Raw genomic sequence first — 57,671 nt, forward strand, 5'->3', positions numbered from 1 at the left:
GCGGCCGGTGGCACCGGCGGGGACGTCGACGAGCTCGGAGAGCCAGGACAGGGGGGCGCGCACGTCAGACCTCCAGGCCGAACTGCTGGGAGAAGCGGACGTCGCCCTCGACGATGTCGCGCATGTCGGTGACCCCGTGGCGCAGCTGCAGCGCGCGCTCGATGCCGAGGCCGAAGGCGAAGCCGGTGTAGACGTCCGGGTCGATGCCGCAGGCCCGCAGGACCTTCCGGTTGACCATCCCGGAGCCGCCGAGCTCGATCCAGCCGGACCCGCCGCACGTGGGGCAGGCGACGGTGGCGCCCTTGGCGTCGGTCACCCGGCCCTCGCCGTGGCAGGCGAAGCACTGGAAGTCGGTCTCCATCGAGGGCTCGGTGAAGGGGAAGTACGACGCCCGCACGCGGGTGCGGGTGCCCGCGCCGAACATCACCCGGACGAAGTGGTCGATCGCCCCGCGCAGGTGGGCCATGGTCAGGCCCTTGTCGACGGCGAGCGCCTCGATCTGGTGGAAGACCGGGGTGTGGGTCGCGTCGAGCTCGTCGGTGCGGAACACCTTGCCGGTCCCGACGACGTAGATCGGCGGGGTGCGGGTGAGCATCGTGCGGATCTGGATCGGCGAGGTCTGCGTGCGCAGGACGATCCCGCCGTCGGGCGGGTCGACGAAGAAGGTGTCCTGCATCTGCCGGGCCGGGTGGTCGGGACCGATGTTGAGGGCGTCGAAGTTCATCCACTCCGACTCGACCTCGGGGCCCTCGACGACCTCCCAGCCGGTGCCGACGAACGCGTCCTGCAGCCGCTGCGTCGTCAGCTCGAGCGGGTGGCGGGCGCCGAGCGGCCGGCGGCCGGTGGGGCGGGTGACGTCGACGGTCTCCTCGAGGAGGATCCGCTCGTCGCGCTCGGCCTCGAGCTCGGCGGTGCGGGCGGCGAGCGCCCGCCCGAGCTCGGCCTGGGCGGCGCCGACGCGCTTGCCGGCCTCGGCCTTGGCGCTCGGGGGCAGCGCCGCGATCTCGCGGCGCGCCCCCGCGACGGCGCCGCGGTCGACGTGGGCCAGGCGGGCCGCCTTGAGCTCGTCGAGGTCGCGGGCGGCGGCGAACGCGGCACGGGCCGCATCGACCGCCTCCTGCAGGTGCGCGGGGTCGAGGGCGGCGACCTCGACGGGGTCGTACGGCGTGTTGGGTCCGGACATGTCGGCTCTCATCGCTTCCTGGGTGGGTGGGCGCGGGTGGCCCGACCGTCCCGGCCGGCGCGCGTCCTGGCAGGTCCCTGGTCGTGCACGGGTACACGGGGTCCGCGCGGACGCGGGGCGGGCGACGGCGGGCCCGAGTCTAGGGGGGCGCCGTCGGGGGCCCGTGTCGCAGGTCGCCTCAGGCGAGGTGCTCGGGGGCTCCCGACGGCAGCGTAAATCGGAACCGCGCCCCGCCGGAGGGGGCACGGTCGACCCCGATGGTGCCGCCGTGGGCCTCGACGAGCCCGCGGACGACGTACAGCCCGAGACCGGTGCTGCCACGGCGGTTGCCGCCGTGCCAGAAGCGGTTGAAGACGAGCGGCAGGTGCGCTTCGGCGACCCCGTCGCCCTCGTCGGTCACCTCGATGGCGACCATCGGTCGGCCGTCGCTGGTCGTCTCGGCCGCCGTCGCCACGTTGACCCGCACGGTCCCGGCGCCGTGCCGCAGGCCGTTCTCGAGGAGGTTGCCGAGGATCTGGCTGAGCCGGTCGGGGTCGGCCCACACCTCGGGCAGCTCGTCGGCGTCGGCGACCTCCAGCTCGCGGCCGGAGTACTCCTCGACCGACTGCAGGCGCTCGACGTGGCGCTGCGCGGCGAGGACGAGGTCGACCGGCTGGGCGCGCACGTCGAGACGGCCCGCGTCGATGCGCGAGACGTCGAGCAGCTCGGTGATGAGCCGGGTCAGTCGGTCCGCGTCCGCCTCGATCGTCTCGAGCATGAACCGCTTCTGGTCGTCGGAGAAGCGGTCCCAGCGCCGCAGCAGGGTGCTGGAGAAGCCCTTGACGGACGTGAGCGGCGAGCGCAGCTCGTGGGCGACGGTGGAGATGAGCGCGGCGTGGTCCTGCTCGGCGCGCTGCCGCGCTGACGCATCGCGGACGGAGGCCAGGACTCGCCGTACGGGGCCGCGCGGCTCGTCGCGGACGTAGCGCGAGGTCAGCAGGACCTCGGTGCCGTCCTCGGTCCACAGCAGCTTCTCGCGGTGCCCGCGCACGGTGTGCAGGGTGTGCCAGGGGTCGGTGACCTCCCACCAGGCGTTCCCCTCGATGTCGCGCAGCGGGAGGGCCTCGGCCAGCGGCCGGCCGAGCCGGGCGGCGAGGTCGACCCCCAGCACCTGGGTGGCCCGGGTGTTGGCGAAGACGAGGCGGGCCCCGGAGTCGGCGACGACGAGACCGTCGGGCAGGGACTCGGACAGCCGGACGACGACGTCCATCGGGGCCGGCGCCGGGTCGGCGCCCGGGACGGAGCCGGGCAGCGGCCCGGTCGGGTCGCCCTCCCCTCCATCGGCCATGCCCCGACTGTACCGATCCGTCCGGTCCTCGCCTCCCTGGCGCCCGGCGAGGCGGCCGGTCGTTCGCGTCACGTCGCTCACGTCGCTCACGCCGCCCACGTCGCTCACGCCGGGCCGACCGGGTGCTGCGCCCCGGCCGAGGCGTAGAGGCAGACGGTGGCCGCCATCGCGAGGTTGAGCGACTCGGCGAGCCCGTGGATGGGGACCCGGACGACGTCGTCGCAGCGCGCCCGCAGCTCGGTCGGCAGCCCCCAGGCCTCGTTGCCCATGAGCCAGGCGTGCGGCGCCGAGAGGTCGAGGGCGCCGAGCAGCCGGTCGCCCGCCCCGTCGGCCGCGTGCACGGCGAGACCGGCCGCGCGGACGGCGTCGACCGCCTCCGCCGCGCCCACCCCCGTGACGACGGGCAGGTGGAACAGCGACCCCGCCGTCGAGCGCACGACCTTGGGCGAGAAGACGTCGACGCTGCCCTCGGTGAGGACGACGGCGTCCGCGCCGGCCGCGTCGGCGGCGCGCAGGACGGTGCCGGCGTTGCCGGGGTCGCGCACCTGCGCGCACACGCACAGCAGGCGCGGCGCGCGGGCCAGCACCGACTCCAGGGTCGCGGTCTCCGTGCGGCACACGGCGACCAGCCCCTGGGGGGAGACCGAGGCACCCTCGTCGCCGAGGGCGGCGAGGACCTCGTCCGTCACCTCGTGGACGGGCAGGTGCGCCGCGTCGGCGCGGGCCAGCAGGTCGTCGTACCGCTGCGCGGCGGCGGGTGTGACGTAGACGTCCCGGACGAGGTCGGGGCGGTGGTGCACCGCCTCACGGACCCCCTGGGGGCCCTCGACGAGGAAGAGACCCTGCCGATGACGCACGGCGCGCCGGGACAGCGCCCGGACCGCGCGCACCCGGTCCGACCGCGGGTTGGCCAGCAGGCCTGCTCGGGTCGGACGGGGTGGCGACGGCATCGGGGTGTCCCGGCGCGCGGGGTGGTGCGGGTCGCTCAGGCGGCGCTGGTCTCGGCGGTCGCCGGCACGTTGGCCCGGGACAGCTCGACGAGCGCGGTGAACGCGGCGGCGTCGGTGACCGCGAGGTCGGCGAGGACCTTGCGGTCGACCTCGACCCCGGCGGCCTTGAGGCCCTGGATGAACCGGTTGTAGGTCATGCCGTTGGCGCGGGCCGCGGCGTTGATCCGCTGGATCCACAGGCGACGGAAGTCGCCCTTCTTCGCGCGACGGTCCCGGTAGGCGTAGCCCAGCGAGTGGGTGACCTGCTCCTTGGCCTTGCGGTAGAGCCGCGAGCGCTGACCGCGGTAGCCGCTGGCGCGCTCCAGGGTCACCCGGCGCTTCTTCTGGGCGTTGACCGCCCGCTTCACGCGTGCCACGTGAGTTCCTTCCTAGACGTGTGGGTGCCCCGGCTCAGCGGCCGAGGAGCTTCTTGATCTTCTTGGCGTCGGGCTTGGCGAGCTCGAGGTCGCCGGCGATGCTGCGCATCTTCTTGCTCGACTTGCCCTCGAGCAGGTGGCGGCCGCCGGCCTGCTCGCGCATGACCTTGCCGGTGCCGGTCAGGCGGAAGCGCTTCTTGGCGCCGCTGTGGGTCTTCTGCTTCGGCATGGCTGCCGGTCTCCTTCGTCGTGCCGCGGTGGTCCGCGGCGGGCTCGGGTGGTCACGGGGTGGGCGGTCGGCCGCCCACCCCGCAGGTCTGGTGCGTCAGGCGGTGGACCCGGTGGCGCCGGTGTCGGCGCCGACCTGCTGGGCCTCGGTGGCCTGGTCGCCCTCGGTGCTCGCGTCGTCGGACGGCGCCGCGTCGACGTCGGCCTCGTCACCGGGGCGGGCGTCCTCGCGGCGGCGGCGCTGCTCGGCGCGGGCCTCGGACTTCTTCTTCGTCGGACCGAGGACCATGATCATGTTGCGGCCGTCCTGCTTCGGGGCGGACTCGACGAACGCGAGCTCGACGACGTCCTCCGCCAGGCGCTGCAGGAGCCGGAAGCCCAGCTCCGGCCGCGACTGCTCGCGACCGCGGAACATGATGGTCACCTTGACCTTGTCGCCCGCCTTGAGGAACCGCTCGACGTGGCCCTTCTTGGTGCCGTAGTCGTGCGGGTCGATCTTCGGGCGGAGCTTGATCTCCTTGATGACCGTGTTGACCTGGTTCTTGCGCGCCTCGCGCGCCTTCATGGCGGCTTCGTACTTGAACTTGCCGAAGTCCATGAGCTTGGCCACGGGGGGACGGGCCATGGGGGCCACCTCGACGAGGTCGAGGTCCGCCTCCGCAGCCAGCCGCAGGGCGTCCTCGACCCGCACGATGCCGACCTGCTCGCCGTTGGGGCCGACCAGGCGCACCTCCGGGACCCGGATGCGCTCGTTGATACGAACCTCGCTGATGTGGTGCTCCTTCGTGGGTGGGCAGTGCTGGTGCGGTGCGCCGGGGACGAGAAAGCCCCCCGCTCACCGGACGGTGCACGAGGGGCCTGGACAACGGGTCCGCGACTGCTCCCCCTCACGGCGGGGCACCCGACTCCGCACCCGGGAGCACCTCACGGTGCCGCACCCGACGCGGTGGACCTGACCCGGCGACGTATCCTGCACTGTCGACGCGGGTGGAAGCCGGCGGCTCCTCTTGCACGGCGGGACGCACGCGTCCCACCTGGTCACGATCATCGTACCAGCCCACGCCCCCCGCCCCGTGCGGGCGGCGACGTGGGCGGCCGCGCGGACGGGCCCGGACCCGGGGGACGCTCCCCCGGGTCCGGGCCGGGTCTCACGGGACGTCGACGCCGCGGCAGGCGACGGTCTGGTTCGCCCCCGCGCCGACGTTGGCCGCGACGACGCACACGGTGTGGTGACCCCGCACGCCCAGGGGCACCGTGCCCTGGTAGCCGGAGTAGGGCCAGGCCTCGGTGATCTTGCCCGAGACGTCCGGACGGGGCTGCCCGGTCCACAGCCGCATCGCCGAGGCCGACCCGTCGGGGCGGACGTCGAGGACGTCGACCGGCACCTGGCCCCACAGCAGGTTGGCGTCGATCGACCAGCCGCGCACCGTGAGGTTGGTCCCCGACAGGCTGCTGCTGTCCCAGCGGGCCAGCGGGTTCGGCGAGTAGGCCGAGGGGAACGGACCGACCTGCAGCACACCGCCGGCGTACGCCGTCGTCGAGCCGGACCCGCGCTGGATCCTCAGACACAGCCAGTACTTGCCGTAGGGGACCCCGGCGGTGTTCCAGCTCGTCGTGTTGACCCCCGCCTGCACGGGGACCCCGGCGGCGATGGTGGTGCCGTTGCAGCCGACGCGGTCGGTGTCGGCGACGAGCGTCGCCGTCCCGCCCGGCGCGTAGGCGTTGTCCTGCCAGGTGATCGGGAACGTCCCGGTGGTCTGGAAGTCGGAGCGGAGCTTGACGTCGTACATCGTCCAACGACGGGCGCCCATGTCCTCGTTCGGGTCCCAGCGCAGGCGCAGGATCGGCGAGTCGGCGATGAACGGCACCTTGGCCATGGTCGGCGCGAGCAGCGTCGAGCTCGGCTGGCTCATGTCGATCGTCACGTTGCGGGTGCCGGAGTAGGTGACGACGGCGGCCGTCTGCCCGAGGGCGTTGTTGGGGTAGAGCCACAGCCACCGGCCGTGGCTGCCGCCGCCGACGGCCATCCGCAGGTCGAACGGCCCCTGGTAGCTCTCGGTGATGGTCAGGTGGTGGTAGATGCGGGTGTCGATGCCGCCCGCGCCGACGTTGAGGTACACGTTCGGGTCGTCCGTGGTGTTGGTCGCCGAGAAGGCGCCGCCGCCCCAGGTGAGGTTGGTGGCGTTGTAGGTGCGCCACACGTCGTCGGAGCCGTTGAAGTCCCACGGGTTGCCGAGGACGGTCGTCGCGTAGTCCTTGTCACCCTGCTCGTTGGGGGTGAGGACCTGCGGCCGGGGCTGGACGAGGGTGACGCTGCGCCAGCCGGTGAACCCGTGGCCGGTCTGCACGCCGATCCGGTAGGTGCCGGCCGGCAGGGGGCTGAGGTCGGCGGAGCCGCTCGTGCCCGAGACGGTGCCGAGGCTGCCCCAGCCGGAGGTGCCGTACGTGTTGTTCGTGTCGCTGCCGTCGGCGTCCCAGACGAGCTGGCCGGAGCCGCCGTACTGGTTGGTCCACGAGGTCGCGGCGCCGGAGCCGGGCTGGACCACGCGGAACCAGTCGAGCATGAGCGCGCTGCCGGCCGAGCCGGGGTAGACGGCCAGCCACAGGCCGTTGAGGGTGCCGCTCCAGCCGACCGGGTAGCCGAACGAGCCGAACTGCGAGGCGCCCGGGTGCAGCACGTAGGTGTGCCACCCCGCGTAGAGCTTGACCGACATGCCGCCACCGCAGGAGGCGGCGACCGCGCCGTTCGGGCAGTTGTACCAGAACACGTTGCCGGCGACGTCGCGGCTGGACCAGGCCTCGAAGGCGATGGTGCGGTACCGCGAGGTGTCGAGGGCCTGGCCCGCGCGGGAACCGTCGTGCCCGGTCTTCAGCGGGTCGCTGTAGCCACCCCAGAGCGGGGCGACGTAGCCGTTGTTGGTGAAGTGGGTGGTGAAGATCCCGTTGGCCATCGTCGAGCCGGTGGCGTTCTGGGTCGGGCCGGCGTCGGTGAGCAGGTCCGAGGGGTTCGAGTAGTCCCAGGGGTCGCCGAACATGTCGTTGGCGTAGTCGCGGCCGGCGGCGGACAGCGCCGCGGTGTCGGCCTGGGTCGGGGCCGCGGTCCACAGGGCCGGGACGACCGCCGCGGCGACGAGCGCGACGGGCACGAGCAGGCGGGTCAGGCGACCGGTGGGGCGCCGGCGCGAGAGCCGGGACCACGGACCGCGTCGCGACGACGAGGGTGAGGGCGCCGAGGGCGCGACGGAGTGGGGTGAGAGCATGGCAGGCTCCGAATCCCGCTGCGGCCGTCGGGGGGACGTGGGGGTACCGCAGCGCTGGGGCGGTGGGGGGTGGGGTAGTTATATCACCAAATGACCGAATTGGACCAGAGTCTGGGTGGACTCAGGCGGCGAGCACGGCGACTGCGTGGATGATAAGGCCCACGACGCCCCCGACGACGGTCCCGTTGATCCGGATGAACTGCAGGTCGCGCCCGACGAACAGCTCGACGCGCCGGGCGGTCTCGTCGCCGTCCCACCGGTCGATGGTCGAGGAGACCACGTCGGTCAGCTCCTGGCCGTAGCGGTCGACGGCGAAGACGGCCAGGTCGGCGAGGTGCCCGTCGAGCCGGTCGCGCAGGGCGGCGTCGTCCTGCACCTGCCGGGCCAGCCGCGCGACCTCCTCGCGCGCCCGCGTGCGCAGCGGCCCGTCCGCGTCGGCGAGCGCGGCCAGCAGGGTGCGCCGGAAGGCGCGCCACAGCGAGAGCGCCGTCTCCAGCACCTGGGGGTGGTCGAGGACGCGCTGCTTGAGCCGCTCGGCCCGCTCCATCGTCGCCTCGTCGTGCAGCAGGTCGTGCGACAGCTGCGCGAGCAGGTCGTCCAGCGCGCGGCGCACGTCGTGCTCGGGGTCGGTGCGGATGTCCGAGACCCAGCGCAGCGCCTCGGTGTGGGCCCGGCCGATGACGAGGTCGTTGACCAGCTGCGGCACCCACGTCGGGGCCCGGTCCTGCAGGACCGTGGCGAAGGTCGCCTTGTTCTCGCGCAGCCACCGGTGCGCCTCGTCGAGGGCCAGGTCGACCAGGCCGTAGTGCGCCTTGTCGCGCACGACCTCGCCCAGGAGGCTCCCGGCGATCGGGCTGACCGCCTCCTCGCGCAGCCGGGGCAGCACCGCCTCCTGCACCAGCTCGCCGACCGACTCGTCGCGCAGCCGCTGCAGGCCGGCGGAGAGCACCCCGGCCGCCTCGTCGACGGCCCGGCGGGTGTTGCCCGGCTCGAGCAGCCAGCGCGAGACGCGGGCGCTGACCTGGGCCGTGAGGACGCGCTCGCGGATGATCTCCTCGCGCAGGAAGTTCTCACCGAGGAAGTCCTGCAGGCTGCGGGCCAGCATGTCCTTGCGGCGCGGGATGAGCGCGGTGTGCGGGATCGGCAGCCCGAGCGGGTGACGGAACAGCGCGGTGACGGCGAACCAGTCGGCCATCGCCCCGACCATCGAGGCCTCGGCGCCGGTGTGCACGAACCCCCAGAACGAGGCCTCCGGCGCGTGCAGGGTGAGGACGAAGACGACGGCGGCGAGGACGAGCAGCCCCAGCGCCACCAGCCGCATCTGCCGCAGGCCGCGCAGCCGCGCGGCGTCGGCCTCGGGGTCCGAGGCGATGGCCAGGCCGAGGACCGCGGGCGCGGGTGCCCGTCCGCTCATCGCTCCCCTCCCCTGCCGCTCCCGTCCGCTGCGAGCGGCTCCGGGCAACCTACCGACCCGAGCAACGCGCGGGGGCCGGCGGGGGTGCCGGCGCGCCGGGCCGTCGCGGGGCGCCGTACGGGGTCCTCGGGGCGCCGTACGGGGCCCTCGGGGCGCCGTACGGGGTCCTCGGGTGGGCGTCGGTAGCGTGGCGGACGTGACGATCTACCACCTCGCCGACCCGACCGAGTGGGCGGACGCGCAGCGCGCGGGCCGTTACGAGCGCTCGACGCGCGGCCGCTCGCTCGAGCAGGAGGGGTTCGTGCACTGCAGCGAGGCGGACCAGTGGCCGGGGGTGCGCCGCCGGTTCTACGACGACGTCGCCGGCGACCTGCTGCTGCTCGAGCTCGACGAGTCCGCGCTGCGCTCGCCCGTCGTGCGCGAGCCGGCGCCGGGGACCGACGAGCTCTTCCCGCACGTCTACGGACCGCTCGACCTCGACGCGGTCGTCGCGACGACCGTGCTGCACCCCCCGCACGGCTGAGGGTCGGGCGGGACCCGTCCTCGAACCGCCCTCGAACCGTCCTCGAACCGAACCGTGACGGGGCCGTCACCTGCGCTGCGTAGGGTGACGGACGTGACGACCGCGCCCTCGGCCCCGCCGGACGGGAGCCTCGTCCTCGTCGTCGAGGACGACCCGGCGATCGCGACGATGCTCCGGCTCCAGCTCGAGGTGGCGGGGCACCGCGTCGCCACCGCCCGTGACGGGCGGGCGGCCCTGGACACCGTGCAGCGCGACCACCCGGACGTCGTCCTGCTCGACATCGGCCTGCCCGGGCTCGACGGGATCGAGGTCTGCCGCACCCTGCGCGCGGGCGGCGACTGGACCCCCGTCATCTTCCTCACCGCCCGCGACGACGAGGTGGACCGCGTGGTCGGGCTCGAGCTCGGGGCGGACGACTACGTGACGAAGCCGTTCAGCCCGCGGGAGGTCGTGGCCCGGATCGCCAGCGTCCTGCGGCGCAGCAGCCGGCCCGAGCTGCCCGGCGACGACGAGGTGCTCGCCCTCGGCGAGGTGCGGCTGCGCCCGCGCGAGCGGCAGGTCTTCGTCGCCGGCGACGAGGTCGTCCTCACCGCCACCGAGTTCGACCTGCTGCAGCACCTCATGGCCTCGCCCGGCCGGGTGTGGACCCGCGAGCAGCTGCTCGAGCACGTGTGGGGCTTCGACACCCCCTCGGGGCGGCGCACCGTCGACGTCCACGTGGCGCAGGTGCGGGCCAAGCTCGGGGCGCACGACGTCATCCGCACGGTCCGCGGCGTCGGGTACGCGGCCCGCGCGCCGCGCGACCAGCCCGCACCGTGAGCCGTCGGCGCGGGTCCCGCACCAGCCTGGCGACGCGGATCGCCGCGCTCGCGGTCGCCGTCGCGCTGCTCACCTCGCTCGTCGTCGGCGTCATCAGCATCCGGCTGCTGCGGGTCGCGAGCGAGCAGACGGCGCAGCGGTCGCTGGCCGCGATCGCGGACGAGGCTCAGGCCACGGCGACCACCGGACCCTCGCCCTCGGTGGGGCAGAACCGCGCCCGCAAGGCGCTGCAGTCGATCAACGTCCAGATCGGGGTCATCCGCTCCTCCCCCGACGGCACGGTCTCGGTCGGCGGCGACGCCCTCGCGCGCCGCGCCCTCACGACCGCGCAGGTGCGCCAGGTCCTCGACGGGCGCTCGTTCTCGCTCCGGCTGGACCGCGGGGAGGTCGGTGGCGTCGTCTACGTCGAGGCCCGCCCCACCGACGCCGGCGGGCTCGTGCTCGCGCAGCGCCGCGGCGACGCGACCGCGCTGAGCGAGCAGGCGCTGCGCCAGCTGACCTGGTCGCTGCTCGCGACGGCGCTCGTGGCGGTCGTGCTCGCCCTGCTCGTCGCCTGGCGGCTCGCGCTGCCGCTGCGGCGGACGGCGAGCGCGGCCAGCGCGCTGGCCGAGGGGCACCGCGACGTCGCCGTGCCCGAGACCGGTCCGCGGGAGGTGGCTGAGGTCGCCGGCTCCGTCAACCGGCTCGCCGGGGCGCTGCGCCACTCGGAGGCGCGCCAGCGCGAGTTCCTCCTCTCGGTGTCGCACGACCTGCGCACCCCCCTCACCGCGATCACCGGGTACGCCGAGTCGCTGGCCGACGGGGTCGTCCCCCCGCAGCGGGTGCCCGAGGTCGGCGCCGTGCTCGGCACCGAGGCGGCCCGCCTGCAGCGGATGGTGAGCGACCTGCTCGACCTGGCCCGGCTCGACGCCCAGGAGGTCAGCCTGCACCCGGTGCCGCTGGACCTCGCGGCGTTCGCGCAGGAGGCCGCGGCCGTGTGGGCGCAGCGGTGCGAGGCGCAGACGGTGCCCTTCCACCTCGAGCGGACGCCCGGGCCGCTGCCGGTGCTGGCCGACCCGCAGCGGCTGCGGCAGGCGGTCGACGGGCTGCTGGAGAACGCGTTGCGGGTCACCCCCGCGGGGCGTCCCATCGTCCTCGCGGCGCGACCGGCGGCCGGTGCCGGCGGCCGGGCCGAGGCGGTCGTCGAGGTCCGCGACGGCGGCCCGGGGCTCACCGACGAGGACCTGCCGGTGGCCTTCGACCGCTCGGTCCTCTTCGAGCGCTACCGCGGGGTGCGGCAGGTCGGCACCGGGCTGGGCCTGGCCATCGTTGACCGGATCGTCACCCGTCTCGGCGGGCGCGTCGAGGCCGGTCACGCGGCGGAGGGCGGGGCCCGGTTCACCGTCACGCTGCCGCTGGCCGACGCCTCCCCCGGATCGGGGGTCGTCCGTTCGGACGGTGTCCAGCCGCCGACGGTCACGATCGGGTAACGACGACACGAACACCCGGCCCGGCCGGGACGATGGACGGGTGGGGGGTGACGACGACCGGCGCGCCGCGACCCGGCTCGTGCGCCGGGTCGCCTTCGGCGCGTCCGGTGACGTCGTCGACGCCGTCGCCCGGCGCGGACCCGCCCGCTGGCTGACCGACGCGCTGGGCGCCGACCCGGCCACCGACCCCGGCAGCCTCGCGACCCCGCCCCCGTCCCTGCCCCCGGTCCCGCTGCCGTCGGCCCACCCGAGCCAGGACGAGCGTCGCGCCCGCAACGCCGCCGTCCGCGACCAGCGCGAGGCGCTCGGCCGCTGGTGGGTGCGCAGGATGGTCACCACCGGCATCCCGCTCGCCGAGCGCGTGACGTTCGCCTGGCACCACCTCTTCGCCACCGACCTGCGGGTCGTGCGCGACGCGGGAGCGGTGCTGCGCCAGAACGAGACCCAGCGCCGGCTCGGGCGCGGCACGGTCACGGCGATGACCGGGGCGATGCTGCGCGACACCGCGCTGCTGTCCTACCTCGACGGCACCGCGCGCACGGCCGGCACGCGCAACGAGAACCTGGCCCGCGAGCTCTTCGAGATCTTCACCCTCGGCCGCGGGACGGCGTACGGCGAGCCGGACGTGCACGACGCGTCGCTGGCCCTCACCGGCTGGCGCATCGGCGACGGCGGCGTGGCGACGTACGACCCGGCCTGGCACGAGGGGGGCCGGCTGACGGTCCTCGGGCGGACCGGGCGGCTCGGGCTGGACGACGTCGTCGACGCCGCGCTGGCCCACCCGACCTCGGCCCCGCACGTCGTCTCCCGGTGGTGGGACCTCGTCGGGGCCTCGACGCCCGTGCCGGCGGGGGTGCTGCGCCGCGCCGTGGCGGCGTACGCCCCGCGGCGCGAGGTCGGCGCCCTGCTCACCGCGCTCGTCCTCGACCCCGAGACGGTGGCGCTGCCGCCGTCGCTCGTGCGCGGGCCCGTGGACTGGCTGGTCGGCTCGGCCCGCAGCCTCGGCGTCCGGTTCGACGACGAGGCGGCCGGCACCGCGCTCGGCGCCCTGCGCGCGCTCGGGCAGGAGCCGTTCGCGCCGCCGAACGTCGCCGGCTGGCCCGGCGGCGCGGCCTGGCTCTCGACCGCCGCCGCGCACACCCGGCTCGGCGCGGCGACCTGGCTGGCCGGGCTCGCCGACCTCGACGACGTCGCCGCCCTCGACGCCGCCTCCCCCACCTCCCGCGTCGAGGCGGTCGCCCACCGCCTCGCCCTGCCCACCCTGTCCGACCGGACCGTCGTCGGTCTGCGCAGCGTCCGTCGCGACCCCGTCGCGCTCGTCGCCGCCGCCCTCGTCTGCCCCGAGAACCTCGTCGTCTGAAGGCCGTTCATGCCCCTGCTCCCCCCGCTCGACCCGCGTCGGCCGCTCGACGGCCTCACGCGGCGCACGCTGCTGCGCGCCTCGTGCGGGGTGGCCGCGGTCGGCGCGCTCGCGGGGGCGGCGTCCGTCGGGTGGGAGCAGGTGGCGGGCCGCGCTCGGCGCGACCCGCTGCCGGCCGGGACGCCGATCCTCGTCCTCGTGACGATGTACGGCGGCAACGACGGGCTCGGCACGGTCGTCCCGGTCGGGGACCCGGCCTACCGCGACGCCCGGCCGGGCCTGGCCTGGGGCGCGGACGAGGTGCTGCCGCTCGACGGCCCGCTCGCCGGCCCGGCCACCGGCCGCGACGCCGTCGGCCTCAACCCCTCGCTGACCGGGCTGGCCGACCAGTGGCGCGCGGGGCGCCTGGCCGTCGTCCGCGGGGTCGGGCACCCCACCCTGGACCGGAGCCACTTCCGCAGCATCGACGTCTGGCAGACCGCCTCCCCCGACGAGCCGGTCGGCACCGGCTGGGTGGGGCGGTGGCTCGACACCACCGGCGACGACCCCCTGCGCGCGCTGCACCTCGGGTCCGTGCTGCCGCCGCTCGCGGTCGGACGACGGGTGCTCGCGGCCGCGCTGCCGCTCGGGACCGCGCCGTCGGGCGGCGACCGCACGGTGCTCGACCACTTCGCCGCCCCGGACCCGGGGGACTCGCCCGTGCTGGCGCAGGTCGCGGCGTCGTACGGCGACGCGGTGCGGGTCGGCGCGGCGCTCGAGCCGGTGGGCGACCGCGCCACCGGGCTGCTCGACGCGGACCAGTCGGCGGCGACGAGCTTCGCCGCGCAGGTGGCGCTCACCGCGCGGTGCATCCGGATGGGCGTGCCCTCGCGGGTCTACTCGCTGTCGCTCTCCGGCTTCGACACGCACGCCGACGAGCGCGACGGGCACGCCGCGCAGCTGGCCCGGCTCGACCGCGGGCTCACGGCGCTGCGCGACGCCCTCGACGGCGACCCGCGCGCCGGCGACGTCGTCGTCATGGCGTACTCGGAGTTCGGTCGGCGGGTGCGGGCCAACGCCTCGCAGGGCACGGACCACGGCACGAGCGGGCCGGTGCTGCTGCTCGGCGACCGGGTCCGCGGCGGGCTGCACGGCGAGCAGCCGTCGCTCACCGACCTCGTCGACGGCGACCTGCGCACGACGACGGACTTCCGGCGGGTGTACGGCGACGTGCTGCGCTCGGTCCTGCACGCCGACCCCGCTCAGGTGCTCGGGCAGGACCCCGAACCGCTGGGGCTGCTGCGCCCGGTCTGACCTCTCGGTGCGTCCGCACCGACACGGCACCGGTGCCCCGGCGGTGCGGACGCCGTGTCCTGACCGCGACGTGACCGGACCCTGACACTCCTCGAACAGCGGCCGCGCACACTCGGGCGCATGCCGACGACGAGCGCCGCCTCCGGGACCTGGGCCACCACCGCCCGACTGCTGCGCCGCGCCGGGTTCGGGGCGACCGGCGCCGAGGTCGACGCCGCCGACCGGCTCGGGGCGGGGGCGTGGCTCGAGCAGGCCCTGCGCGCCGATCCCGCCGCCGATCCGGCCGCCCGCAGCACCCCGCCCCCGAGCATCGCGCCGCTCCAGCGGGCCGGCAAGGGCGCGACCCGTGAGCAGCGGCAGGCCGTCAACAGGACCGTCGCCGCCTCGCGCAAGCAGCTGCTCGGCTGGTGGCTGCAGCGGATGGCCACGACCGGGCAGCCGCTCACCGAGAAGCTGACCTTCGGCTGGCACGACCACTTCGCGACCGACGTGCACAAGGTGCGTGACGCCCGGCTCATGCTCGCCCAGAACGCGACGCTGCGCCGGCTGGGTCGCGGCTCGTTCACCGACCTGGCCAGGGCGCTCGCCGTCGACCCGGCCATGCTCGTCTGGCTCGACGGGCGGCTGAGCACCGCGAAGGCCCCCAACGAGAACCTCGCTCGCGAGTTCATGGAGCTGTTCGCCCTCGGGCACGGCAACGGCTACACCGAGCAGGACGTGCGCGAGGGCGCGCGGGCGCTGACCGGGTGGACCGTCGACGGGACGAGCGCGCGCTTCGTCGCCCGCCGCCACGACGACGGGAGCAAGACCGTCCTCGGGAGGACCGGCGACCTCGACACCGACGGGTACGTCGACGCGGTCCTCGCCGCCCCGGCGTCGGCCGGGTTCGTCGCGACGCGGTGGTGGCAGCGGCTGGTCTCCCCCACCCCGCCGGGCGCGGACCGCCTGGCCGCGCTGACGGCGGCGTACGGGCCGCGGCGGGACCTCACCGCGCTCTTCCGCGGGCTGCTGACCACCGTGCTCGACGACCCGTCGGTCGCCGGGACGCTCGTCGTCACGCCGGTCGAGTGGACGGTCGGGGCCGTGCGCGCGCTCCGCGTGCCGCTCGGCGGCGAGGAGGGCGCGAAGCACCTCGCGCTGGTGACGTCGACGCTGAACCAGCTGGGGCAGGTGCCGTTCTCGCCGCCCAACGTCAGCGGGTGGCCGAGCGGGCAGGCGTGGCTGTCGACGGCGGCCGCGCAGAACCGCCTCGAGGCCGCCACCCGGCTCGCCGCGGCCGGCGACCTCGACGCCGTCGCCTCCGCGCCGCAGGCGTCCCGGGTCGACGCCGTCGCCCACCTGCTCGCGATCCCGACCCTCACCGACCGCACCGTCGTCGGGCTGCGCGCGGTCGCGAGCGACCCGCGCCGGCTCGTCGCCGCCGCGCTCGTCAGCCCCGAGTACCTCACCGCCTGAAGGGGATCCGATGCCCGTCCTGCCTCCGCCCGACCCGCGCAAGCCGCTCGACGGCCTGACCCGGCGCACCCTGCTCAAGGCCTCGTGCGGTCTCGCCGCCACCGGCGTGCTCGCCGGCGCCGCCGCCGTGACGTGGCGGGACGTCGTCCACCACGCCGCGACGAACCCGCTCGCCGACGGCACGCCCGTGCTCGTCCTCGTGACGATGTACGGCGGCAACGACGGCATCAACACCGTCGTGCCGTACGCCGACCCGGCGTACCACGCGGCGCGGCCCGACCTCGCCTACACCGACGCCGAGGTGCTGCCGCTGGCCGACGGACTCGGGCTCAGCCCCGGGATGACCGGGCTGCACGCGCTGTGGCAGTCGCAGCAGCTGGCCGTCGTGCGCGGTGTCGGCTACCCGAAGCCCGACCACAGCCACTTCCGTTCGATGGACATCTGGCAGACCGCCTCGCCGGACACCCCCGTCAGCAGCGGCTGGGTCGGGCGGTGGCTCGACGGCGCGGGCGACGACCCGCTGCTCGCGCTCAACCTCGGCGACGTCCTGCCCCCGCTCGCGGTGGGGCAGCAGGCGACCGCGGCGGCGCTCTCGCTGCAGGCCGCCCCGAAGGGCGCCCCGGACGGCAGCGTGCTCGACCACTTCGCGGCCGACGACCCGCGGGACGGGGCCGCGGCCCGGCAGGTCGTGGCGTCGTACGCCGCCGCCCGGACCGTGCGCTCGGCCCTCGCCCCCGTGACGGACGCCGTCGACCCGCAGGCCGCGTCCTCCAAGGGCGCCGACGGGCTGTCGGCGCAGCTCGACCTCGTCGCCCGGTGCCTGGCCATGGGCGCGCCGACCCGCGTCTACAGCGTCTCGCTGTCGGGATTCGACACGCACGCCGACGAGAAGGCCACGCAGAGCGCGCAGCTGGGGCTGCTCGACCAGGCGCTGACCCGGTTCCGCCAGTCGCTGGCCACGACCGGGCGCGCGAAGGACGTCGTCGTCATGGCGTACTCCGAGTTCGGCCGGCGGGTGCGCGCGAACGCCTCGGAGGGGACGGACCACGGCACGGCCGGTCCGGTCCTCGTCATGGGCGAGGGGGTCAGGGGCGGGTTCGTCGGCGACCAGCCGTCGCTCACCGACCTCGACGCCGGCGACCTCAAGGTGACGACCGACTTCCGGTCGGTGTACGCGGACGTGCTGCGGTCGGTGCTGGGGGCCGACCCGCAGCGGGTCCTCGGGCAGGACCCGGCGCCGCTGGGGCTGTTCGCCTGACGTTGGGGGGTGCAGGGCCGGGTCTCGGCGGCCCCGGGGCCGCTTGACGCAGCGTCGAGCCGGTTGACGCCCTGTGCACAGGGCGTCGAGTGCCATGACGCTGCGTCAAGTGGCGGGGCGCAGCGCGAAGGCGAGGCCGTCGACGCGGGCGCGCAGCTCGCCGTCGGCGGCGAGGCGCTCCCCCACCCGGGTGGCGAGCGCGGCGACGGCGTCCTGGTCCAGGCCGGGGCGCAGCGCGAGGACGACGCGCAGGGTGCCGCTGCCGGCGGGGGCGCCGTCCTCGAGGTCGGCGCGCTCGACCGCGTCCTCCGGGCGTACGGCGCCCTCCACGGCCGCCCGCACGAACGGGTCCTCGTGCGCGGGCAGCCACGCGCGCCGCTGCGCGAGCGCCCACACCTGGCTGGGGCGCAGCTCCGTCGCGGGCGCTCCCCCGCCGCCGGCGAGGTCGACGACCATGACGTCGCAGCCCTCGGCGACGGCGGCCTGAGCGGCCCGATCGGCGGGGACGGGGACGGGCCGGGCGGCGGGGTCCCAGGCGGTCAGCGCCGCGGTGCCGGTGAAGACCGGCAGGGCCCGGCGCCCGTCCGGCCCGGTGAGGGTGACGACGGCCATGTCGGTGGACGTCTCCACCGTGTGGCCGGTGGCCCCCTCCTCGACGTCGACGGCCACGGCGACGACGGGGACGAGCCAGCGGGCGGCGGCCGCTGCGCGGGTCAGCGCGAGGTCGGTGGCCGGCGACGGGTCGGCGGCGCGGGCGACGAGGGCGGCGACGAGGTCCGGGTCGGCGGCGCCGTCGTCGCCCTCGAACCCGCCGGCCGGCAGCGTCCGCCCGCCCCACGGGACGCCGGCGCTGTCGTGCCCGTCCTCGCGCCCCTCGCTCACTCCGGCCCCCCGGCGCCGACGACCGCCTCGACCTCGATCTCGACGCGCATGTCGGGGTGGAGCAGCCCGGCGACGACGACCATCGTCGCGGCCGGGCGGACGGCGCCGAACAGCTCGCCGTGGGCGCGGCCGACGAGCTCGCAGTCGCGCCGGTGGGTGACGTAGAGCCGGGTGCGGACGACGTCCTCGAGCCGGCCGCCGAGCTCGACGACGGCGGCGACCGCGGTCTCGACCGCGAGCCGCAGCTGGGCGGCGGGGTCGCCGGGGAAGCGGACCGCGCCGTCGCGGGTCGACGTGCAGCCGGAGACGAGGATGGTGTCGCCGGTGTGGACGGCGCGCGAGTAGCCGAACGACTCCTCCCAGGCGCCGCCGGAACCGATCCTCGTGACGGTCATCGGGCGCTCATCGGCGCGTCACGGCCGTCCCGCCACGTCGAGCGCGTCGGGGAGGGTGAAGGCGCCGCGGTAGAGCGCCGAGCCGATGATGGCGCCCTCGACCCCGGCGGGGACGAGGGTGCGCAGCGCCCGCAGGTCCTCCAGCGTCGAGACGCCGCCGGAGGCGACGACCGGGCGGTCGGTGCGCGCGCAGACCTGCTCGAGCAGCTCGAGGTTGGGGCCGGCGAGCATGCCGTCCTTGCGGACGTCGGTGACGACGTAGCGCGCGCAGCCCTCGCGGTCGAGGCGGGCCAGGGTCTCCCACAGGTCGCCGCCGTCGCGGGTCCAGCCGCGGGCGGCCAGCGTCGTGCCGCGCACGTCGAGGCCGACGGCGATCCGGTCGCCGTGCTCGGCGATCGCGGCCGCGGTCCACTCGGGGTCCTCGAGCGCGGCCGTGCCGACGTTGACCCGGCGGCAGCCCGTCGCGAGCGCGGTCCCCAGCGTCGCCGCGTCGCGGATCCCGCCGGACAGCTCGACCTGCAGGTCGAGCCGGCCGACGATCTCGTCGATGACGGCGCGGTTGCTGCCGCGGCCGAAGGCGGCGTCGAGGTCGACCAGGTGCAGCCACTCGGCCCCGGCCTCCTGCCAGGCCAGGGCGGCGGCCAGCGGGTCGCCGTACTCCCCGCCGGTGCCGGCGACGCCCTGGACGAGCTGGACCGCGCGGCCGTCGGCGATGTCGACGGCGGGCAGCAGCTCGAGCCGCGGCCCGGTCGCGGTGGGCTCGATGGCGGGGTCGGTGGTCGGGTCGGTGGTGGGGTCGGTGCTCACAGGGATCTCACCCAGTTCTCCAGCAGGGTCGCGCCGGCGTCGCCGGACTTCTCGGGGTGGAACTGCGTCGCCGACAGCGGACCGTTCTCGACGGCGGCGACGAAGGGGGCGCCGTGCTCGGCCCAGGTCACGAGCGGCGCGACGACGGCGAAGGCGCCCTCGGGGTGCAGCGTCCACGACTGCGCGGCGTACGAGTGGACGAAGTAGAAGCGCTCGTCGCGCACGCCCTCGAACAGCCGGGAACCCTCCGGGACCTGCACGGTGGACCAGCCCATGTGCGGGACGACGTCGGCGGGCAGCCGGTCGACGCTGCCGGGCCAGTGCCCGAGACCCTCGCGCGGGTCGGCCGACGGCTCGCTCGCCTGCTCGAACAGCACCTGCATCCCGACGCACACGCCGAGGACCGGGCGCCCGCCCGCGAGCCGCACGTCGATGATCCGCGGCCCGTCGGCGGCGGCGAGCTGCGCGAGGCAGGCGTGCACGTTGCCGACGCCGGGGACGAACAGCCCGTCGGCGCCGAGGGCCTCGACGCGGTCCGCGGTGAGGCTCACCCGCGCCCCGACGCGCTCGAGCGCCCGGACGGCGGAGTGGACGTTGCCGCTGCCGTAGTCGAGGACGACGACGTGCTTGGCGCCGGTCACCGGTGCTCCTCCGTGTCGGGGCTGTCGGGGCTGTCGGTCGAGGGGTCCGTACGGCGCCCCGCGGACGGCCGGCCCTCGTCGGCGTCGTCGGGAGCCGTCATCTCGGCGTGCCACGACGCGTCGTCGGCGACCATCCTCGCGAACGCGGCGACCCCGCGCGGGGCGGGCGTCACGTGCCGGGCCTCGTCGTCCACCGGTGCCCCGAGCAGGCCGCCGCCGGGCAGGCCCAGCGCGGCGAGCAGCCGGCGCAGGGTCTCCACCGGGCTGCCGGTCGGGTCGTGCAGGACGTCGGCGACGTCGCCGAGCGCGCCGGGCGCCTCGCTGCCGGACAGGTGGACCAGGTCGGCGACGCGCAGCGGCGCCAGGCCGCCGGGCCGCACGACGCCGACGCCGGGCTGCCAGGCGACCCAGCGCGGGACGGCGCGCCAGCCGCCGGCGGTGGCGGTGAGCAGGGCCTGCCGCCCGACGACGCCGACCCCGAAGGCCGGGCGCATCCGGTGCGGGACCGGCCGGTTCAGCAGGACCGCCACCGGGTCGTCGTACGGCGGCGGGACGGCGCTCGAGGGGGTGCTGGGCGTCAGCGCCGACCAGCCGTCGGACAGGCCGGTGACGTGCACGCCGGTGAGGCCCTGCTGCGCCCAGGAGGCGGCGGCCTCGGGCTGCGCCCGGACCAGGCGCAGCGCCACCGGCGCCCCGCCCCGGGCGGCGCCGCCGGGCGCCGCCGTCCCGCTAGAGGCTGCCCTTGGCACTGGGGATCCCGGTGACGCGCGGGTCGGGCGCCACGGCGGCGCGCAGGGCCCGCGCGACCGCCTTGAACTGCGCCTCGACGATGTGGTGCGGGTCGCGGCCCGAGATCACCCGCACGTGCAGGCAGATCGCCGCGTGGTGCACGAGCGACTCGAAGACGTGCCGGGTCATCGAGCCGGTGAAGTGGCCGCCGATGAGGTGGTACTGCTGCCCCTCCGGTTCGCCCTCGTGGACGAGGTAGGGCCGGCCGGAGACGTCGACGACGGCCTGGACGAGGCACTCGTCGAGCGGGACGGCGGCGTCGCCGAAGCGGGAGATGCCGCGCTTGTCGCCGAGCGCCTCGCGCAGCGCCTGGCCCAGGACGATCGCGACGTCCTCGACGGTGTGGTGCACGTCGACGTCGATGTCCCCGGCGGCCTTGACGCGCAGGTCGATGAGCGAGTGCTTGGCCAGCGAGCGCAGCATGTGGTCGTAGAACGGCACGCCGGTCTCGACGTCCGCCTCGCCGGTCCCGTCGAGGTCGAGGCTGAGCTCGATGCTCGACTCGCTCGTCGTGCGCGACAGCGAGGCGGTGCGGTGCGTGCTCACGCGGGCTCCTCCTGGCGACTCGTGCGGGCGGTGGGGGTCGAGGTGCGGTGCGAGTCTGGCAGACCGGACACGGCGGCGAGGAACGCGTCGGTCTCGGCGGGCGTGCCGGCGGTGACCCGCAGGTAGCCGGGCAGGCCGACGTCGCGGACGAGGACGCCGGCGTCGAGCAGCGCCCGCCACGTCGACGGCGCGTCGGCCAGCCCGCCGAAGAGGACGAAGTTCGCGTCGCTCGGCACCGGCGGGTAGCCGAGGGTGTCGAGCTCGGCGACGATCCGGTCGCGCTGCTCCTTGATCGCCTCGACGGTGCGCAGCAGGCTCGGGTGGTGCTCCAGCGCGGCGAGCGCGACCGCCTGGGTCGGGTCGGACAGGTGGTACGGCAGCCGCACCAGGCGCAGCGCGTCGAGCAGCTCGGCCGCGCCCGCGAGGTAGCCGACGCGGGCACCGGCGAGGGCGAAGGCCTTGCTCATCGTGCGGGTGACGACGAGCAGCGGGTGGTCCTCCAGCAGGGTGACCGCGCTGGGCGTGCCGGGCCGGGCGAACTCGGCGTAGGCCTCGTCGACGACGACGAGCGAGGTCGGCGCGGCGTCGAGGACCGCGCGCACGACGTCGAGGCCGAGCGCGGTCCCGGTCGGGTTGTTCGGCGAGCAGAGGAAGACGACGTGCGGGCGGTGGCGTCGTACCTGCTCGGCGGCCGACCCCGGCGTGAGGTCGAAGGTGCCGGACGGCGCCCCGCGCAGCCCGTCGACCCACGTGGTCCCCATGGTGCGGGCGATGATCGGGTGCATCGAGTAGGCGGGGGTGAAGCCGAGCGCGGTGCGGCCGGGACCGCCGAAGGCCTGGACGAGGTGCTGGAGCACCTCGTTGGAGCCGTTGGCCGCCCACACCTGCTCGGCGGTGAGGGTCACGCCCGTCTGCCCGGTGAGGTACGACGCGAGCGCGCTACGGAGAGCGACGAACTCGCGATCGGGGTAGCGATTGAGGTGGCGCGCGGTGCGGGCGACCGCGTCGGTCACCGCGTCGACGACGTCGTCCGGGACGTCGTAGCTGTTCTCGTTGGTGTTGAGCCGCACCGGGACGTCGAGCTGCGGGGCGCCGTACGCGCTCTGGCCGCGCAGGTCCTCGCGCAGGAGGGCCTGGACGAGGGCGGTCGGGTCCTGGGCCGCGCTCACGCCGGGTCCGGCACGCGGTCGCCGAAGCGGGCCGTGACCGCCTCGCCGTGGGCGGGCAGGTCCTCGGCCTGGGCGAGCGTGACGACGTGGTGGGCGACGTCGCGCAGCGCCGCCTCGTCGTAGGCGACGACGTGGATGCCGCGCAGGAAGGACTGGACGGACAGGCCGCTGCTGTGGCAGGCGCACCCGGCGGTGGGCAGGACGTGGTTCGACCCGGCGCAGTAGTCCCCGAGGCTGACCGGGGCGTGCGGGCCGACGAAGACGGCGCCGCCGTTGCGGACCCGGCCGGCGACGGCGGACGCGTCGCGCGTCTGGATCTCGAGGTGCTCCGCGGCGTAGGCGTTGACGACCTGCAGACCGGCGTCGACGTCGTCGACGAGGACGATCCGCGACTGGGTGCCGGTGAGGGCCTCGGTGACCCGCTCGCTGTGCTTGGTCGCCGGGACCCGGCGGGCGAGGGCCTGCTCGACGGCGTCGGCGAGCGCCTCGCTGTCGGTGACGAGGACGGACGCCGCGAGCGGGTCGTGCTCGGCCTGGCTGACCAGGTCGGCGGCGACGTGCTCGGGGTCGGCGCTGTCGTCGGCGAGGACGGCGATCTCCGTCGGCCCGGCCTCGGAGTCGATGCCGATGAGGCCCATGAGCAGGCGCTTGGCGGCGGTGACGAAGATGTTGCCGGGGCCCGTGACGAGCACGGCCGGCTCGCAGCCGATCTCGGTGCCGTCCTCGGCGGTCTCGGTGTAGCCGTAGGCGAACATCGCCACGGCCTGGGCGCCGCCGACGGCGTAGACCTCGTCGACGCCGAGCAGGGCGCAGGTCGCGAGGATCGTCGCGTTGGGGTAGCCCTCGAAGCCGGCGAGGTTCTCCTTCTGCGGCGGGCTCGCGACGACGAGGGACGGGACCTCGGCGAGCTGGGCCGGGACGACGTTCATCACGACGCTGCTCGGGTACACCGCGCGGCCGCCGGGGACGTAGAGGCCGACCCGGTCGACGGGGACCCAGCGCTCGGTGACGGTGCCGCCGTCGACGACCTGGGTCGTCGTGTCGGTGCGGCGCTGGTCGGCGTGCACGAGGCGGGCGCGGCGGATCGACTCCTCGAGCGCGGCGCGCAGGTCGGGGTCGAGGGCGTCGAGCGCGGCCTGGAGCACCTGGGCCGGGACGCGCAGGTGCGTCGGGCGAACCCCGTCGAAGCGCTCCCCGAGGTCGCGCAGCGCGTCGGCGCCGCGATGGCGGACGTCCGCGACGATCGGGCGCACCTGCTCGAGGGCGGCCTCGACGTCGAACTCGGCTCGGGGCAGGGCGTGGCGCAGGTCGCGCACGTGGAGGGTGCGCCCCCGCAGGTCGAGACGGGACATCATGCGCCCCAGTCTAGGTGGGGCCCGTACGGCGCCCCGACGGCGTCCGGACCCCGGGCGGCCGCCTCGGACGTCGTACCGGGTGCTGGAACCCATCGATCGATGGAGGTCAGCAGCCGGCCACGCGTACGGCGTGCTGAGAGCCAACGATCGATGGAGGTCACCGCAGGGTGTCGCGGGCGACGAGCTCGAGGGTGAGCAGGACGGCGACGGCCTGGACGAGCAGGAGGGCGGCGAGGACGACGAGCTGGACGGCGGCCGCCTGGAGGGGGCTCGCGCCGCCGAGCAGGACGCCGACGAAGGCGCCGGGGAGGGTGACGAGGCCGACGGTGCGGGTCTGGTCGAGGCCCGGCAGCAGCGCGAGCGCGGCGTCGTCGCGGCCGACGAGCAGCCGGGCGTCACGCTCGAGCAGACCGATGGACAGGGCCGCCTCGACCTCGCCGCGGCGGGTGCGCAGCGCGTCGAGGGTACGACGCCCCGACAGCACGGTCGCGGTCATCGCGTTGCCGATGAGGATGCCGAGGACCGGCACGACCGACACCTCGGTGAGCGGGACGAGCCCGGTCGCGAGCAGCGCGGCCCCCACGGGCACCGCGCCGGTGACGACGGGCACGGCCGCCACCCACCACCGCCCGCGGGGCACGAGCCGGCGCCCGGCCGTCACCGACGCGACGCCGAGCATGAGCGCGACGAACCCGAGCGTCAGCCACCACGACGCGAGGACGGCCGCGATGAGCAGCCCGACGACGCCGAGCTGCACGGTCGCGCGACCGGCCGCCCCGAGCTGGCGCCACGGTGACCCGAGACCCCCGACGTGGGCCACGGCCGCGGCCAGCGCCGCGAGGGCGGCGACGACGACGACGAGCCGCACGTAGCCCGCCGTGCCGTGCAGGTCGACGAGCGCCGCCGACGGCGCGAGCGCGGTCACCGCGGCGGCGGGGTCAGCCGGCCGCCGCGGCCTCGGGCAGCGGGTCGGTCGCGACCGTCACCAGCCACGCCCACTCCCGCGCGGTCTGCTTCCAGGCGTCGTACCGGCCCGAGACGCCGGCGTGGCCGGCGACCAGCTCGGTGCGGAAGACGATCGGCGCGTCCTCGCGCTCGCCGGCGCCGAGGGCCCGCAGCCGGGCGACGTACTTGGCCGGCTCGGTGACCAGGACCCGGGTGTCGTTGAAGCTCGTCGTGACGAGCAGGGCGGGCAGGGGGTGGCCGCCGGGCTCGGCCGCGAGGTTCTCGTACGGCGACCAGCCCTTCATCCGGGCGTAGTCCTCGGCGCTCTCGATGGGGTTGCCCCACTCCTCCCACTCCCCCGCCGTGAGCGGCAGGGTCGGGTCGAGCATCGTCGTCAGCGCGTCGACGAACGGCACCTGCAGGTGCACCGCGCGGAACCGGTCGGCGGCGAGGTTGACGACCGCGCCCATGAGCAGGCCGCCGGCGGAGCCGCCCTCGGCGACGAGCCGGCGGCGGTCGACCAGCCCGAGGTCGAGCAGGTGGTCGGCGCACGCGACGAAGTCGCTGAAGGTGTGCTCCTTCGCGGCGAGCTTGCCGTCGTCGTACCAGGGCCGGCCCATCTCGGAGCCGCCGCGGATGTGCGCGACGGCCCAGACGAAGCCGCGGTCGAGCAGCGAGAGGCGCGCCACCGAGAACCACGGGTCGAGGCAGATGCCGTAGGACCCGTAGCCGTAGAGCAGGCCTGGTGCGGTGCCGTCGAGCGGGGTGTCGCGCCGGTGGACGATGCTGATCGGCACCTTCGTGCCGTCGGCGGCCGTCGCCCACTCGCGGCGCTGGACGTAGTCGGCCGGGTCGAAGCCGCCGAGCACCGGGGTGGCCTTGACCAGGGTCGACTCCCCCGTCGCGACGTCGTGCTCGAGCACGCTCGAGGGCGTGACGAGCGAGGTGTAGCCGAGCAGCAGCGTCGTCGAGGCCGGGTCGGGGTTGTCGCCGAGACCGACGGTGCGCACCGGCTCGTCGAAGGCGAGGTCGTGCGCCGCACCGAAGCCGGTCGGCGCGGCCGGGTCGCGCGGCAGCAGCCGCAGCGCGGTGAGCCCGCCGGTGCGCAGCGAGACGACCGCGAAGCCCGCGAACGCGTCGACGCCGACGACGTACTCGTCCTCGCTCGTCACGCCGAGCGGTTCCCAGGCGCCGACGCGCCCGTCCTCGACCCGGGCGCGGGCGACCTCGAAGTTGCGCCGGTCGCGGTTGTGCACGACGAGCAGCTCGTCACCGAGGGGCTCGACGTCGTACTCGACGCCGGGCACCCGCGCGGCCACGAGGACCGGCTCGCCGGTGACGTCGGCCGCGTCGAGCAGCCGCACCTCGTTGGTCGTGCTCGACCCGGCCGCGACGACGACCCAGCGGTCGTCGCGCGAGGTGCCGAGGCCGAGGGTGAAGCGCACGTCGTCCTCCTGGACGACGAGGACGTCGGTGTCGGCGGGTGCGCCGATCTCGTGGCGCCAGACCTGGAACGGCCGCCACGCGTCGTCGACGCGGGTGTAGAGCAGGTGCCGCCCGTCGAGCGACCAGGCCAGGCCGTAGCCGATGTCCGAGACGGCGGTGTCGAGCACCCGGCCGCTGTCGAGGTCGCGCACGGTGAGCGCGAAGCGCTCGTCGCCGGCGGTGTCGGTGGAGAAGGCGATGAGCCGCCCGTCCGGCGAGACGTCGCTCGAGCCGACCGAGAAGAACTCGTGGCCGGCCGCCTCGGCGTTCTCGTCGAGCAGGACCTGCTCGCCGGCCGGCGGGGCGTCGCCCTCGAGGGCCGGGCGCTGCGGCGAGTCGGCGACGGCGACCCGGGCGTGGACGGCGTACTGCTGGCCCTCGACCGTGCGCGAGTAGTACCACCAGCCGTCGTGCCTCACCGGGACGCTGAGGTCGGTCTCCTGGGTGCGGCGCTTGATCTCGCCGAAGATCTCCTCGGCCAGCGGCGTCGCGCGCCCGGTGACCTGCGCCGCGTACGCGTTCTCGGCCTCGAGGTAGGCCCGCAGCGCGGGGTCCTCCTTGTCGGCCATCCAGGCGTACGGGTCCTCGACGGCGTCGTCGTGGACGGTGCGGGTGTGCGGGCGGGCGGGGGCGACCGGGGGCTCGGGCAGGGGCACGACGAGCACTCTAGGTGGCGGGTGCGCCAGCGTCCTGCGGGGGCCCGTCGAGCGCCGCCAGCAGCTCCGCGCGGTCCCAGCCGGACAGCGTCCGCCCGCTCGTGAGGACGAGGCGCCGCCCGTCGACCGGGTCGGTGAGGACGAGCCGGGCCGCGAGCAGCGCGAGCGGGCGCGCGAGGTCGTCGGGGGTGTCGGGGGTGTCCGGCGCGGGGTCGGGGGCGCCGTACAGGGGGTCGTGGAGGATCGGCGTGCCGAGGTGGGCCAGGTGGGCGCGCAGCTGGTGGGTGCGCCCGGTCGTCGGGGTGAGCCGGTGCAGCCCGACGCCGTCGCGCTCCCCCACCAGCTCGACCCGGGTCTCGCTGTTCGGTGGTCGCCCGGGTACGACGCGGGCGCGCAGGTCGCCGCGGTCCTTGGCCAGGTGCAGGGCCACGGTCGTCAACAGCGTCGCCCCCGGGCGCACCGGCGCGAGGGCGAGGTAGGTCTTGGCGACCTCGCGGCGGGCGAAGAGCTCCTGGTAGGCGCCCCGGTGCCGCGGGTCGCCGACGAGGAGCAGGACGCCGGAGGTCAGCCGGTCGAGGCGGTGCGCCGGGACCAGGTCGGGCCGCCCGGTGGCCCGTCGGGCGCGGGCCAGCGCGGTCTCGCGCACGTGCCGCCCGCGCGGGGTCGAGGCGAGGAACGGCGGCTTGTCGACGACGACGAGCCGCTCGTCCTCGTGCAGCACGGGCATGGCCAGGGGCACGACCGGCTCCGGCTCGAGCTCGCGGCGCACCCAGACGGTCCCCCCGGGCCGGTACGGCGTCCTGTCGTCGACCGGCTCGCCGTCGGCGCCCCGCACCCGCCCCTCGGCGAGCAGCCGGGCCACCCCGTCCGGGCCCACCGGGCCGAGGCGGGCGACCAGGTGGGCCGCGACGGTGGGCCACGGTCCGGGCGGCAGGCGGAGCCGGGCCGCGTCGACGCCGTCCTGCTGCGGGAACGGGGAGCGCGGCCGGGGCCCGCGGGCCACCTCAGCCGTCCCCGCCGGGCGCCGGCGCCCAGGTCGTGTCGACGGGCCGGCCGAGGAAGGCGCCGTACCGGGCGACCGCCTCCTCGACGGCGCGACGCGTCCGCGCCGCCGGCGGGTCCCACGGGCTCATCGTCACCCGGGCCCGCTCGGTGCCCAGCCGCCGCCCCCAGGTGCCGCGCACGGCGCCGTCGACCACCACGGTGGCGAGGAACATGCCGTTGCCGCCGGGGACGACGACCCGCTCCTGCTCCGCGGTGAGCAGCGCCCAGCGCTCCTTGTAGCCGAGCACGAGCTCGTCGAACGGGGCGGCGAGGACGACTCCGCCCTCCCCCGCGGTGGGGGCGTCGACGTGGACCAGCAGGTCGCGACCGGCGACCCGCTCGACCGCGAGGACGTCGCCGGCGAGGGCGACCGCGGCCCGGACGTCGCGCAGCGGCAGCCCCGTCCACCCGGCGAGGTCGCGCTCCCCGACCGGACCGTGGCGGCGCACGTAGCGCGTCGCGAGCGTGGCGAGCGCCTCGTCCCGGTCCGGGCGCCACGGGTCCAGCACCCACTCGTCGTGCAGCACGAAGGTCGGGTCGCGGCCCTGCGGCGGTCCCTGGACGAGCAGCCCCTCCTGGCTGAGCAGGCCGAGCAGGTGCACCCCGCGCTGGCCGTCGGGGTCGATCCCCGCGGCGCGCAGGGCGTCGTACGCGCGGGGACGGGTCAGCGGCGGGTGGTCGGCGTCGCGTCCGGCCCCCTGGGCGGCGGCGACGAGGGTACGGCGCGCCCGCGCCGTCACCTCCTCGTCGAGGCCGAGGTCGCGCCGGCGCCGCGCGGACGCGGCGACGGCGCGTCCGGCGAGCAGCCCCGTGAGCCAGCCGGCGTCGCGGGCGGCGACGAGGTGCAGCGTGCCGCGCATCGGCCAGGTCCGCGTGATGGTCCCGGCCGCCCACGCGTCCACGACCTGCTCCCGGGTCAGCCCGGACCGCGACCCGACCGACCAGAGCCCGCTCTCGAGGTCCTGGGCCTGCAGCGCGAGGTGGCTGCCGACGACCGCCTCGGCCCGCTCGGGCGCGTCGGTCGGTGCCAGCCCGGTGGCGGCGAGGCGGCGCCGCACGACCTCGCGGCGGACCCGCCCGCTCGGCTCGGGACCCGGGGTCGCGGGGGTCGCGGGGGTCGGGGCGGGCACGCGACCACGGTAGCCACGCGGGGGCCCACCGGGACGGCAGCCGGGGGGACCACGGGGAGACCCCGGGGACAACGAAGGGTGCCGCCCCCCACGGCCGGCACCCCTCGCGTGCACGGAGCCCGTCCGTCCGCCGGGCCGCGAGGCGGCCGGCGCTCCCTCCCGGGGACCGGAGGACCGTGCGTGCTGACGACCATAACAGCGCCGTCTGACGGGTCCCCGCCGTCGACCCGACGGACCTGCGTGACGCGTTGCGTCATCCGAAGGGTCCCGCAGCAACCCGCTCGCCGTGCGAGCCGTCAACCCCGTGAACGACCCGACACGCCGTACGACGCGCCGTGTCGGGGAGAGGAACGCCCGGTTATGTCGTACATCGGCGCTTTCCCGGGAGGACGGGCCGCCCTCCACCGGCGACGTCACCGCGATCCGGCCGCCGGCGGGATGTCCTCAACTCGCCACCGTCACGTACCGGTCATCCTCGTCGGGACCGGCGGGTGACGGCATCCTCCGGGAGCGTTCCTGGCGGGGCACGCAGCCTGGCCGGACGTCAGCCGGCGAGGCAGGAGGGCCCGAGCAGCGCCTTGAGGTCGCCGAAGAGCGCCGGCCCCGCCGAGACCCGCAGGGTGTCGTCGAGCCGCATGAGGGTGAACCGCCCCGGCTGGGTGAGCCGCAGCTGCACCTCGGTGACCCCCGGGTGCTCGCGCAGGGTCTGGGCCAGCCGCTGCGCGAGGGCGTCGGTGGCCCGCACCAGCGGCAGCGAGACGACGACCGGCCCGCGCGGGCCCTCCTTGATGTCGGGAAGCGCGAGGTCCTGGGCGAAGATCGACACCGAGTCGTCGCGGGCGTTGACCCGGCCCTTGACGACGCACACGACGTCGGCGCCGAGCATGGTCGCGTAGGTCTGGTACGACGACGGGAAGAAGAGGCACTCGATCGCGCCGTCGAGGTCCTCGACCGTGGCGATGGCCCACAGGTCGCCCTTCTTCGTCCGCTTGATCTGCAGGCCGGTGATGAGACCGGCGATGGTGACGTTCGCGCCCTCCTGGGGCGAGTCGTCGCCGGTCAGCGAGGCGATCGAGGTGTCGGCGTGCTGGGCGAGGACGTGCTCGATGCCGAGCAGCGGGTGGTCCGAGACGTAGAGGCCGAGCATCTCGCGCTCGAAGGCGAGCAGCGTGCCCTTCTCCCACTCCGCGAGCGGCACCGGGGGCAGCCCGTCGAACGCGTCGGCGCCGCCGGCGGCCTCCTCGTCGCCGCCGCCGCCGAAGGACCCGAACAGGCTGTCCTGGCCGATGGCCTCCTGGCGCTTGACCTCGACGAGCGCGTCGATGTAGCGCTCGTGCACCTCGAGCATCCCGCGCCGGCTCTCCCCCAGGCTGTCGAAGGCGCCGGCCTTGATGAGCGACTCGATGGTCCTCTTGTTGCAGACGACGGCGGGCACCTTGCCGAGGAAGTCCTTGAACGAGGAGAAGGCCCCCTTCTCCTCGCGGGTGCGGATGACCGCCTCGACGACGTTGGCGCCGACGTTGCGCACGGCCTCGAGACCGAAGCGGATGTCGGTGCCGACCGCCGCGAAGTTGCCGATCGAGGAGTTGACGTCGGGCGGCAGGACCTTGATGCCCATCCGGCGGCACTCGTTGAGGTAGAGGGCCGACTTGTCCTTGTCGTCGCGCACGCTGGTCAGCAGCGCGGCCATGTACTCGGCCGGGTAGTTGGCCTTGAGGTAGGCCGTCCAGTACGACACCAGGCCGTACGCCGCCGTGTGGGCCTTGTTGAAGGCGTAGTCGGAGAACGGGACGAGCACGCCCCACAGCGCCGCGACCGAGGCCTCGTTGAAGCCCTTGGCCTTCATCCCCTCGGAGAAGGGGACGTACTCCTTCTCGAGGACCTCCTTCTTCTTCTTGCCCATGGCGCGGCGCAGCAGGTCCGCGGTGCCGAGGGTGTAGCCCGCGAGCTTCTGCGCGATCTCCATGACCTGCTCCTGGTAGATCACCAGGCCGTACGTCGTGCCGAGGATCGGCTCGAGGGCCGTCACCATCTCCGGCTGGAGCTTGCCCTTCAGCTGCGGGTCGAGGGGGACGATCTCCTGCTTGCCGTTCTTGCGCAGCGCGAAGTTCGTGTGCGCGTTGACGCCCATCGGCCCCGGCCGGTAGAGCGCGAGGGCCGCCGAGATGTCCTCGAAGTTGTCCGGCTGCATGAGCTTGAGCAGCGAGCGCATGCCGCCGCCGTCGAGCTGGAACACCCCGAGCGTGTCGCCGCGGCAGAGCAGCTCGTAGGCGGCGCGGTCGTCGAGGGTCTTCGACAGCGCGTCGAGGTCGATCTCCTCGTCGCGGTTGGAGCGGATGTTGTCGATCGCGTCGTCGAGGATCGTGAGGTTGCGCAGACCGAGGAAGTCCATCTTGACCAGGCCGAGCGTCTCGCAGCTCGGGTAGTCGAACTGCGTGATGACCTGGCCGTCCTGCAGGCGGCGCATGATCGGGATGACGTCGACGAGCGGCTCGCTGCTCATGATGACGCCGGCGGCGTGCACGCCCCACTGCCGCTTGAGGCCCTCGAGGCCCTTGGCCGTCTCGACGACCTCCTGGGCGCCGGGCTCGACCTCGACGAGCGCGCGGAACTCGGCGCCCTCGTTGTAGCGCGGGTGGGCCGGGTCGTAGATGCCCGACAGCGGCACACCCTTGCCCATGACGTCGGCGGGCATCGCCTTGGTGAGCTTGTCGCCCATCGCGAAGGGGTGACCGAGGACGCGCCCGGCGTCCTTGACCGCCTGCTTGGCCTTGATCGTGCCGTAGGTGACGATCTGCGCGACGCGCTCGGCGCCGTACTTCTCCGTGACGTACTTGATGACCTCGCCGCGCCGGCGCTCGTCGAAGTCGACGTCGAAGTCGGGCATCGACGCTCGCTCGGGGTTGAGGAAGCGCTCGAAGATCAGGCCGTGGGGCACCGGGTCGAGGTCGGTGATCCCCATCGCGTAGGCGCACATCGACCCGGCACCCGAGCCACGGCCGGGGCCGACGCGGATCCCGTTGTCCTTGGCCCAGTTGATGAAGTCGGCGACGACGAGGAAGTACCCCGGGTAGCCCTTGCCGACGATGACCTCGGTCTCGTAGGCGGCCTGCTTGAGCGCGTAGTCCGGGACGCCCTGCGGGAAGCGCCGCCGCAGGCCGGTCTGGACCTCGCGGGTGAACCACGACGTCTCGTCCTCGCCCGGGGGGCAGGGGAAGCGCGGCATGAAGCGCCCCTCGCCCTCGACGAAGTCGACGTCGCACATCTCGGCGACCCGCAGCGTGTTGTCGCACGCCTCGGGCAGCTCGCGCCACAGGTGGCGCATCTCCTGCGGGGACTTCAGGTAGTAGCCGTCGCCCTCGAACGCGAACCGGTTGGGGTCCATGAGGGTCGAGCCGGACTGGACGCAGAGCAGGGCGCCGTGCGCCTTGGCGTCCTCCTTGCGGGTGTAGTGCAGGTCGTTCGTCGCCAGCAGCGGCAGCCCGAGGTCGTTGGCCAGGCGCAGCAGGTCGTCGCGGACCCGGCGCTCGATGGAGTTGCCGTGGTCCATCAGCTCGCAGAAGTAGTGCTCCGCGCCGAAGATGTCGCGGAACTCGGCGGCCGCTTCCCTCGCCTTGTCGTACTGCCCCAGCCGCAGCCGCACCTGGACCTCGCCGGAGGGGCAGCCGGTGGTGGCGACCAGGCCGTCGCCGTACTGGTTCAGCAGCTCGCGGTCGAGCCGGGGCCACTTCGCGTACACCTGGTCGAGCGAGGCGATCGAGCCCATGGTGAAGAGGTTGTGCATGCCCTGCGTCGTGCGCGCGAGCAGCGTCATGTGCGTGTAGGCGCCGCCACCGGACAGGTCGTCGCCGGCCGGCGTGCGCTCGTCGCCCCACTTGACGCGGGTGCGGTCGGTGCGGTGGGTGCCGGGCGTGACGTAGGCCTCGAGCCCGATGATCGGCTTGATGCCGTGCTTGCGCGCCTTGGACCAGAACTCGTACGCCCCGAAGAGGTACCCGTGGTCGGTCATGGCGACCGCCGGCATGCCCATCTCGACCGCGGCGGCCATCAGCTCGTCGATGCGGGCGGCGCCGTCGAGCATCGAGTACTCGGTGTGGTTGTGCAGGTGGACGAAGCTCTGGTCGGGCGACGGCGTGACGGTCATCAGGCGGCTCTGGGGGGTCGTGACGGGCGGGTGTCGGGGGCTGGTGCAGGGGCCCACTCTAGGTCGCCGCGGTGACAGCGACGACGCCGTACGGCGTGTCCGCAGGTCGCCCCGGCGTGTCGGCGCGACGCGCCGTCGGGGCGCTCTCCTCAGCCCTCGGCGACGACGTCGAGGGCGTGCTGGAGGTCCTCCGGGTAGGTGCTCTCGAAGGTCACCCACTGCCCCGTCCCGGGGTGCTCGAAGCCGAGCCCCATCGCGTGCAGCCACTGCCGCTCGAGGCCCAGGCGGGCGGCGAGGGTGGGGTCGGCGCCGTACGTGAGGTCACCGCAGCAGGGGTGGTGCAGCGCCGAGAAGTGGACCCGGATCTGGTGCGTGCGACCGGTCTCGAGGTGGATCTCGAGCAGCGAGGCGCGGCGGAAGGCCTCGATGACCTCGTAGTGGGTGACGGCGTGCTTGCCCGAGTCCATGACGGCGAACTTGTAGTCGTGGCCCGGGTGGCGCCCGATCGGCGCGTCGACGGTGCCGACGACCGGGTCGGGCAGGCCCTGGACGAGCGCGTGGTAGGTCTTGTCGACCGTGCGCTGCTTGAACGCGCGCTTGAGGACCGAGTAGGCGTACTCGCTCTTGCAGACGACCATGAGGCCCGACGTCCCGACGTCGAGACGGCTGACGATGCCCTGCCGCTCGCTCGCGCCCGACGTCGAGATCCGGTAGCCGGCCGCGGCGAGGCCGCCGAGGACGGTGGGTCCGGTCCAGCCGACGGAGGGGTGCGCGGCGACCCCGACCGGCTTGTCGACGACGACGATGTCGTCGTCGTCGTGGACGACGCGCATGCCCGGCACCGGCTCGGCGACGACCTGCGGCGCCGGGGCGGCGGCCGGGATGGCGACCTCGAGGAGGTCGCCGGCGCTGACCCGGTGCGACTTGCCGACCTCGGCGTGGTTGACGAGGACGTCGCCACCCGCGGCCAGCAGGGCCGCGGCCGTGCGAGACAGCCCGAAGAGGCGGGCGAGCGCGGCGTCGACCCGCTCCCCCTCCAGCCCGTCGGGCACGAGGACGGTGCGCGTGTCAGCCATCGGCCGGCTCGCGCTCCGTGCGACCCTCGCGCCGGCCGTCGACGCCGATCCCGCGCAGCGCGAGGAGGGCGATGAGGACGGCGGCGGCCACGATGGCGATGTCGGCGACGTTGCCGATGAACAGGTCGTAGTAGTCGATGAAGTCGACGACGTGGCCGCGGCCGAAGCCGGGCTCGCGGACGAGCCGGTCGGTGAGGTTGCCCAGCGCGCCCCCGAGGAGCAGCCCGAAGGCCCACGCCCAGCCGAGGCTGCCCAGGCGGCGGCTGAACCGGACGATGACGACGAGGACGACGACCGCGACGACCGTGAGCACCCAGGTGCTGCCGGTGCCGAGCGAGAAGGCCGCCCCGGGGTTGCGGATGAGCTGGAGGCGCAGCAGCGACCCGAGCAGGGGCCGGGGCAGGCCGTCGCCGAGGGCGGCCACGGCCCACAGCTTGGTCAGCTGGTCCAGGACGTAGGCGACGGCGGCGATAACGGCCAGGAGCAGGGTCAGCCGGCGGCGACGGACGAGGTCCGGGGCAGGCCCGGAGGCGTCGGTCGCCGGCCGTACGGCGTCGTCCTGGGGCTCGTCCACGGGGTCGATCCTCCCGCCCGCGCCCTCGGCCGGCGTCGGCGGGGTCAGCGGCTCTCCTGGCGGGTCTTGCAGTCGACGCACAGCGTGGCGCGCGGGGCGGCCTGCAGCCGCAGCTTCCCGATCGGCTTCCCGCAGCTCTCGCAGGTGCCGTACGTGCCGTCGTCGAGCCGCTCGAGGGCGTGCTCGACCTGGTCGAGCTTGTCGCGCTGACCGGCGGCGAGGGTCATCTCGTAGTCGCGGCCGCCGATGCTCGCGCCGGCGTCGGCCTGGTCGTCACCGGCACCGTCCCCCGCCTCGCGCAGCAGGCCCTGCAGGTCGGCCTCGGCGATCTGCAGGTCGTGCCGCGCCTTGTCGCGCTCGGTCTCGAGCTCGGCGCGGATCTCGCGCAGCTCCTCCTGGGTCCACTCGATCCCGCCGACGGTCACCGGACCCGCGGGCGCAGCGGTCGTCGTGGCGGTCTTCTTCGTGGCCGTCTTCGTGGCCGTCTTCGTGGTGCTCTTCGTCGTCGTGGCGGTGGTCTTCTTGGCGGGGGTCGTCACCGGGGCGGCCTTCGTCGTCGGGGCGGCCCGGCGGGCCGCGGTCGGGGTGGCGCTCTTCGCCGGGGTCGTGCGGGCGGCCGTCGCCGGGGGCGGGGCCGTCGTCCTCGTCGTGCTCGAGGCCGTCGTCGCCGGGGCGGCCTTGGAGGCCGCCTTCTGGGCCGGCGCGGCCTTCGTCGTCGCGGCCTTCGTGGCCGGCGCGGTCTTCTTCGCCGGCGCGGTCGTGGTCGCCGCCTTCTTCGCCGGCGCGGCCTTCGTCGTCGCCGCCTTCTTGGCCGGCACGGTCGTGGTCGCCGCCTTCTTCGCCGGCGCGGCCTTCGCCGGCGCGGCCTTCGCCGGCGCGGCCTTCGCCGGCGCGGCCTTCGCCGGCGCGGCCTTCGCCGGCGCGGCTTTCGTCGTCCCCGCCTTCTTGGCCGGCACGGTCTTGGTCGCCGCCTTCTTCGCCGGCGCGGCCTTCGTCGTCGCCGCCTTCTTCGCCGGCGCGGCCTTCGTCGTCGCCGCCTTCTTGGCCGGCGCGGCCTTCGTCGTCGCCGCCTTCTTGGCCGGCGCGGCCTTCGTCGTCGCCGCCGTCTTCGCCGTCACCGCCGTGGTCGCCGCGGTCGTCGTACGGGAGGTGGTGGCCGCCTTGGCGGGGACGGACCTCGATGGGGCCATGGTGGACGGCCTCTCTGAACGAAGGTGGCGGGTCGCCCTCGGCACCGGTCTCGGCCTGGGGCGCGACGTGCGCCGCAGGATACGGGCCGGGTGAGCGTGCCTCCAAACCGGCTCGCCGCTCACGGGGTCCCCCTGGCGTCCGCAGCGGGACGGCACCGGTGCCCCACGGGTGCGGACGCAGCGGGGGACCCGGACGGGCCCCGACCCCCCGGGGGGGGTCGGGGCCCGTCGCGACGGACCGCCTGCGGTCAGTGGCTCTCGGCCGGGGCGGGCTCGGGCTCGCCGCCGCCCTCGACGGCGGTCTGCTCGAGCTCCTGGAGCTGGCCCTGGAGGTACGAGCGCAGCTGCTGGCGGTAGCTGCGCTCGAAGCCGCGCAGCTGGTCGATCTTCTTCTGCAGCTTCTGCTTCTCGTCCTCGAGCTCCTCGAGGACGCGGGCCTTCTTCTGCTGCGCCTCGGCGATCATGCCCGTGGAGCGCTCGCGGCCCTCGGTGATGAGCTCCTCGTGCCGGGCGGTGGCCTCGGCGATGAGCCGGTCGTGCTCGCTCTGGCCGGTGCCGAGCAGCTCGTCGTGACGCGACTGCGCCGTCGTCACGAGCTCCTCGTGCCGGGCCGTGGCCTCGGCGATGAGCCGGTCGTGCTCGCTCTGGCCGGTGCCGAGCAGCTCGTCGTGACGCGACTGCGCCGCGGCGACCAGCTCGTCGTGCTGGCGCTGCCCCTCGGAGACCAGCTCGTCGTGCTTGGCCTGGCCCTGGCCGACGTGCTCGTCGTGCAGGCGCTGGGCCAGCTCGATGAGCGCGGCGGCGCTGGCGCCGCCGCCGGCGCCGGCCGCGACGGCGCGCATGGCGCCGGTCGCGGTCTCGCCCTCGGCCGCCTCGGCCGGGGCGCTGGTGCGGGCGGCCTCGAGCTCCTGCTGGAGCTGCTGGACCTGCTGCTGGGCGGCGTCGGCGCGGGCCTGCTCCTGCTCGGCCCGCTGCTCGGCCGCGGTCAGCTGCTCGCGCAGCTGCGTCTGGGCCTCCTCGCCGGCGCTGCTGGCCTCCTGGTGGCCGGAGTGCGCGGACTCCAGCTGGCGCTCGAGCTCGGCGATCCGCGCCTCGGCGGCCTGCTTGGCCTCGGTGGCCTCGCGGGCGGTGCGCTCGGCGCCGTCGAGGCGCTCCTGCACCGACTGGTCCACGGCGCCCTGGCGGTCCTTGAGGAAGGTCTCCGCGTTGGCGATGTCGGTGTTCACCTTGGCCAGGCGGCCCTGGGCCTCCTGCTCCTGGCCCTGCAGCTGACCGAGGCGCGCCTCGAGCTCGGCCACGCGGGCCTGGGTGGCCTCCGCCTGCGAGGCGTCGACGGGGGCGGCCCCGCCGTCCTGCACCGCACCGAGCCCACGGCCCGAGCGGCAGTCGTCCAGCTGCTGCGTGACGTCGTCGCGCTGGGCGATGAGGGTGCGCATCTCGGCCACGATCTCGTCGAGGAAGTCGTCGACGTCGCGCTCGTCATAACCCTTCCGGAACTGGGTCGTCTGGAAGTGCTTGTTGAGGATCTGTTCGGGCGTCAGCGCCATGGGCTCCACCTCGGTCGTCGGGCTATCGGACGCAACGTTAGCGAAGCCCCCTCGTCCCACCAACACCGTGGGTCCCGTGGGGCCCTCCGGGCTCGCGAAGGGCATCTCCCCGCGCGGGCCGCCGCCGTCACACCGGGTTGAGGTTCATCAGCACCGAGGTGACGACCATGAGGACGAGGAACGCGAAGTCGATGCGCAGCCCGCCGAAGCTCACCGCCGGGATGACCTTGCGCAGCGCCTTGAGCGGCGGGTCGGTGACGGTGTAGACGCCCTCGGCGAGGACGAGGACGGCGCCGCGCGGACGCCAGTCGCGCGCCAGCACCTGCACCCAGTCGATGACCAGGCGCCCGATGAGCGCGAGGAAGAAGAGGAAGACGACGGTGCGGAACAGCGACCAGAACAGACCCATGGGACCAGTGTCACCGACGCGACTGTGGGCGGGTCGTCAGGCTGCTGTCAGCCGGCTCCCACCCGGTCGCGGACGGCGCTCAGCTCTGGTTGAAGAACCCGCGCTGCTGGCGCGGGCCGGGGACGGACTCCTCGGTCGACACCTCGACGTGCGCCGGCGAGAGGAGGAAGACCTTGGAGGTCACGCGCTCGATCTCGCCGTGCAGCCCGAAGATCAGGCCGGCCGCGAAGTCGACGAGCCGCTTGGCGTCGTCGTCGGCCATGTCGGACAGGTTCATGATGACCGGGGTCCCGTCGCGGAAGGCCTCGCCGATCTTCTTGGCCTCGTTGTAGGTGCGCGGGTGGATGGTCGTGATGCGGGTCAGCTGACCCACCTCCGTCTCGCGGACGACGCGGGCCACGGGCGTGTGGCGCTGCGGCAGCGGGGTGACGGCGGCGCGGTGCTCCGTCTCGGGCTCGGGGACGGCGGCGACGTGGGGGCGCTCGGCCCGCTCGGTCCGCTGACCGCGCGCGTCGTCGCGGCCCGCCTCGTCGTCGTACTCGTCGTAGCCGTCGTAGCGCTCGTCCTCCTCGGCCAGTCCGAGGTACACCATCGTCTTGCGCAGTGCCCCAGCCACGGTGAACTCCTCGAAATGCCTCGGTGATGTTGCTCGGCGTCGTGCTCGGCGTCGTGCCCGCCGTCGGGCCGCGTCGAGCGGGTCCCGGTGTCGCCAGCGACGTTAGCGAACGCCCGGGCGCGCGCCGAGGATTGCCGACCCGACACGCAGGTGTGTCGCCCCGTGCCGCACCGCGTCCTCGAGGTCGCCGCTCATCCCGGCCGAGACGACGACCGCGCCGGGGTACGACGCCCTGACCTCCGCGGCGAGTTCGGCGAGCCGCGCGAAGGCGGCGTCCGGGTCGGCACCACGCGGCGCGACGGCCATGAGGCCGGCGAGGTCGAGGCCCTCGGACCCGGCCGTCAGCTCGGCGAGGGCCGGCAGGTCGGCCGGCCGCACCCCGCCACGGCCCGCGTCCGCGCCGTCCTCGAGGTCCACCTGGAGCAGCACGCCCTGGACCGTGCCGGCCGCCTGCGCCGCCCGGTCGAGCGCGCGGACGAGCTTGGGCCGGTCGACCGAGTGGATCAGGTCGGCCCAGCCGACGACGGCGGCCGCCTTGTTGGTCTGGACCTGGCCGATGAAGTGCGTCGTCAGGCGCTCCCCCGCCGGCGCCGGCCAGGGCGCGAGGGCGTCCTCCTGCGCCTTGGCGAGGGCCTCCTGGACCCGGCTCTCCCCCACGTCGCGCACGCCGAGCCCGGCCAGCAGCCGCACGTCGGCGGCGGGGAAGAACTTCGTCACGACGACGAGGGTGACCTGCGACCGGTCGCGGCCGGCGTCCTCGCAGGCGCGGGCCACCCGCTGCTCGACGGCGGCGAGCCGCTCGGCCAGCTCGACCCGGCGCGGGTCGTCGCCGCTCACGACGTCCCGCCCGGCTCGGGCGACGTCGGCGCCAGCAGCCGGACGACGCCGGCGGACCGGCCGGTGAGGCCGTCGCCGCGGTAGGAGTAGAGGTCGGGGTCCTCGCGCGCGCACCCGGGGACCCAGTCCACCGCGACGCCCGCGCGCACGAGCTGGTCGACGACGCCGGCGGCGACGTCGACCGCGGGGGTGCCGGTCCACGACACCGTCGCCGACACCGGGCTGCGCCGCGCGGCGGCCGCGACCATCTCCTGCGGCACCTCGTAGCAGCGTCCGCACACCGCCGGACCGACGACGGCCCGCAGGTCGCGGGCGCCGAGGTCGCGCAGCGCGCCGACCGTCTCGCCGACGACCCCGTCGGTCATCCCCGGGCGGCCGGCGTGCACGGCGGCGGCGACCCCGGCCACGGGGTCGACGAGCAGCACCGGCGTGCAGTCGGCGACGAGCGCGGCCAGCGCGACGTCGCCGCGGGTCGTCACGACCGCGTCGCAGGCGGGCGGGTCGCCCTCCCACGGCCCGTCGACCCGGACGACGCGGGTGCCGTGGCACTGGGCCATGAAGATCAGCCGCGGGGGCGGGACGTCGTACGTCGCCGCGACCGCGGACCGGTTCGCGGCGACGGCCGCCGGGTCGTCGCCGACCGCGCCGCCGAGGTTGAGGGCGTCGTACGGCGGCGCGCTGACCCCGCCGCGGCGGGTCGTGAACCCCCACCGGTAGCCCCACGCGCCCTCCACCCCCGGGGCGACCACCCGCTCGCCGCGCAGCGGCACGGGTGGCCGGACCCCGGGCACGGCGGTCCTACTTGAGGAAGTCGGGGACGTCGAGGTCGTCGCCGTCCTCGAACGTCACCGTGCGCGGCGGGCTCTGCGCCGGCTGCTGGGCCGGCGCGGGCTGCTGGGCGGGCGCCGGCTGCGGGGTCTGCTGGGGGGACTGCTGGGGGGACTGCTGCGGTGCCGCCTGCGCGGGGGCCTGCTGGTACGACGGCTGCGGCGCGGCCTGCTGGAAGGAGGGTCGCGGGGCCGCCGGGCCACCGGTGGGGGCGGTCGGTGCGGGCTGGCCGGCCGGCCCGGACGGGCTGGTCGAGCGCGGCGCCGGGGTGCCCTGGATGGTGCCCAGCGCGCCGTCGTTGCGCTTGGTCGGGCCACCGCCGTCGAAGCCGGCCGCGATGACCGTGACCCGCACCTCGTCGCCGAGGGCGTCGTCGATGACCGTGCCGAAGATGATGTTGGCCTCGGGGTGCGCGGCCTCCTGGACGAGGCGGGCGGCCTCGTTGATCTCGAACAGCCCGAGGTCGGAGCCGCCGGAGATCGACAGCAGGACGCCGTGGGCGCCGTCGATGCTCGCCTCGAGCAGCGGCGAGGAGATGGCCAGCTCGGCGGCCTGGACGGCGCGGTCGTCGCCGCGGGCCGAGCCGATGCCCATGAGGGCCGAGCCCGCGCCCTGCATGACCGACTTGACGTCGGCGAAGTCGAGGTTGATCAGACCCGGGGTGGTGATGAGGTCGGTGATGCCCTGGACACCGGAGAGCAGCACCTGGTCGGCGCTGCGGAAGGCGTCCATCATCGAGACGTTGCGGTCGCTGATCGACAGCAGCCGATCGTTGGGGATGACGATGAGGGTGTCGACCTCCTCGCGCAGGCTGGCGATGCCGGACTCGGCCTGGTTGGCCCGCCGACGGCCCTCGAAGGTGAACGGGCGGGTGACGACGCCGATGGTCAGGGCGCCGAGGTTGCGGGCGATCCTCGCGACGACGGGGGCACCACCGGTGCCGGTGCCACCGCCCTCGCCGGCGGTGACGAAGACCATGTCGGCCCCCTTGAGGACCTCCTCGATCTCCTCCTGGTGGTCCTCGGCGGCGCGGCGCCCGACCTCGGGGTCGGCGCCCGCACCGAGGCCGCGGGTGGCCTCGCGGCCGACGTCGAGCTTGACGTCGGCGTCGCTCATCAGCAGCGCCTGGGCGTCGGTGTTGATGGCGATGAACTCGACGCCCTTGAGGCCCACGTCGATCATCCGGTTGATCGCGTTGACACCTCCACCGCCGATGCCGACGACCTTGATGACGGCGAGGTAGTTGTGCGGGTCTGCAGCCACGATGGGGCCTTCCTGCGGTGTGCGAGGCGGAGTCGAGAGTCTTGACGTCTACTGGAGGTCGACACCGGCGCGGGGGGTCCGCGCACGACGTGTCCGCCCGACCGTATGCCGCGGGCCCGTGCGGGCCCAAGTCGTGGCCCGGCGTGTCCTGCACCTGCAGGCGAGATCGACCCCCGTGATGGTACCGGTGTGACGGACGGGGTCCGTGGGGCCCCCGGGACCTCGACCCGACGACCTCAGGTCGTGGTCGGGGTGTCCGGCGCGGAGACGTCGACGGTGGCCGGCTTCGTCCCGAGGAGGATCTGCAGGACCCGCGCCTTCTTCGGCCCGTCGGCGGGCCCGCCCCAGCGGACCGTCACGTCGCCGAGCTGGAAGGAGACGGCGTCGGCGCTCGCGACGGTCATCCCGGTGACCTGGCGACGCAGGTCGGCGGGCAGGACCTGGAGGACCCCGGCGGCGGCGCGCAGCCCCTGCGGGTCGGGCGAGGCGCTGCTGGAGGTCACGAGCGGCACCCCGGCAGGGACCGCGGCGACCTGCTCGTACGGCGACCCGGTGGTGTCGACCACGCGCAGCGTCCCGTCGGGCAGCCGGACCGCGAGGGCCGGCGTCTTGCGGGTGACGGCCACCGTCACGGTCCCCGGCCAGGACCGGGTCACCTCGACGCTCGCGACGGTGGCGATCTCCCCGACCCGGCGCGCGGCGCCCGCGGTGTCGACGCGGGCGAGCGGGGTGCCGTCGGGGACGTCGGCCGCGGCGAGGACCGCGGCGGTCTCGCCCGCGTCGGTGAGCCCGGTGACCCGGACCTCGCGGACGGCGAGCACCGGCCCGAGGGCGAGCAGCCAGACGAGGCCGAGCAGCACCGCGAGGACGAGCAGCCCCCACCCGGCGAGCCGCCACGGGCGGCGGCGGGCCCGGGCCGTGCGGCGCTCGAAGCGGGCCCGGCTGGAGGCGACGCCGCGCGCGGCGCGGCCTGCGGTCCGGCGCCCTGCGCCCGGGCCGTCGCCCCCCGTCCCGGACGGGGTCCGTCGTGTCGTGCGCACGCTCATGCGCTCCCCTCCCCTGCCTCGTCGGACGGCGCGGTCCCGTCCCGCGGCTCGCGCTCGGCGAGGGCCAGCAGGACCTCCGGGCCGACCATCGTCACGTCACCGGCCCCGACCGTGAGGACGAGGTCGCCCGGGCGGACGAGCTCGACGACGAGCGGCGCGACGTGCACCCACGACGGCTCGTAGACGACCTGCGGACCGGGCTGCCCGGCGCGCGCGGCCGCGTGACCGACCGCGTCGGCGACCAGCGCCCCGGAGACGCCGGGCACCGGGTCCTCGCGGGCCGCGTAGACGTCCATGAGGACGACCGCGTCGGCGGGCACGAGCGCGGCGCCGAGCTCGGCGGCGAAGTCGCGCGTGCGCGAGTAGAGGTGCGGCTGGAAGACGACGACGAGCCGCGCGGTCCCGCCCCGCTCGCGGGCCTCGTCGACGAGCCGGCGACCGGTCGTCACGACGGCGGCCAGCTTGCCCGGGTTGTGGGCGTAGTCGTCGACGACCTGCACCCCGGCGGCGGTGCCGCGCGGCTCGAAGCGGCGCCGGGTGCCGGCGAAGGAGGCCAGCCCGGCGAGGACGACGGCGGGGTCCTCCCCCAGCCCGGCGACCGCGGCGCCGTACGCGCCGGCGGCGTTGAGGACGTTGTGGTGACCGGGGACGGCGAGGACGAGAGGGCTCGACCTCCCGTCGAGGGTGAGGGTCGCCCGGGAGGCCAGACCGTCGTGGCGGACGTCGGTGACCCGCAGGTCGGCGTCCGGCGCCTCGCCGTACCCGACGACCCGCAGGCCGCGGCCCCGGGCGTGCTCGGCGAGCGCCCGGGCGCCCGGGTCGTCGACGCAGGCGACGAGCAGCCCGTCGCTGGCGATGGTGTCGACGAAGGCCCGGTAGGCCTCCTCGACCGTGGCGAGGTCGCCGTAGAAGTCGAGGTGGTCGGCCTGGACGCTGGTGACGACGGCCACCTGCGGGCGGTAGCAGAGGAACGAGCCGTCCGACTCGTCGGCCTCGACGACGAAGACGTCGCCGGTGCCGCGGTGCGCGTTGGTGCCGAGGGCGGTCAGCTCCCCGCCGAGCGCGAAGGACGGGTCGAGGCTGCCCGCCTGGAGGGCGACGACGAGCAGCGACGTCGTCGTCGTCTTGCCGTTGGCGCCGGCGACGGCGACCCCGCGCGCGCCGACCATCGTCGAGGCGAGGCCCTGCGCGCGGTGCAGCACCCGCAGGCCGCGCTCGCGGGCGGCGGCGAGCTCGACGTTGCCGTCGCGCACCGCCGAGGAGACGACGACGGTGTCGGCGCCGTCGACGTGGCTCGCGTCGTGCCCGACCCAGACCTGCGCGCCCTCGTGCTCGAGGGCGGTGAGCAGCGCCGACCCGCGGGCGTCGGACCCGCTGACGGGCACCCCGGAGGTGAGCATGACCCGGGCGACGCCGGACATCCCCGCCCCGCCGATGGCGATGAAGTGGACCCGGCCCAGGTCCGCGGCCGGCGGCACGGGGGCGGTGAAGTCGAAGCGGGTGGCGGGCAGCGTCACGACCGGCCCCCCGCGAAGGCCTCGTGGACGAGGTCGGCGAGGGCGTCGTCCGCCCCCCGCCGGCCCACCGACGCGGCGGCGGCCGCCATCGCGGCGACCCGCCCGGCGTCGCCCGCGAGCGGGACGAGCTCGCGGCGGACCCAGTCGGCGCTCAGCCGCGGGTCGTCGACGAGCAGCCCGCCGCCGGCGGCGACGACCTGGCGCGCGTTGAGCCGCTGCTCGCCGTTGCCGATCGGCAGCGGCACGTAGACGGCCGGCAGGCCGACGGCGGTCAGCTCGCAGACGGTGTTGGCACCCGAGCGGCACACGACGAGGTCGGCGGCCGCGTACGCCAGCTCCATGCGGTCGGCGTACTCGAGGACGACGTACGGCGCCCCGCCCGGCACCCGCGCGGGCGCGGGCACCGCCTTGCCGCGCCCGGTGACGTGCAGGACCTGGACGCCCGCGGCGGCGAGGTCGCCGCCGGCGGCCGCGAAGGCCTCGTTGAGGCGCTGCGCGCCGAGCGAGCCCCCGGTGACCAGCACGGTGGGCCACCCGTCCTCGAGCCCCAGCGCGGCCAGCGCCGCGGGGCGCTGCGCCGCGCGGTCCAGGCCGGTGATCTCCGGGCGCAGGGGCATCCCGAGGACCCGGGCGTGGGCCAGCCGCGTCTCGGGGAACGTCGTGGCGACGTACGGCGTCAGCCGCGCGCCGAGGCGGTTGGCGAGCCCGGGCGTCGAGTTCTGCTCGTGGACGACGATCGGCAGCCGGCGGCGGCGGGCAGCGAGGTAGGCGGGCGTGCTGACGTAGCCGCCGAAGCCGACGACGACCTGGGCGCCCGCCTCGTCGATGGCCCGGCCGGCCGCGGCGACCGCCCCCTGCAGCGCCCCGGGCAGGCGGGCGAGGTCGGCGCTCGGCCGGCGCGGCATGGCGACCTTGGGCACCGTGGCGAGGGGGTAGCCGCGCTCGGGGACGATCCGCGCCTCGAGCCCGGTCGACGTCCCGAGGGCGGTGACCCGGACGCCTGGGTCGCGGCGGCGCAGCGCGTCGGCGAGGGCCAGCAGCGGCGAGACGTGGCCGGCCGACCCCCCGCCGGCCAGCAGCACCGACGAGGGACCCGGGGAGGACGCGCTCACGGTGTGCGCCGGTGCCGGCGGCTCGGCAGGACGGAGAGCGAGCTGCGCACGAGGCTCGGGCGCTCGGCCAGCAGCTCGCGCGCGCCGGGCTCGTTGCGCGCGAAGGCGAGCAGCATCCCGAGCGCGGCGAGGGTCATGACGAGGGCCGACCCGCCGGAGGAGACGAGCGGCAGCGGGATGCCGATGACCGGGAGCAGACCGATGACGACGCCGATGTTGATGAGGGCCTGGACGAGGATCCACACCATGACCCCGGCGCTGGCGACGCGCACGAACGGGTCGGTGGAGCGCACGACGAGCCGGTAGCAGGCCCAGGCGAGCACGCCGAAGAGGGCGAGGACGACGAGCGTGCCCGGCAGCCCGAGCTCCTCGCCGATGATCGCGAAGATGAAGTCGTTGTGGGCCTCGGGCAGCCAGCTCCACTTCTCCTTGCTGGCGCCGAGGCCGACGCCCCACCAGCCGCCGTCGGCGAGCGCGTAGAGCCCGTGGACGGTCTGGTAGCAGGAGGCGGCCTCGTCGGAGGTGCAGTGCCCGCCGAGGTAGGCCTGGACCCGCGCCATCCGGTTGCCGCTCGTCGTGACGAGCGCGACGACGGCGAGCGCGGCGACGACGGCGGCGACCCCGAAGAAGCGTCCGGGCACCCCGGCCGTGAAGAGCACCGCCCCGACGATCGCGACGAGGACGAGGGTGGTGCCGAGGTCGCCGCCCTTGAGGACGAGCCCGAGGCCGACCAGCACGCAGGGCACGAGGAACGGCACGAGGACGTGCAGGGGCCGGTCCAGCAGCCGCTGCTTCTTCGACAGCACGACGGCGCCGAGCAGGACGAGCGCGAGCTTGAGGATCTCCGACGGCTGCACCGTGACCGGCCCCAGCCTGATCCAGTTGCGGTTGCCGAGGACGGTGACGCCGAGACCGGTGAAGGTCAGCAGCTGCAGCGCGATCGCCGTCGCGAACGCGGGCACGGCGAGCCGCCGGAACCACCGCACGGGCAGGTGCGCCGCCACGGCCGCGACGACGACGCCGAGCACGGCGAACATCGCCTGGTTGGCGAAGTCGGAGAAGGCCGAGCCGCCGGCCTCGATCGAGGTGACGGTCGAGGCGGACAGCACCATGACGAGCCCGAAGACGACGAGCAGCGCGGTGGTGCCGAGCAGGACGTAGTACGTCGTCACCGGCGACTCGAGGCGCGCCGCGGCACCGCGCAGCCCGCCCGCGGTCGCATCACCCCGGGTGTCGCGGGGACGGCGCCCCGCCGGGACCGGGGCGCCGGCGGCGGTCACGCCCCGCCCTCGCGGCGGGTGCGGTGCCGGGCCACGGCGGCGGCGAAGGCGTCGCCGCGCGCGCCGTAGTCGGTGAACATGTCCATCGAGGCGGCGGCCGGGGCGAGCAGCACGACGTCACCGGGGTGCGCGAGTCCCGCCGCCCGCTCGACGACGAGATCCATGACGTCGGCTCCCGGCATGGCCCCAGTGTCCGACGGATCGACGTCGACGACGGGGACATCCGGGGCGTGTCGGGCGAGCGCCTCGGCCAGCCGGGCGCGGTCGCGGCCGATGAGCACGACGCCGCGCAGCCGGCCCTTCGCGCGGGCCACGAGCTCGTCGAGGACGGCGTCCTCGGCGCCCTTGAGCAGCCCACCGGCCACCCAGACGATCGACTCGTACGCGGTGAGCGAGGCCTCGGCGGCGTGCGGGTTGGTCGCCTTGGAGTCGTCGACGAAGCGGACCCCGTCGACGCTGCCGAGCTCGGCGATCCGGTGCGGCTCGGGGCGGTAGGCGCGCAGGCCGTCGCGGACCGAGAGCGGGCCGACGCCGTACGCCCGGGCGAGGGCCGCGGCGGCGAGCGCGTTGGCGACGTAGTGCGGTGCGACGTCGGGGGCGTCGCCCTGCAGGTCGGCGAGGGTGCCGAGCTCGGCGGCCGAGCTGGCCCGCTGCTCGACGAAGGCGCGGTCGGCGAGGACGTCCTCGACGAGGCCGAGCATCGACGGCGCGGGGACGCCGAGGGTGAACCCGATGGCGCGGCAGCCCTCGACGACCTCGGCCTCCATGACGAGCTGCTCGGTCAGCGGGTCGTTGACGTTGTAGACGCAGGCGATGTGGGTGTGCTCGTAGACCTTGCCCTTGGCCCGCAGGTACTCCTCGAACGAGCCGTGCCAGTCGAGGTGGTCGGGGGCGACGTTGAGGCAGGCGGAGGCGACCGGCGAGACCGAGCGCTGCCAGTGCAGCTGGAAGCTGCTCAGCTCGACGGCGATGACGTCGTACGGGTCGGGGTGCAGCACGGCCTCGAGGATCGGCGTGCCGACGTTGCCGGCCGCCGTGGCCCGCAGCCCGGCGGCGCGCAGGATCGAGGTGAGCATCCCGACCGTGGTCGTCTTGCCGTTGGTGCCGGTGATGGTCAGCCAGGGCGCGGCGCCCTCCCTGGTCCGCATCCGCCAGGCCAGCTCGACCTCGCCCCACACGGGGATGCCGCGGGCGGCGGCCTCGAGCAGCAGCGGCTGGTCGGGACGCCAGCCGGGCGAGGTGACGACGAGGTCGACGTCCTCCGGCGGCAGCGCGGCGACGTGCTCGGGCCCCTGGCGCACGGTGACGTCGAGGATGTCGAGGATCCCGGCGCGCTCGTCGACGACGGTGCGCTCCCCCGGCGGCAGGCCGTCGACGGCGGTGACGAGCGCGCCGCGCTCGGCGAGGGCGTCGGCGGCGGCGAAGCCGCTCACCCCGAGCCCGCAGACGAGCACCCGCAGGCCCGCCCAGTCGGCGTCGCGGTGGGTCAGCCCGGGCCGGGGCTCGTACGTCGTGTCGATCCAGTCGTCCTGGGGTCCGTCCTGGGGTCCGTCCTGGGATCCGTCCTGCGGTCCGTCGCTCACTGGCTGCCCACCACCCATTCGGCGTAGAAGATCCCGAGGCCGGCCGCGGCGCACAGCCCGGCGATGATCCAGAAGCGGATGGTCACCGTGATCTCGTTCCACCCCACCAGCTCGAAGTGGTGGTGCAGCGGTGCCATCCTCAGCACCCGTTTCCTCGTCAGCTTGAACGAGCCGACCTGCGCGATGACCGACAGCGTCTCGATGACGAAGAGCCCCGCGAGGACGATCATCAGCAGCTCGGTGCGGGTGCAGATGGCCAGCCCGGCGATGGCGCCGCCGAGGCCGAGCGAGCCGGTGTCGCCCATGAAGATCTTCGCGGGCGAGGCGTTCCACCAGAGGAACCCGAAGCAGGCCCCCATCCCGGCGGCGGCGACGACGGCGAGGTCCTGGCTGTCGCGCACCTCGTAGCACTTGATGCCCGGGTTGGTCTGGCAGTTCTGGTTGTAGGTCCAGATGCTGATGAGCGTGTAGGCGCCGAAGACCATCGTCGAGGCGCCCGTCGCGAGGCCGTCGAGGCCGTCGGTGAGGTTCACCCCGTTGGACGCGCCGGCGATCATGATGTTGGCCCAGACGACGAAGAGCACGACGCCCGCCACCGTCCCCGCGAAGGCGAGGTTGACGTGGGTGTCGCGCACCGTCGAGATGAACGGGGCCGCCGGGGTGCGGCCCTGGGCGTTGGGGAACTGCAGCGCGAGGATCGCGAAGACGATGCCGACGAAGGCCTGCCCGGCCAGCTTCTGCTTGCTGCGCAGGCCGAGGCTGCGTTGCCGCGAGATCTTGATGAAGTCGTCGAGGAAGCCGACCAGGCCGAGACCACCGGCGAGGAAGAGCACGAGCAGCCCGCTCGCGCTCGGCTCGGTGAACGTCACGAGGTGGGAGGCGAGGTAGGCGAGGATCAGCGCCCCGAGGATGACCGCGCCGCCCATCGTCGGCGTCCCCCGCTTGGTGTGGTGCGAGGTCGGTCCGTCGTCGCGGATGAACTGGCCGTAGCCGCGCCGGACGAGGAAGCGGATGAAGAGCGGGGTGCCGAGCAGCGCGAAGACGAGCGCGAGCGCGCCGGCGGCGACGACGGCCTTCACGCGGGCACCGTCCCCGCGCCGGCGGGCAGCGGCACCCCGGCGAGCCGGTCGCCGAGCCAGCGCAGCCCGGCGTCGCGGCTGGACTTCAGCAGGACGACGTCGCCCGCCCGCAGCTCGCGCTGCAGGACGTCGTACGCCGCGTCGGTGTCGGCGACGAGGGTCGTGACCGCCGGGTCGGAGCCGGCCGCGACGGCGCGCGCCCCCTCGCCGACGACGAGGACGCGGTCCACGCCGAGCTCGGTGGCGAGCCGCCCGATGCCGGCGTGCTCGGCGTCGGCCTGGTCGCCGAGCTCGAGCATCGCCCCGAGCACCGCGACGGTACGGCGCCGCGCGCCTCCCTGCGCGGTCGGCGCGTCGGCGATGGCGCGCAGCGCCCGCAGGGCGGCGGCCATCGAGTCGGGGTTGGCGTTGTAGGCGTCGTTGACGACGGTGACGCCGTCCTCGCGCTCGTGGACCTCCATGCGCCAGCGGCTCGCCGCCCCGGCCGCCCCGAGGGCCGCGACCGCGTCGGTGGGGTCGAGCCCGACGGCGACGGCGGCCGCGACGACGGACAGGGCGTTCCCGACCTGGTGCGCCCCGCTCACCGCGAGCCGGACCGGCAGGTCGAGCCCCCAGCCGTGCAGCGTGAACGAGGCCCGGCCGGCGGCGTCGAGGACGACGTCGCCCGCCGTGACGTCGGCGGGCTGCTCGACCCCGACGGTGACGACGTGGCCGGGGGTGCGGGAGGCCATGGCGGCGACCCGCGGGTCGTCGGCGTTGAGCACGGCGGTGCCGTCCGGCGACAGGGCCTCGACGAGCTCGCCCTTGGCCCGGGCGATCGCGTCCTGGGAACCGAACTCGCCGACGTGGGCCAGCCCGACGTTGAGCACGACGGCGACGTCCGGCGGGGCGATCCGGGTGAGGTAGGCGATGTGGCCGACGCCGCGGGCGCCCATCTCGGCGACGAGGAAGCGGGTGGCGGGCTCGACCCGGCAGACGGTGAGGGGGACGCCGATCTCGCCGTTGTAGGAGCCCACCGGGGCCACCGTGGGCCCGGCCGTCGCGAGCACCTGGCCGAGCAGGTCCTTGGTGCTCGTCTTGCCCGACGAGCCGGTGATCGCGACGGTGCGCAGGCCGCCGGCCCGCGCCCGGTCGTGGACCCCGCGGGCCAGCGCCCCGAAGGCGCTCTGGACGTCGGGGACGACGACGGTGCCCAGCTCCGGCACGGGCCGCTCGCCGAGGACGGCGACCGCGCCCGCGGACCGGGCCGCGGCGGCGAACGCGTGCCCGTCGGCGTGCTCGCCGACCCGGGCCACGAAGAGCGACCCGGGGCCGCACTCGCGCGAGTCCGTCGTCACCGGCCCGTCGACGAGCAGGTCCTCCGGCCTCGCCCCGGAGGGGTCGTCCGACGGGGACGCCGGGTGCAGCGCGCCCCCGGTCAGCGCGACGACGTCACGCAGGTGCAGGGGGATCATGCAGGGTCTTCCGGTCGGTAGGCGGTGCCGTCGAGGGCGGCCCGCAGGGCGTCGCGGTCGTCGAAGGGGTGGCGGGTGCCGGCGACCTCCTGGCCGGTCTCGTGCCCCTTGCCGAGGACGAGGACGGTGCCGGGGGCGCTCGCGGCGGCGCGCTCGCGCGCCAGGGCCACCGCGCGCTCGACGGCCGCCGCCCGACCGGCGACCTCGAGGACGAGGGGGTCCGGCGCACCCGTGCCGTCGCGGGCGTCGCGGGCGCCGCGTTCGACCTCGGCGCGGATCGCGGCCGGGTCCTCGCTGCGCGGGTTGTCGTCGGTGACGACGACGACGTCGGCGTGCCGGGCCGCGGCGGCGCCCATCGCGGGGCGCTTGCCGGTGTCGCGGTCGCCGCCGGCGCCGAGGACGACGACGAGCGGGCCGGCCGTCGTCGGCCGGATCGCGCGCAGCGCCGCCTCGACGGCGTCGGGGGTGTGGGCGTAGTCGACGATGCCGCGCGGGTCGTCGCCCCGCGGCGCGCCCGCCGTGACGACCTCCATCCGGCCCGGCACGACCGGCTCCTCGCCGAGCGCGCGCTCGACGTCGGCCGGGGCGTGCCCGAGCTGGAGCAGGGCGAGGGCGGCCATCGCGGTGTTGGCGACGTTGAAGTCACCGGGAAGGTGGCAGTGCAGGTGCAGCACGACGGGTCGCCCGCCCGACGCGGGGCCCTCCAGGACCAGGTCTGGCCAGGCGGCGTCGCGTACCCGCCAGTCGGCCTCGACGCCGTCGCGGGTGGCGAGCGTCGTCACCGGCACCCCGGCCTGCGCCGCGAGCCGTCGCCCCCACTCGCCGTCGACGCAGACGACGCCGCGCCGGCTGTGCTCGGGGGTGAAGAGCAGCGCCTTGGCCTGGAAGTAGTCCTCCATGCTCGGGTGGAAGTCGAGGTGGTCCTGCGAGAGGTTGGTGAAGAGGGCGACGTCGAAGACCGCACCGTCGACCCGGTGCTGCGCCAGGGCGTGGCTGGAGACCTCCATCACCGCCGCGGCGACGCCCTCCTCGCGCATGAGCGCGAACAGCGCGTGCAGGTCGGGCGCCTCGGGCGTGGTCCGCGCCGACGGCAGGCGCGTCGCGCCGACCCGCGTCTCGACGGTGCCGATGAGCCCGGTCGCGAGGCCGAGGTGCCGCAGCCCCGACTCGATGAGGTACGCCGTCGTCGTCTTGCCGTTGGTGCCCGTCACCCCGACGAGCGTGAGCGCCTGCGCCGGGTGGCCGTGGACGACGGCGGCGAGGCCGCCGAGGACGGCGCGCGGGTCGTCGGCGACCAGGGCGGGCAGCCGGACCCCGTCGGCGCGCAGCCGGGCCAGCCCGGCGTCGTCGGTGAGGACCGCGACGGCGCCGGCGTCGCGAGCGGCGCCCGCGAAGGCGGCACCGTGCGTGGTGAAGCCGGGCAGGGCGGCGTACAGGTCCCCGGGCCGGACGGCGCGCGAGTCGAGCGTGACCCCCGTGACGAGCACGTCCGGTCCGTCCGGAGCGGTGCCGAGGTCCGGGCGCAGACCCGGTACGGCGTCGCGGAGCGCGCCGAGGCCGGTCCCGTGGACCTCACGGGGACGGGCGGACGACACGACGGCGAGACTACTGCTTGCGCTTGGTGCCATCGAGGACCGCCGGGTCGTTGGGGTCCCACCCGGAGTCCGAGCTGAGCGGGATGACGGGGGCGGCCTGGCCGGACGGGGCGATCTGGTGCTTCTGGAGCAGGTAGGACATGACCTTCTGGAACACGGGGGCGCCGAGCATGCCGCCGAAGTGGCCGTGCACGGGCTTCTGGAGGGTGACGGCCACGACGTACTTCGGCGCGTCGGCGGGGGCGTAGCCGATGAACGACGCCGTGTAGCCGGAGTAGCCGCCGACCGCGGGGTCGTAGCGGTTGGCCGTGCCGGTCTTGCCGGCGACGCGGTAGCCGTCGATCTTCGCCTTGGGCGCGGTGCCGTGCGGCCCGACGACCTCCTCGAGCATCTGCGACATCTGCGTCGCGGTCTGCTGCGAGACGACCCGGACGCCCTGCGGCTGCGGCGCCTGGGTCACCGTGCCGTCGGGGGCGGTCGTGCTCTCGACGAGGGTCGGCGGGACGCGGACGCCGCCGTTGGCCAGCGTCTGGTAGACGCCGGCGGCCTGGATCGCGGTGACCGAGTAGCCCTGCCCGAACAGCGTCGTGTAGCGCTTGGTCCCGCTCCAGTCGCTCGCCTTGGCGAAGATGCCGGGCGACTCGCCGTACAGGCCCGAGCCGGACGCCGACCCGATGCCGAACTTGCGGAACGAGGCCTCCATGTCCGCCGGGGCCACGCCCTCGGTGGCGAGCATCGTGCCGATGTTGCTCGACATGGCCAGCGCGCCGGCGACGGTGAGGTCGAGCGTGGGGTGGTCCTCGTCGTCCTTGAAGCTCTCCCCCGCCCGCGGCAGCCGGTTCGGCACGATGAGCGGCGTCGTCGGGGTGATCTTCTTCTCCTCCAGCGCCGTCGCGATCGACATGACCTTGCCGGTCGAGCCGGGCTCGTAGACGTCCTCGAAGGCGTGGTTCTGGCGCTGGAAGGCGGTGGCGGCCCCCGGGTCGGACGGGTCGAAGGTCGGGTACGACGCCACGGCCCGCAGCTTGCCCGTCGCGACCTCCATGACGACGGCGTAGCCGGAGATGGCACCCGAGGACTGCACGACCGAGGCGATCTGGTTCTGCGCGTACCACTGCAGGTCGGCGTCGATGGTCAGCGTGACGTCCTGCCCGGGGACGGCCGGGGTGTCGACGTCCTGCGCCCACGGGATGGGCTCGCCGGACGCGCCGCGCTGGCCGACCTGCTTGCCCGGGGTGCCGTTGAGGACGGAGCGCTCGGTGAACTCCACGCCGGAGGCGGGGGTCCCGTCGGCCTGGGTGAAGCCGACGAGCGAGGCGGTCGATGGGCCCTCCGGGTAGACCCGCTGGGTCGTCGTCTCCGCGTAGACGCCGGGGATGCCGAGGGCGTCGATCTGGCGCCACACCAGCGGGGTGACGCCCTTGGCCAGCACCCGGTAGCGCGCCGTGCCGGTCAGCTGGGTCACGAGCTTGTCCGGCGTCGTGCCGAGCAGCGGGGCCAGCTGCTGCGCCGCGCCGACGACACCGACCGTGACGTCCTTCCGCTTCCCGTCGACGACGAGCTTGCGCTCGTAGGTCGGCACCGCGGTCTGGTCGACCGAGACGGTCTTGCGCTCGACGCTGGAGGCGAGGACGACCCCGTTGCTGTCGAGGATCTCGCCCCGGCTGGCGGGGATGACGGTGCTCGTCAGGCGCCGCTCCTGCGCGGCGTTCGCGACGGCCGAGGCGTCGAAGGCCTGCACCCGCAGCAGCTGGCCGCCGAAGACGGTGAGGACGAAGAGTCCTGCGATGAGCATGGTGCGCGCGCGGCGTCGCGGGTTCGCCACGCCGGGGACCGGCCGGCGACGGCGGGTGGCGTGGCCGGAGGCGGCCGGGCGGCGACGGGTGGGCGTCACCGGGTCATCGTCCCGTCGGGGCGCCCGCGGACGGAGCCGACGCGCCGGTGGCCGGCGTCGGGACGGCAGGAAGGTTGGTCAGCGCCTGCGACGGCGAGGCGGCGGTCGCGCTGCCGAGGACGGCGCCGTCCGAGAGCCGCACGAAGGCCATGCTGCGGCCCGGCACCATGCCCAGACCCTGGGCCCGGGCGGCGAGCTGGCGCGGCGAGCGCTGCTGGTCGATGGCGTTGGTCAGCTGCTCCTGGGTGTCGGTGAGGACCCCGGAGCGCTGCTGCAGCGCGGACGCCTCGAAGGCCCCCTGGGCGAGGCTGGTGTTGAGGATGAGCAGGGTGACCAGCCCGGCGAGCAGGAGCAGCGTGCACAGCCCGGCGAAGACCGCGTTGCCGGTGCGCGAGATCGCCGCGGGGACCACGCGCAGGGCCGGGGCCGGCCGGCGCGCGGGTCGCGGGCGCGCCGCCGGACGCGTCGCCGGACGGAGGGCGGTCTGCTGGCTCATCGGGGCTCCCTGCCTCGGGTCGTGCTGCGGGTGGTGCGGGTGGTGCGCATCGAACCGCTGACGCGCATGGTGCCCGTGGTGTCGCGGGTTCTCTCGGCGGCGCGCAGGCGGGCGGACGCGGAACGGGGGTTCTGCTGCGTCTCGGCCTCGTCCGGCACCTCGGCGCCGCGGGTCAGCAGACGCAGGTACGGCGCGTGCTCGGGCAGCTCGACGGGCAGGTCGGGCGGGGCGCTGGAGCGGGCGCCGGCGGTGAGGACCTGCTTGGTGATCCGGTCCTCGAGCGAGTGGTAGGACAGCACCGCCACCCGACCGCCGACGGCGAGCCGGTCGACGGCGACAGGCAGCGCCTGCTCGTAGCCGGCCAGCTCGCCGTTGACCTCGATCCGCAGGGCCTGGAAGGTGCGCTTGGCCGGGTGCCCGCCGGAGCGCTGCGAGGCGGCGGGGACGACCCCGCGCAGCAGGTCGACGAGCCGGGCCGAGGTCGTGAACGGCTCGCGCTCGCGCTCGCGGACGACGGCCTTGACGATCGGGCGGGCGAACTTCTCCTCGCCGTACTGCGCGAGGATCCGCACGAGCTCGCCGGGCTCGTAGGTGTTGAGCACGTCGGCCGCGGTCGGCCCGGTGGCCTGGTCCATCCGCATGTCGAGCGGCGCGTCGACGCGGTAGGCGAAGCCGCGGTCGTCCTCGTCGAGCTGCAGCGAGGACACCCCGAGGTCGAAGAGGACGGCGTCGACGGTCGGCAGGTCGAGGTCGTCGAGGACGTCCTCGAGGTCGGCGTCGACGGCGTGGACGAGCCGGGCCCGGTCGCCGTACGGCGCGAGCCGCTCCCCCGCGAGGGCCAGCGCCTCGTGGTCGCGGTCGAGACCGACGAGCACCGCCTGCGGGTGGGCGGCGAGGACCGCCTCGGCGTGCCCGCCCATCCCCAGGGTGGCGTCGACGTAGACCGCGCCCGGGCGCTCCAGCGCCGGCCCGAGGAGCCCGACGACGCGGTCGCGCAGCACCGGCACGTGCCGGTCGGCCGCGTGGCCTCGGGTCGTCATGCGGGTCCTTCCAGGGCGGGTGGGGCTCGGTGGTGGGGCTGGGCGGTGGGCTCCGGCCCCGGGGTCCCCATCCGCCCGGCGCGGGCCCGGGGCGGGGGAAGATCGTCCCGGGACCGTTCGGGCGGCTGGAGGCCGCGCGGTCGGTGCTGTGCTGCTGGTGCTGCTGGTGGAGCTGCTGCTGGTGGAGCTGCTGCTGGTGCTGCAGGTTGAGCGGGGTGGAGGGCCCTAGAAGAGCCCGGGGATGACCTCCTCGGACTGCTCGGCGAAGGCCGCCTCGCTGCGCACGAGGTAGGCCTCCCACGCCTTGGTGTCCCACACCTCGACGCGGTTGCCGGCGCCGATGACGGTGCAGTCACGGGTGAGGCCGGCGTAGGCCCGCAGCGGCGGGGGGACGGTGACCCGCCCCTGCTTGTCCGGCACCTCGTCGGAGGCGCCGGAGAGGAACACGCGCACGTAGTCGCGCACGGCCTTGCTCGAGGTGGGGCCCTGCTGCATCGCCGTGGCCACGCGGGTGAACTCGGCGACGTCGTACACGTAGAGGCAGCGCTCCTGCCCCTTGGTCATGACCAGCCCGTCGGCGAGCCGGTCGCGGAACTTCGCGGGGAGGAACAGGCGGCCCTTGTCGTCGAGGCGGGGGGTGTGGGTGCCGAGGAACACGACGCCACCTCCCGGTCCGACGGCCTCGACCCGTCCTGCTCCGGTGGCCGGTCGGAGCCGGTGACGAAGGCCCACGTCCCTCCGTCGCGCCCCACGGTACTCCACTTTGCTCCACACACAACGCGCCACGACCGGAATGTCGGACTTTTTTCGACCCCGTCCTGAGCGTCTGCGCAGGTCAGCGCGCAGTGGCCGCGGGTGGGGCACAGTGGAGGACGCAGGGCCGTCCCACCCCACCCACCGGGCCCCTCCCCGGCCCCCGAGGAGCCCCGGACGGGGCCCGTACGGCGCCCTCCCCCGCTCCGGCCCGCGGTCGGGGCACCCGAGGGGCGCCCCGGTCGTTGCGGCGTCCGGGACGATTCCCCTTCCCGCCCTTGGTGGGTGGGGCAGAGTGGGGGAAGATCGAGCCGGTGGGGTGCAGCCCCCGCCGCCGCAGGCGAAGGGACGACGCGTGACGACCGAGACCGACCAGACGGGGGCCGTCGCGCCCGCGTCCCTCAGCACCCCGGCGGGCACGCCCCTGAGCACGCCCGACGCGCTGGCCGAGGTGCAGCAGGTCGCCCGGGGGATCTCCGACGCGATGTCGCGGGTCATCGAGGGCAAGCCCGAGGTGGTGCGCACCGCGGTCACCGTGCTGCTGGCCGAGGGGCACCTGCTGCTCGAGGACGTGCCCGGGGTCGGCAAGACGATGCTGGCCAAGGCGCTGGCCCGCTCGATCGACTGCTCGGTGCGCCGCATCCAGTTCACGCCCGACCTGCTGCCGAGCGACATCACCGGCGTGAGCATCTTCAACCAGGACGTGCGCGACTTCGAGTTCCGCCCGGGCGCCGTCTTCGCCAACGTCGTCGTCGGCGACGAGATCAACCGCGCCTCCCCCAAGACCCAGTCGGCGCTGCTGGAGTCGATGGAGGAGCACCAGGTCACGGTCGACGGGACGACGTACGCGCTCCCGCGGCCGTTCATCGTCATGGCGACGCAGAACCCGCTGGAGATGGAGGGCACCTACCCGCTGCCCGAGGCCCAGCGCGACCGGTTCATGGCGCGCATCTCGATGGGCTACCCGTCGGCGGCGGCCGAGGTCGCGATGCTCGACCTGCACGGCGGCGCGTCCCCCCTCGACGAGCTCGCCGCGACGACGGACGCCGCGACGGTCGCCCGGATGATCCTCGTCGTGCGCGACGTGTGGACCTCCCCCGCGATCCGCCAGTACGTCGTCGACCTGGCCACCGCGACCCGGCAGACCGGGGCGCTGCGCCTCGGGGCGTCGCCGCGCGCCTCGCTGCACCTGCTGCGCGCCGCCCGCGCCGTCGCCGCCCTCGAGGGCCGCGACCACGTGCTGCCCGACGACGTCCAGCAGGTCGTGCTCCCCGTCCTCGCCCACCGGCTGCTGCTGTCCGGCGAGGCCCAGCTGGCCCGTCGCACCACCGAGGACGTGCTGCGCGAGATCGTCCGGCGCGTGCCGGTGTCGGTCCGCTGAGCCCTCGGGTGTCCGGCGCGGCGGCGGGACCTGGGCGGGTGCGCGACGTCCTCACCACGCGCGGGCAGGCGTTCGTCGCGGCCGGGATCACGCTCGCGCTGTGCGGCCTCGGTCTCGGCTTCGTCGACATCACCCGGGTCGGGGTGCTGCTCGTCGCG

The 57,671-nt window shown here is 75.3% G+C and carries 53 protein-coding genes (2 of these 53 running past the window's edge); 10 read left to right on the plus strand and 43 right to left on the minus strand.

All coding sequences use genetic code 11. The annotated features are described in order from the left end of the window. From pheT to FB458_RS20625, 9 genes are all read right to left on the minus strand, one after another. On the minus strand, nt 1-63 hold the start of the coding sequence (gene pheT, locus FB458_RS20585) for a phenylalanine--tRNA ligase subunit beta (RefSeq protein WP_141850133.1). The gene continues 2,487 nt to the left of window position 1, outside the view; 63 of the gene's 2,550 nt are visible here — the first part of the coding sequence; its start codon is at nt 61-63; the stop codon falls past the left edge of the window. Between the two features lies 1 nt (nt 64). Continuing rightward, complete coding sequence (gene pheS / locus FB458_RS20590; RefSeq protein WP_141850134.1) at nt 65-1,183, minus strand: phenylalanine--tRNA ligase subunit alpha; 1,119 nt, start codon at nt 1,181-1,183, stop codon at nt 65-67. Nucleotides 1,184-1,361: 178 nt separating this feature from the next. Further along, nucleotides 1,362-2,510 (minus strand): PAS domain-containing sensor histidine kinase, encoded by a 1,149-nt coding sequence (locus FB458_RS20595; RefSeq protein ID WP_246061426.1) that lies wholly within the window; start codon nt 2,508-2,510, stop codon nt 1,362-1,364. Nucleotides 2,511-2,614: 104 nt separating this feature from the next. Beyond that, complete coding sequence (locus FB458_RS20600; RefSeq protein WP_141850135.1) at nt 2,615-3,460, minus strand: TrmH family RNA methyltransferase; 846 nt, start codon at nt 3,458-3,460, stop codon at nt 2,615-2,617. 35 nt (nt 3,461-3,495) lie between these two features. Beyond that, nucleotides 3,496-3,876: a 50S ribosomal protein L20 gene (rplT, locus tag FB458_RS20605; RefSeq protein ID WP_141850136.1), complete on the minus strand. Its 381-nt coding sequence runs from the start codon at nt 3,874-3,876 to the stop codon at nt 3,496-3,498. A gap of 34 nt (nt 3,877-3,910) precedes the next feature. Next, nucleotides 3,911-4,105 (minus strand): 50S ribosomal protein L35, encoded by a 195-nt coding sequence (gene rpmI / locus FB458_RS20610; RefSeq protein ID WP_141850137.1) that lies wholly within the window; start codon nt 4,103-4,105, stop codon nt 3,911-3,913. Between the two features lie 96 nt (nt 4,106-4,201). Further along, nucleotides 4,202-4,876, minus strand: a complete 675-nt coding sequence (gene infC / locus FB458_RS20615) for a translation initiation factor IF-3 (RefSeq protein ID WP_141850138.1) — start codon at nt 4,874-4,876, stop codon at nt 4,202-4,204. A gap of 376 nt (nt 4,877-5,252) precedes the next feature. Beyond that, entirely contained in the window at nt 5,253-7,364 is a 2,112-nt protein-coding gene (locus FB458_RS20620) for a hypothetical protein (protein WP_141850139.1), read from the minus strand. Nucleotides 7,365-7,485: 121 nt separating this feature from the next. After that, nucleotides 7,486-8,778: a DUF445 domain-containing protein gene (locus FB458_RS20625; protein WP_141850140.1), complete on the minus strand. Its 1,293-nt coding sequence runs from the start codon at nt 8,776-8,778 to the stop codon at nt 7,486-7,488. 196 nt (nt 8,779-8,974) lie between these two features. Here FB458_RS20625 and FB458_RS20635 point away from each other — a divergent pair, with 196 nt between their 5' ends. The 7 genes from FB458_RS20635 to FB458_RS20665 all read left to right on the plus strand — a co-directional run bounded on the left by FB458_RS20635 (nt 8,975) and on the right by FB458_RS20665 (nt 16,955). After that, nucleotides 8,975-9,301 carry a DUF952 domain-containing protein gene (locus tag FB458_RS20635; RefSeq protein WP_211356117.1) on the plus strand — a complete coding sequence of 109 codons (327 nt, stop codon included), beginning with the start codon at nt 8,975-8,977 and terminating at the stop codon, nt 9,299-9,301. Nucleotides 9,302-9,394: 93 nt separating this feature from the next. Next, a complete protein-coding gene (locus tag FB458_RS20640; protein WP_141850142.1) occupies nt 9,395-10,120 on the plus strand; it encodes a response regulator transcription factor in 726 nt (241 codons plus the stop codon). Continuing rightward, the gene (locus FB458_RS20645; RefSeq protein WP_141850143.1) at nt 10,117-11,589 is read left to right on the plus strand and encodes a HAMP domain-containing sensor histidine kinase; all 1,473 of its coding nucleotides are present in this window, start codon (nt 10,117-10,119) and stop codon (nt 11,587-11,589) included. The genes FB458_RS20640 and FB458_RS20645 overlap by 4 nt, the downstream gene beginning before the upstream one ends. Before the next feature lie 40 nt (nt 11,590-11,629). Then, nucleotides 11,630-12,949 (plus strand): DUF1800 family protein, encoded by a 1,320-nt coding sequence (locus FB458_RS20650; protein WP_170185776.1) that lies wholly within the window; start codon nt 11,630-11,632, stop codon nt 12,947-12,949. Between the two features lie 9 nt (nt 12,950-12,958). After that, nucleotides 12,959-14,242 (plus strand): DUF1501 domain-containing protein, encoded by a 1,284-nt coding sequence (locus FB458_RS20655; protein WP_141850145.1) that lies wholly within the window; start codon nt 12,959-12,961, stop codon nt 14,240-14,242. A gap of 120 nt (nt 14,243-14,362) precedes the next feature. Continuing rightward, on the plus strand, nt 14,363-15,697 hold the full coding sequence (locus FB458_RS20660; RefSeq protein WP_141850146.1) for a DUF1800 domain-containing protein: 1,335 nt from the start codon (nt 14,363-14,365) through the stop codon (nt 15,695-15,697). Between the two features lie 10 nt (nt 15,698-15,707). Further along, nucleotides 15,708-16,955 carry a DUF1501 domain-containing protein gene (locus tag FB458_RS20665; RefSeq protein WP_141850147.1) on the plus strand — a complete coding sequence of 416 codons (1,248 nt, stop codon included), beginning with the start codon at nt 15,708-15,710 and terminating at the stop codon, nt 16,953-16,955. A 105-nt stretch (nt 16,956-17,060) separates the two neighbouring features. On the opposite strand, the gene FB458_RS20670 is transcribed toward FB458_RS20665, so the two are convergent. The 16 genes from FB458_RS20670 to FB458_RS21980 form a co-directional block, all read right to left on the minus strand. After that, complete coding sequence (locus FB458_RS20670) at nt 17,061-17,837, minus strand: SseB family protein (protein WP_141850148.1); 777 nt, start codon at nt 17,835-17,837, stop codon at nt 17,061-17,063. After that, nucleotides 17,834-18,232, minus strand: coding sequence for a RidA family protein (locus tag FB458_RS20675; protein ID WP_141850149.1), 399 nt, complete (start codon nt 18,230-18,232; stop codon nt 17,834-17,836). Before FB458_RS20675 ends, FB458_RS20670 begins: the two co-directional genes overlap by 4 nt. Before the next feature lie 18 nt (nt 18,233-18,250). Beyond that, complete coding sequence (gene priA / locus FB458_RS20680) at nt 18,251-18,997, minus strand: bifunctional 1-(5-phosphoribosyl)-5-((5-phosphoribosylamino)methylideneamino)imidazole-4-carboxamide isomerase/phosphoribosylanthranilate isomerase PriA (protein WP_141850756.1); 747 nt, start codon at nt 18,995-18,997, stop codon at nt 18,251-18,253. A gap of 38 nt (nt 18,998-19,035) precedes the next feature. Further along, a complete protein-coding gene (gene hisH, locus FB458_RS20685) occupies nt 19,036-19,680 on the minus strand; it encodes an imidazole glycerol phosphate synthase subunit HisH (protein ID WP_141850150.1) in 645 nt (214 codons plus the stop codon). Next, the gene (locus FB458_RS20690) at nt 19,677-20,366 is read right to left on the minus strand and encodes a hypothetical protein (RefSeq protein WP_141850151.1); all 690 of its coding nucleotides are present in this window, start codon (nt 20,364-20,366) and stop codon (nt 19,677-19,679) included. Before FB458_RS20690 ends, hisH begins: the two co-directional genes overlap by 4 nt. A 43-nt stretch (nt 20,367-20,409) precedes the next feature. After that, a complete protein-coding gene (gene hisB / locus FB458_RS20695; RefSeq protein WP_141850152.1) occupies nt 20,410-21,015 on the minus strand; it encodes an imidazoleglycerol-phosphate dehydratase HisB in 606 nt (201 codons plus the stop codon). Then, the gene (locus tag FB458_RS20700; RefSeq protein ID WP_141850153.1) at nt 21,012-22,184 is read right to left on the minus strand and encodes a histidinol-phosphate transaminase; all 1,173 of its coding nucleotides are present in this window, start codon (nt 22,182-22,184) and stop codon (nt 21,012-21,014) included. The genes hisB and FB458_RS20700 overlap by 4 nt, the downstream gene beginning before the upstream one ends. Beyond that, on the minus strand, nt 22,181-23,539 hold the full coding sequence (hisD, locus tag FB458_RS20705) for a histidinol dehydrogenase (RefSeq protein WP_141850154.1): 1,359 nt from the start codon (nt 23,537-23,539) through the stop codon (nt 22,181-22,183). The genes FB458_RS20700 and hisD overlap by 4 nt, the downstream gene beginning before the upstream one ends. Nucleotides 23,540-23,696: 157 nt before the next feature. Further along, entirely contained in the window at nt 23,697-24,464 is a 768-nt protein-coding gene (locus tag FB458_RS20710; protein WP_141850155.1) for an ABC transporter permease, read from the minus strand. Between the two features lie 13 nt (nt 24,465-24,477). Continuing rightward, on the minus strand, nt 24,478-26,625 hold the full coding sequence (locus FB458_RS20715) for a S9 family peptidase (protein WP_141850156.1): 2,148 nt from the start codon (nt 26,623-26,625) through the stop codon (nt 24,478-24,480). Nucleotides 26,626-26,635: 10 nt separating this feature from the next. After that, nucleotides 26,636-27,628, minus strand: coding sequence for a pseudouridine synthase (locus FB458_RS20720; protein ID WP_141850157.1), 993 nt, complete (start codon nt 27,626-27,628; stop codon nt 26,636-26,638). A 1-nt stretch (nt 27,629) separates the two neighbouring features. Further along, the gene (locus tag FB458_RS20725) at nt 27,630-28,799 is read right to left on the minus strand and encodes a winged helix DNA-binding domain-containing protein (protein ID WP_170185777.1); all 1,170 of its coding nucleotides are present in this window, start codon (nt 28,797-28,799) and stop codon (nt 27,630-27,632) included. A gap of 544 nt (nt 28,800-29,343) precedes the next feature. Then, complete coding sequence (gene dnaE / locus FB458_RS20730) at nt 29,344-32,943, minus strand: DNA polymerase III subunit alpha (protein ID WP_141850159.1); 3,600 nt, start codon at nt 32,941-32,943, stop codon at nt 29,344-29,346. A gap of 149 nt (nt 32,944-33,092) precedes the next feature. Continuing rightward, entirely contained in the window at nt 33,093-34,019 is a 927-nt protein-coding gene (locus FB458_RS20735) for an RluA family pseudouridine synthase (RefSeq protein WP_141850160.1), read from the minus strand. Next, nucleotides 34,012-34,593, minus strand: coding sequence for a signal peptidase II (gene lspA, locus FB458_RS20740; protein WP_141850161.1), 582 nt, complete (start codon nt 34,591-34,593; stop codon nt 34,012-34,014). Before lspA ends, FB458_RS20735 begins: the two co-directional genes overlap by 8 nt. A gap of 44 nt (nt 34,594-34,637) precedes the next feature. Beyond that, the gene (locus tag FB458_RS21980; RefSeq protein WP_246061428.1) at nt 34,638-35,132 is read right to left on the minus strand and encodes a TraR/DksA family transcriptional regulator; all 495 of its coding nucleotides are present in this window, start codon (nt 35,130-35,132) and stop codon (nt 34,638-34,640) included. On the opposite strand from FB458_RS21980, the gene FB458_RS21985 reads away from it, so the two are divergent. Beyond that, the gene (locus FB458_RS21985) at nt 35,071-35,877 is read left to right on the plus strand and encodes a hypothetical protein (RefSeq protein ID WP_246061430.1); all 807 of its coding nucleotides are present in this window, start codon (nt 35,071-35,073) and stop codon (nt 35,875-35,877) included. The two genes, FB458_RS21980 and FB458_RS21985, sit on opposite strands and share 62 nt — an antisense overlap. Before the next feature lie 154 nt (nt 35,878-36,031). On the opposite strand, the gene FB458_RS20750 is transcribed toward FB458_RS21985, so the two are convergent. From FB458_RS20750 to mraZ, 18 genes are all read right to left on the minus strand, one after another. Next, nucleotides 36,032-37,330 carry a DivIVA domain-containing protein gene (locus FB458_RS20750; protein WP_170185778.1) on the minus strand — a complete coding sequence of 433 codons (1,299 nt, stop codon included), beginning with the start codon at nt 37,328-37,330 and terminating at the stop codon, nt 36,032-36,034. Between the two features lie 127 nt (nt 37,331-37,457). Then, nucleotides 37,458-37,739, minus strand: a complete 282-nt coding sequence (locus tag FB458_RS20755) for a YggT family protein (RefSeq protein ID WP_141850164.1) — start codon at nt 37,737-37,739, stop codon at nt 37,458-37,460. Between the two features lie 79 nt (nt 37,740-37,818). Next, nucleotides 37,819-38,355, minus strand: a complete 537-nt coding sequence (locus FB458_RS20760; protein ID WP_141850165.1) for a cell division protein SepF — start codon at nt 38,353-38,355, stop codon at nt 37,819-37,821. A 102-nt stretch (nt 38,356-38,457) separates the two neighbouring features. Further along, nucleotides 38,458-39,192, minus strand: a complete 735-nt coding sequence (locus tag FB458_RS20765) for a YggS family pyridoxal phosphate-dependent enzyme (RefSeq protein WP_170185779.1) — start codon at nt 39,190-39,192, stop codon at nt 38,458-38,460. Continuing rightward, on the minus strand, nt 39,189-39,983 hold the full coding sequence (locus FB458_RS20770; protein WP_425460865.1) for a purine nucleoside phosphorylase YfiH/LACC1 family protein: 795 nt from the start codon (nt 39,981-39,983) through the stop codon (nt 39,189-39,191). The genes FB458_RS20765 and FB458_RS20770 overlap by 4 nt, the downstream gene beginning before the upstream one ends. 7 nt (nt 39,984-39,990) lie before the next feature. Beyond that, nucleotides 39,991-41,283, minus strand: coding sequence for a cell division protein FtsZ (gene ftsZ / locus FB458_RS20775; RefSeq protein WP_141850166.1), 1,293 nt, complete (start codon nt 41,281-41,283; stop codon nt 39,991-39,993). Nucleotides 41,284-41,519: 236 nt separating this feature from the next. Further along, on the minus strand, nt 41,520-42,329 hold the full coding sequence (locus FB458_RS20780) for a cell division protein FtsQ/DivIB (RefSeq protein WP_141850167.1): 810 nt from the start codon (nt 42,327-42,329) through the stop codon (nt 41,520-41,522). Beyond that, nucleotides 42,326-43,846: a UDP-N-acetylmuramate--L-alanine ligase gene (gene murC, locus FB458_RS20785; RefSeq protein ID WP_425460866.1), complete on the minus strand. Its 1,521-nt coding sequence runs from the start codon at nt 43,844-43,846 to the stop codon at nt 42,326-42,328. The genes FB458_RS20780 and murC overlap by 4 nt, the downstream gene beginning before the upstream one ends. Beyond that, nucleotides 43,843-44,958, minus strand: coding sequence for an undecaprenyldiphospho-muramoylpentapeptide beta-N-acetylglucosaminyltransferase (gene murG / locus FB458_RS20790; RefSeq protein WP_141850168.1), 1,116 nt, complete (start codon nt 44,956-44,958; stop codon nt 43,843-43,845). Before murG ends, murC begins: the two co-directional genes overlap by 4 nt. Next, on the minus strand, nt 44,955-46,238 hold the full coding sequence (gene ftsW, locus FB458_RS20795; RefSeq protein WP_141850169.1) for a putative lipid II flippase FtsW: 1,284 nt from the start codon (nt 46,236-46,238) through the stop codon (nt 44,955-44,957). The genes murG and ftsW overlap by 4 nt, the downstream gene beginning before the upstream one ends. Then, nucleotides 46,235-47,758, minus strand: coding sequence for a UDP-N-acetylmuramoyl-L-alanine--D-glutamate ligase (gene murD, locus FB458_RS20800; protein ID WP_246061666.1), 1,524 nt, complete (start codon nt 47,756-47,758; stop codon nt 46,235-46,237). Before murD ends, ftsW begins: the two co-directional genes overlap by 4 nt. A 59-nt stretch (nt 47,759-47,817) precedes the next feature. Continuing rightward, on the minus strand, nt 47,818-48,900 hold the full coding sequence (gene mraY, locus FB458_RS20805; protein WP_141850171.1) for a phospho-N-acetylmuramoyl-pentapeptide-transferase: 1,083 nt from the start codon (nt 48,898-48,900) through the stop codon (nt 47,818-47,820). Further along, complete coding sequence (locus FB458_RS20810) at nt 48,897-50,354, minus strand: UDP-N-acetylmuramoyl-tripeptide--D-alanyl-D-alanine ligase (protein ID WP_141850172.1); 1,458 nt, start codon at nt 50,352-50,354, stop codon at nt 48,897-48,899. The genes mraY and FB458_RS20810 overlap by 4 nt, the downstream gene beginning before the upstream one ends. Then, complete coding sequence (locus tag FB458_RS20815; protein ID WP_141850173.1) at nt 50,351-51,982, minus strand: UDP-N-acetylmuramoyl-L-alanyl-D-glutamate--2,6-diaminopimelate ligase; 1,632 nt, start codon at nt 51,980-51,982, stop codon at nt 50,351-50,353. Before FB458_RS20815 ends, FB458_RS20810 begins: the two co-directional genes overlap by 4 nt. Then, complete coding sequence (locus FB458_RS20820) at nt 51,960-53,843, minus strand: peptidoglycan D,D-transpeptidase FtsI family protein (RefSeq protein WP_141850174.1); 1,884 nt, start codon at nt 53,841-53,843, stop codon at nt 51,960-51,962. The genes FB458_RS20815 and FB458_RS20820 overlap by 23 nt, the downstream gene beginning before the upstream one ends. A gap of 4 nt (nt 53,844-53,847) precedes the next feature. After that, a complete protein-coding gene (gene ftsL, locus FB458_RS20825) occupies nt 53,848-54,339 on the minus strand; it encodes a cell division protein FtsL (RefSeq protein ID WP_141850175.1) in 492 nt (163 codons plus the stop codon). Next, the gene (rsmH, locus tag FB458_RS20830; protein ID WP_141850176.1) at nt 54,336-55,379 is read right to left on the minus strand and encodes a 16S rRNA (cytosine(1402)-N(4))-methyltransferase RsmH; all 1,044 of its coding nucleotides are present in this window, start codon (nt 55,377-55,379) and stop codon (nt 54,336-54,338) included. The genes ftsL and rsmH overlap by 4 nt, the downstream gene beginning before the upstream one ends. Before the next feature lie 225 nt (nt 55,380-55,604). After that, nucleotides 55,605-56,036 carry a division/cell wall cluster transcriptional repressor MraZ gene (gene mraZ / locus FB458_RS20835; protein ID WP_141850177.1) on the minus strand — a complete coding sequence of 144 codons (432 nt, stop codon included), beginning with the start codon at nt 56,034-56,036 and terminating at the stop codon, nt 55,605-55,607. Between the two features lie 520 nt (nt 56,037-56,556). Between mraZ and FB458_RS20840 the strand changes: the two genes are divergently transcribed. Continuing rightward, nucleotides 56,557-57,513, plus strand: a complete 957-nt coding sequence (locus tag FB458_RS20840; RefSeq protein ID WP_425460881.1) for an AAA family ATPase — start codon at nt 56,557-56,559, stop codon at nt 57,511-57,513. 38 nt (nt 57,514-57,551) lie between these two features. Further along, nucleotides 57,552-57,671, plus strand: partial view of a DUF58 domain-containing protein gene (locus FB458_RS20845; protein ID WP_141850178.1) — the 5' end (the start) only. It continues 1,149 nt past the right edge of the window; the window shows 120 of its 1,269 coding nt (coding positions 1-120); the start codon lies at nt 57,552-57,554; its stop codon lies off the right edge, out of view.

It is taken from the genome of Lapillicoccus jejuensis, from assembly GCF_006715055.1.
GTDB classification, from domain to species: Bacteria; Actinomycetota; Actinomycetes; order Actinomycetales; family Dermatophilaceae; genus Lapillicoccus; species Lapillicoccus jejuensis.

Bases quoted from the DNA above. Each gene is read 5' to 3' on its own strand.
- pheS (WP_141850134.1), bottom strand. From the start codon at position 1,183: ATGTCCGGACCCAACACGCCGTACGACCCCGTCGAGGTCGCCGCCCTC.
- FB458_RS20595 (WP_246061426.1), bottom strand. From the start codon at position 2,510: ATGGCCGATGGAGGGGAGGGCGACCCGACCGGGCCGCTGCCCGGCTCC.
- FB458_RS20600 (WP_141850135.1), bottom strand. From the start codon at position 3,460: ATGCCGTCGCCACCCCGTCCGACCCGAGCAGGCCTGCTGGCCAACCCG.
- rpmI (WP_141850137.1), bottom strand. From the start codon at position 4,105: ATGCCGAAGCAGAAGACCCACAGCGGCGCCAAGAAGCGCTTCCGCCTG.
- FB458_RS20620 (WP_141850139.1), bottom strand. From the start codon at position 7,364: ATGCTCTCACCCCACTCCGTCGCGCCCTCGGCGCCCTCACCCTCGTCG.
- FB458_RS20625 (WP_141850140.1), bottom strand. From the start codon at position 8,778: ATGAGCGGACGGGCACCCGCGCCCGCGGTCCTCGGCCTGGCCATCGCC.
- FB458_RS20655 (WP_141850145.1), top strand. From the start codon at position 12,959: ATGCCCCTGCTCCCCCCGCTCGACCCGCGTCGGCCGCTCGACGGCCTC.
- FB458_RS20660 (WP_141850146.1), top strand. From the start codon at position 14,363: ATGCCGACGACGAGCGCCGCCTCCGGGACCTGGGCCACCACCGCCCGA.
- FB458_RS20665 (WP_141850147.1), top strand. From the start codon at position 15,708: ATGCCCGTCCTGCCTCCGCCCGACCCGCGCAAGCCGCTCGACGGCCTG.
- FB458_RS20675 (WP_141850149.1), bottom strand. From the start codon at position 18,232: ATGACCGTCACGAGGATCGGTTCCGGCGGCGCCTGGGAGGAGTCGTTC.
- hisD (WP_141850154.1), bottom strand. From the start codon at position 23,539: ATGATGTCCCGTCTCGACCTGCGGGGGCGCACCCTCCACGTGCGCGAC.
- dnaE (WP_141850159.1), bottom strand. From the start codon at position 32,943: ATGACCGTCACGCCGTCGCCCGACCAGAGCTTCGTCCACCTGCACAAC.
- FB458_RS20735 (WP_141850160.1), bottom strand. From the start codon at position 34,019: ATGGCTGACACGCGCACCGTCCTCGTGCCCGACGGGCTGGAGGGGGAG.
- FB458_RS20750 (WP_170185778.1), bottom strand. From the start codon at position 37,330: ATGGCGCTGACGCCCGAACAGATCCTCAACAAGCACTTCCAGACGACC.
- FB458_RS20755 (WP_141850164.1), bottom strand. From the start codon at position 37,739: ATGGGTCTGTTCTGGTCGCTGTTCCGCACCGTCGTCTTCCTCTTCTTC.
- FB458_RS20780 (WP_141850167.1), bottom strand. From the start codon at position 42,329: ATGAGCGTGCGCACGACACGACGGACCCCGTCCGGGACGGGGGGCGAC.
- FB458_RS20810 (WP_141850172.1), bottom strand. From the start codon at position 50,354: ATGATCCCCCTGCACCTGCGTGACGTCGTCGCGCTGACCGGGGGCGCG.
- FB458_RS20815 (WP_141850173.1), bottom strand. From the start codon at position 51,982: ATGGCACCAAGCGCAAGCAGTAGTCTCGCCGTCGTGTCGTCCGCCCGT.
- ftsL (WP_141850175.1), bottom strand. From the start codon at position 54,339: ATGAGCCAGCAGACCGCCCTCCGTCCGGCGACGCGTCCGGCGGCGCGC.
- rsmH (WP_141850176.1), bottom strand. From the start codon at position 55,379: ATGACGACCCGAGGCCACGCGGCCGACCGGCACGTGCCGGTGCTGCGC.